Origin of the sequence: Streptomyces sp. PA03-5A, assembly GCF_033792725.1 — a bacterium.
Lineage (GTDB): Bacteria > Actinomycetota > Actinomycetes > Streptomycetales > Streptomycetaceae > Actinacidiphila.
Map to the genome: position 1 here is coordinate 1 of NZ_JARAVL010000031.1, position 56,113 is coordinate 56,113.

At 70.9% G+C, this 56,113-nt stretch carries 53 protein-coding genes and 2 pseudogenes; 22 read left to right on the forward strand and 33 right to left on the reverse strand.

The genetic code is table 11. The annotated features are described in order from the left end of the window. Window positions 1-91 precede the first annotated feature (91 nt). From PV410_RS31855 to PV410_RS31870, 4 genes are all read right to left on the reverse strand, one after another. Complete coding sequence (locus PV410_RS31855) at window positions 92-499, reverse strand: VOC family protein (RefSeq protein WP_500329223.1); 408 nt, start codon at window positions 497-499, stop codon at window positions 92-94. Between the two features lie 205 nt (window positions 500-704). Further along, complete coding sequence (locus PV410_RS31860; RefSeq protein ID WP_500329224.1) at window positions 705-1,316, reverse strand: GNAT family N-acetyltransferase; 612 nt, start codon at window positions 1,314-1,316, stop codon at window positions 705-707. Between the two features lie 250 nt (window positions 1,317-1,566). Continuing rightward, window positions 1,567-1,995, reverse strand: a complete 429-nt coding sequence (locus PV410_RS31865) for a VOC family protein (RefSeq protein ID WP_500329225.1) — start codon at window positions 1,993-1,995, stop codon at window positions 1,567-1,569. Window positions 1,996-2,219: 224 nt separating this feature from the next. Continuing rightward, window positions 2,220-2,963, reverse strand: a complete 744-nt coding sequence (locus PV410_RS31870; protein WP_500329226.1) for an alpha/beta fold hydrolase — start codon at window positions 2,961-2,963, stop codon at window positions 2,220-2,222. 125 nt (window positions 2,964-3,088) lie between these two features. Here PV410_RS31870 and PV410_RS31875 point away from each other — a divergent pair, with 125 nt between their 5' ends. Further along, window positions 3,089-3,325: a hypothetical protein gene (locus PV410_RS31875; RefSeq protein WP_500329227.1), complete on the forward strand. Its 237-nt coding sequence runs from the start codon at window positions 3,089-3,091 to the stop codon at window positions 3,323-3,325. 507 nt (window positions 3,326-3,832) lie between these two features. On the opposite strand, the gene PV410_RS31880 is transcribed toward PV410_RS31875, so the two are convergent. Beyond that, on the reverse strand, window positions 3,833-4,480 hold the full coding sequence (locus tag PV410_RS31880; RefSeq protein WP_500329228.1) for a DUF4232 domain-containing protein: 648 nt from the start codon (window positions 4,478-4,480) through the stop codon (window positions 3,833-3,835). A gap of 515 nt (window positions 4,481-4,995) precedes the next feature. Between PV410_RS31880 and PV410_RS31885 the strand changes: the two genes are divergently transcribed. Continuing rightward, window positions 4,996-5,328: a histone-like nucleoid-structuring protein Lsr2 gene (locus tag PV410_RS31885; RefSeq protein ID WP_500329229.1), complete on the forward strand. Its 333-nt coding sequence runs from the start codon at window positions 4,996-4,998 to the stop codon at window positions 5,326-5,328. Here PV410_RS31885 and PV410_RS31890 read toward each other — a convergent pair. Then, window positions 5,301-5,603, reverse strand: a complete 303-nt coding sequence (locus tag PV410_RS31890) for a hypothetical protein (protein ID WP_500329230.1) — start codon at window positions 5,601-5,603, stop codon at window positions 5,301-5,303. The genes PV410_RS31885 and PV410_RS31890 overlap by 28 nt on opposite strands. A gap of 301 nt (window positions 5,604-5,904) precedes the next feature. Next, window positions 5,905-7,254: a tetratricopeptide repeat protein gene (locus PV410_RS31895; protein WP_500329231.1), complete on the reverse strand. Its 1,350-nt coding sequence runs from the start codon at window positions 7,252-7,254 to the stop codon at window positions 5,905-5,907. Window positions 7,255-7,364: 110 nt separating this feature from the next. Between PV410_RS31895 and PV410_RS31900 the strand changes: the two genes are divergently transcribed. After that, window positions 7,365-7,631: a phosphodiester glycosidase family protein gene (locus tag PV410_RS31900; protein WP_500329232.1), complete on the forward strand. Its 267-nt coding sequence runs from the start codon at window positions 7,365-7,367 to the stop codon at window positions 7,629-7,631. 151 nt (window positions 7,632-7,782) lie between these two features. Here PV410_RS31900 and PV410_RS31905 read toward each other — a convergent pair whose 3' ends face one another. Together PV410_RS31905 and PV410_RS31910 are read right to left on the reverse strand one after the other, a co-directional pair. Then, window positions 7,783-7,953, reverse strand: coding sequence for an ArsR family transcriptional regulator (locus PV410_RS31905; protein ID WP_500329233.1), 171 nt, complete (start codon window positions 7,951-7,953; stop codon window positions 7,783-7,785). Window positions 7,954-8,044: 91 nt separating this feature from the next. After that, window positions 8,045-8,419, reverse strand: a pseudogene (locus PV410_RS31910) (DUF5937 family protein); the annotation flags it as partial. A 437-nt stretch (window positions 8,420-8,856) separates the two neighbouring features. Here PV410_RS31910 and PV410_RS31915 point away from each other — a divergent pair. Both PV410_RS31915 and PV410_RS31920 read left to right on the forward strand, forming a co-directional pair. Next, window positions 8,857-9,381, forward strand: a complete 525-nt coding sequence (locus PV410_RS31915; RefSeq protein WP_500329234.1) for a tetratricopeptide repeat protein — start codon at window positions 8,857-8,859, stop codon at window positions 9,379-9,381. 102 nt (window positions 9,382-9,483) lie between these two features. Next, window positions 9,484-9,921, forward strand: coding sequence for a DUF6174 domain-containing protein (locus PV410_RS31920; RefSeq protein ID WP_500329235.1), 438 nt, complete (start codon window positions 9,484-9,486; stop codon window positions 9,919-9,921). Between the two features lie 72 nt (window positions 9,922-9,993). Here the strand turns inward: PV410_RS31920 and PV410_RS31925 are convergent, their stop codons facing one another. Both PV410_RS31925 and PV410_RS31930 read right to left on the reverse strand, forming a co-directional pair. Further along, entirely contained in the window at window positions 9,994-10,212 is a 219-nt protein-coding gene (locus PV410_RS31925; RefSeq protein ID WP_500329236.1) for a hypothetical protein, read from the reverse strand. Window positions 10,213-10,434: 222 nt separating this feature from the next. Further along, entirely contained in the window at window positions 10,435-10,869 is a 435-nt protein-coding gene (locus PV410_RS31930; RefSeq protein ID WP_500329237.1) for a nuclear transport factor 2 family protein, read from the reverse strand. Between the two features lie 159 nt (window positions 10,870-11,028). Here PV410_RS31930 and PV410_RS31935 point away from each other — a divergent pair, with 159 nt between their 5' ends. After that, window positions 11,029-11,922 (forward strand): helix-turn-helix domain-containing protein, encoded by an 894-nt coding sequence (locus PV410_RS31935; protein WP_500329238.1) that lies wholly within the window; start codon window positions 11,029-11,031, stop codon window positions 11,920-11,922. A gap of 120 nt (window positions 11,923-12,042) precedes the next feature. Here PV410_RS31935 and PV410_RS31940 read toward each other — a convergent pair whose 3' ends face one another. From PV410_RS31940 to PV410_RS31950, 3 genes are all read right to left on the reverse strand, one after another. Then, complete coding sequence (locus PV410_RS31940; RefSeq protein WP_500329239.1) at window positions 12,043-12,411, reverse strand: SH3 domain-containing protein; 369 nt, start codon at window positions 12,409-12,411, stop codon at window positions 12,043-12,045. Between the two features lie 63 nt (window positions 12,412-12,474). Then, window positions 12,475-12,954, reverse strand: coding sequence for a hypothetical protein (locus PV410_RS31945; RefSeq protein ID WP_500329240.1), 480 nt, complete (start codon window positions 12,952-12,954; stop codon window positions 12,475-12,477). 228 nt (window positions 12,955-13,182) lie between these two features. After that, window positions 13,183-14,463 carry an MFS transporter gene (locus tag PV410_RS31950; protein WP_500329241.1) on the reverse strand — a complete coding sequence of 427 codons (1,281 nt, stop codon included), beginning with the start codon at window positions 14,461-14,463 and terminating at the stop codon, window positions 13,183-13,185. Between the two features lie 134 nt (window positions 14,464-14,597). On the opposite strand from PV410_RS31950, the gene PV410_RS31955 reads away from it, so the two are divergent. Continuing rightward, on the forward strand, window positions 14,598-15,533 hold the full coding sequence (locus PV410_RS31955) for a LysR family transcriptional regulator (protein WP_500329242.1): 936 nt from the start codon (window positions 14,598-14,600) through the stop codon (window positions 15,531-15,533). A gap of 54 nt (window positions 15,534-15,587) precedes the next feature. Here PV410_RS31955 and PV410_RS31960 read toward each other — a convergent pair whose 3' ends face one another. Next, entirely contained in the window at window positions 15,588-16,172 is a 585-nt protein-coding gene (locus tag PV410_RS31960; RefSeq protein ID WP_500329243.1) for a PadR family transcriptional regulator, read from the reverse strand. A 69-nt stretch (window positions 16,173-16,241) separates the two neighbouring features. On the opposite strand from PV410_RS31960, the gene PV410_RS31965 reads away from it, so the two are divergent. Both PV410_RS31965 and PV410_RS31970 read left to right on the forward strand, forming a co-directional pair. After that, on the forward strand, window positions 16,242-16,940 hold the full coding sequence (locus PV410_RS31965; RefSeq protein ID WP_500329244.1) for an ABC transporter ATP-binding protein: 699 nt from the start codon (window positions 16,242-16,244) through the stop codon (window positions 16,938-16,940). 5 nt (window positions 16,941-16,945) lie between these two features. After that, the gene (locus tag PV410_RS31970; RefSeq protein ID WP_500329313.1) at window positions 16,946-19,741 is read left to right on the forward strand and encodes an ABC transporter permease; all 2,796 of its coding nucleotides are present in this window, start codon (window positions 16,946-16,948) and stop codon (window positions 19,739-19,741) included. Window positions 19,742-19,840: 99 nt separating this feature from the next. Here the strand turns inward: PV410_RS31970 and PV410_RS31975 are convergent, their stop codons facing one another. Continuing rightward, entirely contained in the window at window positions 19,841-21,439 is a 1,599-nt protein-coding gene (locus PV410_RS31975; RefSeq protein ID WP_500329245.1) for a 4-hydroxyphenylacetate 3-hydroxylase family protein, read from the reverse strand. A gap of 82 nt (window positions 21,440-21,521) precedes the next feature. After that, on the reverse strand, window positions 21,522-22,082 hold the full coding sequence (locus PV410_RS31980; RefSeq protein WP_500329246.1) for a flavin reductase family protein: 561 nt from the start codon (window positions 22,080-22,082) through the stop codon (window positions 21,522-21,524). 230 nt (window positions 22,083-22,312) lie between these two features. Between PV410_RS31980 and PV410_RS31985 the strand changes: the two genes are divergently transcribed. Further along, window positions 22,313-23,260: a LysR family transcriptional regulator gene (locus PV410_RS31985; protein WP_500329247.1), complete on the forward strand. Its 948-nt coding sequence runs from the start codon at window positions 22,313-22,315 to the stop codon at window positions 23,258-23,260. Window positions 23,261-23,550: 290 nt separating this feature from the next. Beyond that, entirely contained in the window at window positions 23,551-24,042 is a 492-nt protein-coding gene (locus PV410_RS31990; RefSeq protein ID WP_500329248.1) for an SPW repeat protein, read from the forward strand. 226 nt (window positions 24,043-24,268) lie between these two features. Here the strand turns inward: PV410_RS31990 and PV410_RS31995 are convergent, their stop codons facing one another. Beyond that, entirely contained in the window at window positions 24,269-24,625 is a 357-nt protein-coding gene (locus PV410_RS31995) for a hypothetical protein (RefSeq protein ID WP_500329249.1), read from the reverse strand. Between the two features lie 318 nt (window positions 24,626-24,943). Between PV410_RS31995 and PV410_RS32000 the strand changes: the two genes are divergently transcribed. Together PV410_RS32000 and PV410_RS32005 are read left to right on the forward strand one after the other, a co-directional pair. Then, the gene (locus PV410_RS32000; RefSeq protein ID WP_500329250.1) at window positions 24,944-25,375 is read left to right on the forward strand and encodes an NfeD family protein; all 432 of its coding nucleotides are present in this window, start codon (window positions 24,944-24,946) and stop codon (window positions 25,373-25,375) included. A gap of 3 nt (window positions 25,376-25,378) precedes the next feature. Further along, complete coding sequence (locus PV410_RS32005; protein ID WP_500329251.1) at window positions 25,379-26,419, forward strand: SPFH domain-containing protein; 1,041 nt, start codon at window positions 25,379-25,381, stop codon at window positions 26,417-26,419. A gap of 35 nt (window positions 26,420-26,454) precedes the next feature. Here the strand turns inward: PV410_RS32005 and PV410_RS32010 are convergent, their stop codons facing one another. The 5 genes from PV410_RS32010 to PV410_RS32030 all read right to left on the reverse strand — a co-directional run bounded on the left by PV410_RS32010 (window position 26,455) and on the right by PV410_RS32030 (window position 30,048). Further along, a complete protein-coding gene (locus PV410_RS32010; protein ID WP_500329252.1) occupies window positions 26,455-26,793 on the reverse strand; it encodes a helix-turn-helix domain-containing protein in 339 nt (112 codons plus the stop codon). 435 nt (window positions 26,794-27,228) lie between these two features. After that, the gene (locus PV410_RS32015) at window positions 27,229-27,537 is read right to left on the reverse strand and encodes an SCO5918 family protein (protein ID WP_500329253.1); all 309 of its coding nucleotides are present in this window, start codon (window positions 27,535-27,537) and stop codon (window positions 27,229-27,231) included. A gap of 48 nt (window positions 27,538-27,585) precedes the next feature. Next, window positions 27,586-27,984, reverse strand: a complete 399-nt coding sequence (locus PV410_RS32020) for a CBS domain-containing protein (RefSeq protein ID WP_500329254.1) — start codon at window positions 27,982-27,984, stop codon at window positions 27,586-27,588. Window positions 27,985-28,028: 44 nt separating this feature from the next. Next, entirely contained in the window at window positions 28,029-29,471 is a 1,443-nt protein-coding gene (locus PV410_RS32025; protein ID WP_500329255.1) for a DEAD/DEAH box helicase, read from the reverse strand. 373 nt (window positions 29,472-29,844) lie between these two features. After that, window positions 29,845-30,048 (reverse strand): cold-shock protein, encoded by a 204-nt coding sequence (locus PV410_RS32030; protein ID WP_030224351.1) that lies wholly within the window; start codon window positions 30,046-30,048, stop codon window positions 29,845-29,847. A 485-nt stretch (window positions 30,049-30,533) separates the two neighbouring features. On the opposite strand from PV410_RS32030, the gene PV410_RS32035 reads away from it, so the two are divergent. Together PV410_RS32035 and PV410_RS32040 are read left to right on the forward strand one after the other, a co-directional pair. Next, window positions 30,534-31,865, forward strand: coding sequence for an MFS transporter (locus PV410_RS32035; protein WP_500329256.1), 1,332 nt, complete (start codon window positions 30,534-30,536; stop codon window positions 31,863-31,865). Between the two features lie 49 nt (window positions 31,866-31,914). Next, window positions 31,915-32,541 carry a TetR/AcrR family transcriptional regulator gene (locus tag PV410_RS32040; protein WP_500329257.1) on the forward strand — a complete coding sequence of 209 codons (627 nt, stop codon included), beginning with the start codon at window positions 31,915-31,917 and terminating at the stop codon, window positions 32,539-32,541. 29 nt (window positions 32,542-32,570) lie between these two features. Here PV410_RS32040 and PV410_RS32045 read toward each other — a convergent pair whose 3' ends face one another. The 5 genes and pseudogenes from PV410_RS32045 to PV410_RS32065 all read right to left on the reverse strand — a co-directional run bounded on the left by PV410_RS32045 (window position 32,571) and on the right by PV410_RS32065 (window position 36,433). Then, window positions 32,571-32,963, reverse strand: coding sequence for a VOC family protein (locus PV410_RS32045; RefSeq protein WP_500329258.1), 393 nt, complete (start codon window positions 32,961-32,963; stop codon window positions 32,571-32,573). Window positions 32,964-33,136: 173 nt separating this feature from the next. After that, window positions 33,137-33,643, reverse strand: a complete 507-nt coding sequence (locus PV410_RS32050; protein WP_500329259.1) for a hypothetical protein — start codon at window positions 33,641-33,643, stop codon at window positions 33,137-33,139. 61 nt (window positions 33,644-33,704) lie between these two features. After that, window positions 33,705-34,223: a GNAT family N-acetyltransferase gene (locus PV410_RS32055; RefSeq protein ID WP_499516318.1), complete on the reverse strand. Its 519-nt coding sequence runs from the start codon at window positions 34,221-34,223 to the stop codon at window positions 33,705-33,707. Between the two features lie 173 nt (window positions 34,224-34,396). Further along, complete coding sequence (locus PV410_RS32060; RefSeq protein ID WP_500329260.1) at window positions 34,397-34,858, reverse strand: DUF4279 domain-containing protein; 462 nt, start codon at window positions 34,856-34,858, stop codon at window positions 34,397-34,399. A gap of 118 nt (window positions 34,859-34,976) precedes the next feature. Beyond that, window positions 34,977-36,433 (reverse strand): annotated as a pseudogene (locus PV410_RS32065) (dihydrolipoyl dehydrogenase family protein). A 604-nt stretch (window positions 36,434-37,037) separates the two neighbouring features. Here PV410_RS32065 and PV410_RS32070 point away from each other — a divergent pair. The 3 genes from PV410_RS32070 to PV410_RS32080 all read left to right on the forward strand — a co-directional run bounded on the left by PV410_RS32070 (window position 37,038) and on the right by PV410_RS32080 (window position 39,873). After that, a complete protein-coding gene (locus PV410_RS32070; RefSeq protein ID WP_500329261.1) occupies window positions 37,038-37,730 on the forward strand; it encodes an alpha/beta fold hydrolase in 693 nt (230 codons plus the stop codon). A gap of 233 nt (window positions 37,731-37,963) precedes the next feature. Further along, on the forward strand, window positions 37,964-38,602 hold the full coding sequence (locus tag PV410_RS32075) for an SDR family oxidoreductase (RefSeq protein WP_500329262.1): 639 nt from the start codon (window positions 37,964-37,966) through the stop codon (window positions 38,600-38,602). A gap of 239 nt (window positions 38,603-38,841) precedes the next feature. After that, the gene (locus tag PV410_RS32080) at window positions 38,842-39,873 is read left to right on the forward strand and encodes a methyltransferase (RefSeq protein WP_500329263.1); all 1,032 of its coding nucleotides are present in this window, start codon (window positions 38,842-38,844) and stop codon (window positions 39,871-39,873) included. A gap of 105 nt (window positions 39,874-39,978) precedes the next feature. Here PV410_RS32080 and PV410_RS32085 read toward each other — a convergent pair whose 3' ends face one another. After that, the gene (locus PV410_RS32085; RefSeq protein WP_500329264.1) at window positions 39,979-42,336 is read right to left on the reverse strand and encodes an ABC transporter permease; all 2,358 of its coding nucleotides are present in this window, start codon (window positions 42,334-42,336) and stop codon (window positions 39,979-39,981) included. Continuing rightward, window positions 42,333-43,040, reverse strand: coding sequence for an ABC transporter ATP-binding protein (locus PV410_RS32090; protein WP_500329265.1), 708 nt, complete (start codon window positions 43,038-43,040; stop codon window positions 42,333-42,335). Before PV410_RS32090 ends, PV410_RS32085 begins: the two co-directional genes overlap by 4 nt. 214 nt (window positions 43,041-43,254) lie before the next feature. Between PV410_RS32090 and PV410_RS32095 the strand changes: the two genes are divergently transcribed. The 3 genes from PV410_RS32095 to PV410_RS32105 all read left to right on the forward strand — a co-directional run bounded on the left by PV410_RS32095 (window position 43,255) and on the right by PV410_RS32105 (window position 46,108). Further along, complete coding sequence (locus PV410_RS32095) at window positions 43,255-44,571, forward strand: sensor histidine kinase (protein WP_500329314.1); 1,317 nt, start codon at window positions 43,255-43,257, stop codon at window positions 44,569-44,571. Beyond that, complete coding sequence (locus PV410_RS32100) at window positions 44,568-45,266, forward strand: response regulator (RefSeq protein WP_500329266.1); 699 nt, start codon at window positions 44,568-44,570, stop codon at window positions 45,264-45,266. Before PV410_RS32095 ends, PV410_RS32100 begins: the two co-directional genes overlap by 4 nt. 131 nt (window positions 45,267-45,397) lie before the next feature. Continuing rightward, window positions 45,398-46,108, forward strand: coding sequence for a class I SAM-dependent DNA methyltransferase (locus PV410_RS32105; RefSeq protein ID WP_500329267.1), 711 nt, complete (start codon window positions 45,398-45,400; stop codon window positions 46,106-46,108). Window positions 46,109-46,139: 31 nt separating this feature from the next. Here the strand turns inward: PV410_RS32105 and PV410_RS32110 are convergent, their stop codons facing one another. The 3 genes from PV410_RS32110 to PV410_RS32120 all read right to left on the reverse strand — a co-directional run bounded on the left by PV410_RS32110 (window position 46,140) and on the right by PV410_RS32120 (window position 48,331). Then, complete coding sequence (locus PV410_RS32110) at window positions 46,140-46,532, reverse strand: GntR family transcriptional regulator (protein ID WP_500329268.1); 393 nt, start codon at window positions 46,530-46,532, stop codon at window positions 46,140-46,142. A 4-nt stretch (window positions 46,533-46,536) separates the two neighbouring features. Next, window positions 46,537-47,367: a hypothetical protein gene (locus PV410_RS32115; RefSeq protein ID WP_500329269.1), complete on the reverse strand. Its 831-nt coding sequence runs from the start codon at window positions 47,365-47,367 to the stop codon at window positions 46,537-46,539. Between the two features lie 166 nt (window positions 47,368-47,533). Next, a complete protein-coding gene (locus PV410_RS32120) occupies window positions 47,534-48,331 on the reverse strand; it encodes a DUF1963 domain-containing protein (RefSeq protein ID WP_500329270.1) in 798 nt (265 codons plus the stop codon). A gap of 700 nt (window positions 48,332-49,031) precedes the next feature. On the opposite strand from PV410_RS32120, the gene PV410_RS32125 reads away from it, so the two are divergent. Continuing rightward, window positions 49,032-56,012 (forward strand): glycoside hydrolase domain-containing protein, encoded by a 6,981-nt coding sequence (locus PV410_RS32125; RefSeq protein ID WP_500329271.1) that lies wholly within the window; start codon window positions 49,032-49,034, stop codon window positions 56,010-56,012. The last annotated feature ends 101 nt before the right edge of the window (window positions 56,013-56,113 follow it).

A 56,113-nucleotide genomic window follows, 5' to 3' on the forward strand; every position in this document is an offset into this window, starting at 1 on the left:
TCATCAGGGACAAGATCATCGGACACTCCGCAGACCCTGCCGATGAAGATCATTGACTGCCAGCCGACACGCCGATCTCATTCTGAAACGATCAGTAAGTGTCGAGCTCGGTGAAGAGGGTCAGCTGAAGAGCGCCCGGTGCCTCAAGCCGGGAGTTCAGTGAGTTCCAGGGGGTGCGCGTCGGCCCGGCGACCACCTGAGCTCCGGCGGCGGCCAGCTTCGAAGTGGTGGCGGCGGAGTCGTCGACCTGGAAGGCAACCCGAATGTGGCCAGCTACTCGCCGCCCTACCTCGACTTCGTCGATGAAGGCAGCGTGGTTTGGATCAGTCAGCTCCAAGGTGGCTCGGCCGGCATCGAGGATGGTGACGTGTCCGTCGGGAGAGGTGAAGGCGCCGCGCTCGGTCAGGCCGAGGACGTCGCGGTAGAAGTGCAGCGCCGCATCATAGTCGGCTGCCGTGACCACTAAGCGGAGCTCGCGGACAGCGGGTTCGTCGGACACGTCGGCTCCTTGAAAGATCTCGAGTACTGACTCGTCAACCCAGTGATCCGCCGGACGATTCCCCGGCCGGACGGATTCGATGATCTCGCCACCGTTGCACGATCGTGCTGGCCGCAGCCATCAACGAGTCGCTGTGACCTGCGCTTTCGATACACGCCCGAGTGCTGTGACCGCATGGGTTCGCCGGGTTGCTCGTTGATCTCACTCAAGGGCAAGTTCCCGTGCCTATTTCAGGGGTGCGTGGCGTGTACCGGGGGACGGGTGAAGCCCGCCACTCCCGCCGGAGTAGGGAGTACACCAGGTCGTCGCGCCATGCCCCCTTGAAGAACTCCGTTCCGATGAAATGGGCCTCCCGGCGCATGCCCAGCCGTTCGAGGAGCCCGGCGGAGGCGGCGTTGTCCGCGTGGCAGCGGCCGATCACCCGGTGCAGCTCCAGTGCGTCAAATGCCAGGTGCAGGACGGCGAAGGCGGCCTCGGTGGCGAAGCCCTTGCCCTGGTGGGCGGGGTGGAAGACATAGCCGAGCTCGCCCTGGCGGTGTTCCGCGCTGATCAGGACCAGTTCGACCTGCCCGACGACCGTCCCCGTGCCCGGCTCGACGACCGCCAGGCTGAGACAGTCCCCGTCCGAGTCCAGTGTGGTCTCCCGGGCCATTTGCTCCACCGCCACCCGGACGTCCTCCGGTCCGCGCGGCTCCCATCGCATGAAGCGGGCGACGTCGGGCCGGCGCTGGTACTCGCAAACGTCCTCCGCGTCGTCGGGCCGGAACGGGCGGAGTATCAGCCGGGCAGTGGCGATCGGAAGGTCGATACACAACATCGGGCGACTGTACCCAGGCCACTGCGCCGACCAGTCGCCGTGTCACCGGATCGGTGGTGCGCGCGGCACGGCCGCTTCCGCCGCGTTCGGAACATGGACGCCCCTGGCGCTGTGACCGCGTGGGTCGGCTCCCGACCACCAACCCGGCGAACCTATGCGGTCACCGCACTGGTGAACCGGCCCCCACCCTCATCCGGCCCCGGGCTTCACCGCCCGGGGCCAGGAGGAACGGCGGGTCGACTGCCGCCGACTACGGACGGGTGTAGGTCCGGGTCATGACCTCCATGTTGTGACCGTCCGGGTCGGCGAAGTACGCGCCACGACCACCGAACAGGCGGTTGACCCGGCCGGGCTCGGCATGGCCGGGGTCGGCGTAGTAGGTGACCCCCACCGCTTCCAGGCGGGCGATCACCTCGTCGAACTGCTCCTCGGACACGAGGAACGCGTAATGCTGCGACTGGACCGGCTCGTCGAGCTTCTCGTAGTAGTCGAGTGTGACGCCGTTGCCGAGATCGACGGGGAGGAACGGACCGATGGGCGCGCCGACCCTCAGGCCCAGCATGACGGCCAGGAACTCGGCCGACAACTGCCGGTCCCGGGCGTAGACAGCGGTGTGGTCCAGTCGGGCGGGAGCCGCGGGCGGCTGGTTCGCGTACGGGTTCTGCTGGTCGTTCGGCATGGGTGACATCGGTCTCCGGGTCTCGAATTCGCGGGGAACAGGCACCGCGTGGGGCGCCGCGGGGAGACTCGGAAGGAAGGCGGGGCTCTTGCCCGCCTCGTGCTCACGCCGAGGCCGGCGACCCAACTCGTGCATGGCTCAAGGCCGACCCGGCAGTCACCCGATCGAACCTAGTGACTGCCACGGGCCTGGGCAACCCCTCAGAACACCTGCCGGAAGCCTGGTCAGCCGGTGGCGCTCTCGGCGGCCTGCCGGATGATGCGGGCGACGGCCTCGGGCTGGGAGACCGACACCGCGTGGGAGGCGTCGAGTTCCACCGTGCGGGCCTTGGCGCGCTCGGACATGAAGCGCTGCGCCGCCGGCGGGATGTTGCGGTCCGCGGTGGCGACCAGGCTCCACGAGGGGATCGACCGCCAGGCGGCCGCGGTGGCCGTCTCCTCCAGGGCCGCCGCGGCGACCGGGCGCTGGGTGGTGGCCATCAGGTCGGTCACGGACTGCGGCACGTCGGCGGCGAACTGGTCGTGGAAGCTGTCGGTCTTGATGTACAGGTCGGTCCCGGTGCCGCCGTCGGCCAGCGGGAAGGGCACCGCGTCGAGGTTCGGGCCGAGGGTGCTGCCCGGGTAGGCGTTGGACAGCTGCAGGGCGCTCTCGCCCTTCTCGGGGATGAAGGCGGCGACGTACACCAGGGCCTTGACCTTCGGATCCCCCTCGGCGGCCTGGCTGATCACGGCGCCGCCGTAGGAGTGCCCGGCGAGCACGACGGGTCCGTCGACGCTCTTCAGCACGCTGGCGAGGTACGCGGCGTCACTGGCCAGGCCCCGCAGCGGGTTGGCCGGCGCGAGGACCGGATGCCCCGCCTGACGCAGGTGCTCGATGACGCCGTTCCAGCTGGAGGAGTCCGCGAACGCGCCGTGCACCAGGACGACCGTGGGCCTGTGCGGGGCGGGGCGGGCGGTGGTGTCGTTCATGGTGGTTGTTCTCCTTGGGCAGTGCGGGTCGTGTCCTTCGCCGGTGCGCCGCTGGGGTGCCGCCGACACCGAGAAACCTAGCGCCATATTTCCTCGTACACAAGTCGATTGCTGGCAAGGCAAATTTGGCCTTCCCGGCGTCCTTCGCCCTGGCCCGCGTGCGCCACGGGGCGCTCTGCGCGGCGGTACTGGTCGTGGCCCCGCTCTTCGTCCTGCTGTACCCGTACGAGGTGGCGGCCGCCGTCCCCTACGCCTCCGGGACGCTGTGGGCGAGGACCGCGATCCTGACGGGCGTGGCCGCCCTCGCCATCCGCCTCGGTCTGCGTTCGCGTGCGGCCCGGGAGCGCCGCGGGACGACCTGAACCGGCGCCGTTCAAGCGCCGGGGGCGCGGTCTGACGGAGGGTGGGCACCGCGGTGCCCACCCTCCCGACGCCGAGGCGAGAGGGCTGCGAGGACGATGAGGACTACGAGCAGTTGATCGAGTTCGGCCGGGAGTTCCGCACCACCCCTGCGGGGGGTCCACGTCGCCCGAAGGTGAGGCCGGAGCTACCGGCGGCAGTGCGTGCCGCGCCGCCTGATGTGGACGGCCGCCCCCACACGGGAAGCGGCCGAACCCCATTGGTACAACCCTGTCTGCGCATCTTCAGGGTCGGTCCTGCCTGCGTACCGACCATACGAGCCGTGTCCGATGCGTGCACGGCGTGTCAGCTTGCATTCGGCTCGACGGGTGACGGCACGCCAGGTCTGACTGCTGTAGACGGCGCGAAGGTCAGGAGGGTGACAGGCCCCGTGGACGGACGACGCGGACCCACACGCGTCTTCGGCAGGCACCCAGGGGAAAGGGTGGGCAATAGGCCTCCACCGACGGCTAGGCGTTGATGCCCACGTTGCCCGGCACGAAAGCCGACACCGCCAGGAGACCGTGCGAGCAAGGTGAAACGTCGATGGGGAGGTATGCCGTGCGGGCGGCAATCGGAGCGCCCACGATGTATGCGGAGCCGGCACGGCAGACGTCGCTCACCCCTTCCGGCACGCGTTGCCACGCGACGTTGAACGAGGCTTCGCCCGAAGGCTGCACGACAAGGCGGCGAGCGGGTTCAGTGTAGAAGGCTTGGCCGCCATCGTGCGTGATCCTGGTCGCGACGCGACTGCCATTCCTGTCTGCGACGGCAACGGAAGGATAGCCCCACAGCGCGCATGGCCGGGTCGAGGTGTTGATGAGGACGATGAGATCCCGCTGATGTCCCGCGTCGACCTGGCTGTTGCCCAGATGGGCCTCCAGTTCGGTGCACGGCCCTGGTCCCGCGGAAAGGCGATTGTTCGCCCGGGCGGGAAAGTCGGACGTCATGGTGTCGACGGTGACGGTGACGGTGACGGCGGACGCCGAGCGAGAGGGGGCCGCAGCCCCCGGGCTGCGCGTGGCGGACGAGCAGCCCGGGAGGGCTGTCGCAGCACAGACGGCACCCGTCGCCAGCAGCACGCCGGCGCGGCGGCCGGCAGACTTGGTGAGGACCACGGGAAGCTCCCTTCCGGCAGGACGCCGGTCACTTGGGTTCGGGCGGCACCGACGGTGGCGGACCGACAGGTGATGTCCTGGGTCTTCCGGGCTAACGAACCGTGGCCGAAGAGATGACGGCGCCGGCCGCCCGTGATGCGCCGCCGGGGTGACCTTTCACCGTCCGCCCCAGGGATTTCCCGGGTACGGTGCAGCGACGGCGTCGGCCGACCGCATGCGCACCGAATATTTCGCCCCTTACCTTGCGGGCGGTGAACACGGCGGGCACACGTGCTGTCCCGAACGACCGGCCTTCGCGCGGCCCGTCGCCGAGGGATGTCCGATCCCGCGGGCCTTCCGGATTCACAGGAACGTGTCCCCCGGCACTTACGGCTGCCGAGCGGATCGGAAATGACCCTGACCAGCCGAGGAGTGAGCGTTCCAAACGCATCAACAACCGTCACGCAACTCGCCAAGGTCGCCTATCCCCATTGCGTGTAGGGTCACGTTGGTTGTCCGGGAAAGGAACAAGAAAAATGGCGCAGCGCGTGCAGACTCTGCTGGTCGATGACATCGACGGCGGTACCGCTCACGAGACGGTGAACTTCGGCCTCGACGGGCGTGAGTACGAGATCGACCTCAGCGACGACAATGCGGCTGCGTTGCGCGATGCGCTCGCTCCGTTCCAGAAGGCTGCCCGCAAGCAGTCGCGCAGCCGTGGCAGGGGAGTGCCGCAGCAGCGGACGCAGGTCGGTGCCGACAATGCCGCGGTGCGTGCCTGGGCGAAGTCGAACGGCGTGGAGATCAGCGACCGCGGCCGTATCTCGGAGAGCGTCCGCCGTCAGTTCGAGGCCGCGGTCAACGGCTGAGACCCCCACTGGCACGACGGTCCGGCCGGCAGGGACACATCTGCCGGCCGGACCGCGTTGCCCGCCTCACCGCAGTGGACGCCCTGGGTCCTCCTGCCGCTGCGGCGCCGACGCCAAGCGCGGTGGTACTGGACGGGGGTGGTGACCTTCCCGACCAGTGCCGTGGCCGCGGGGCGCGCCCAGTACGGGTCGCGCAGCAGCACGCGGCCGAGGAGGACGGCGTCGGCCCTGCCGGAGGCGACGACGGCCTGCGCCTGGCCGGGTCCGGTGATCATGCCGACGGCATCCCCGGCGCGCGGCTGGAGGTGATGGCCGACACCGATCATTACCTGCCACTCCGGGCTCCAGGGCGACTTCTCGAACTCCTCCTCGACTTCGACGTCTTCGTTGATTGTCGTGGGGTCGCTCAGGCGGGTGATGTGGCGTCATAGGGCAGCGCGGGTCCGGACCCGACCGTCCCCGCCTCATTGCTCGCCATCTTGGAGTTGGTGGCGGGGAACTTCACGGCGCCTGCGTTCCGCACCTTCGCCGCGCTGGTCACGGGGCTGATCGCGCAGACAGGTGTTTGCGTGTTTCTCAGCGGGCCCAGGCGCGCCGTTGTTCCTCTCGTTGGGTGGTGACGTCGGGAATGGCGGCGATGGCTTCCGCGCAGCGGCCCTGCTGGACCAACAAGCGGGCCAGCTCGGTCGCTGACCAGCGGCCGGGGTGCTCGCGGAGGTGGGCGATGGCCTCCTCCGCGCAGCCGTCCTTCGCGAGCAGCAGTGCGATGGTCACGTCCCGGTCGTCGACCTCGTCCGGCGGCAGTGCCTCTATCTCCGCGATGGCCTCACGGCAGCGCCCCACTTCGCCCATCAGCCACCAACGGTTGGAGGGGAGCCAGTACCCGCTCTCCTCGAGGAACTCGGCGCTGCGCCCCTCCGTGAGCTCCACGGCTCTGCCGGGGTGCCCGTGTTCGGCCAGCAGGAGCATCGTGGGCTGGAGGAGGTTCTCGTAGGGGTCGTCGAACGTGGACGCCACCGCCTCGATGGCCTCCTCGAACCGACCCTGCCGGACCAGCAGCTCGAGCAGTTCGTTCCGGTACCTGGTCGCATGCTCGGCGGTGGCGATGAGGCGGCGGAGGTACGCCTCTGCGTCCCCGGCCCGTCCCAGGTCCTCCAGGGCCGTCACGTAGGGGCGGGCGGCGACGGACATCTGGGTGCCGGTGGCGAGCTCGTGCAGCTCCTCGATCCGCCCGTGCCGTACCAGCAACTCGGTATAGAACTCAACGGTGTTCTGCGGCCCGTACCGGCGCGCGGCCACATCCGCGCCAAGCAAACCGATCGCCTCATCCGCCCTGCCGGACCGCTCCAGGACGAGAGCCTGCGCAGGCAGGACCTCCCACAGGCCATGGCCGCCGCACCTGCACTGCTCCTGCCCGCGCCGGAACTCCTCGGCCATCGGGGCGAGCAGCTCCAGCACCTGGTCGTCGCGCCCCTGGCCCTCGGTCATCCGCACCAGGGACCGGAGCACCCATCCGTCGCACAGGTGCGGCACGAGCACGTCGATCGCCTCGTCCACCTGCCCGGCCTTGACCAGTACCTCGGCGTAGTCCGGCCACGTGTCGGGCGTCTCCTCGTCCCATTGCTCGGGGTCCGCCAGCTCCAATGCCTGTTCGATGCGGCCCCACCCCATCAGGACGTCGGCGCCGACTCGGACCGCGGGCTGCCAGCCGGTGGCCGCGAACGGCTCGATCACATCCCAGGCCCGCTCGAACTCACCCCCGGCGCACAGTCCGCGGACCGCGCCCTCGGCGCAGAACCAGTCCCCGCGTTCCTGCGCCGCCTCCACCAGCGTCTCCAGCCCGCCGTGTTCGAGGATCTCGTCCACGATCCGCGGCGGAACGCCGCCGAGATGGACCCGCTGCCACTCGAGATCATCAACATCCACGGGAGCACCCTAGGACCCCCCACTGACACCGCCCCGCCGTACCGGAAGCCTCGTGCACTCGCCCATGCCAATGCCCGCAAGGGCGACTCCGCTCCGTCAGCGCCCCGCTCGTGACGGTCGACGGGGGCGCGGGCAAAGGTGCGACCCGCCTGGAGCCGGCCCACCTGCTCCACGACCTCGGCGCGGTGGACGCCCTGAACATGGACGGTGGCGGCTCGGCCACCCTGGTGTGGCAGAACGCGTTCGCGAACACGCCGTCGGACGAGAGGAACGTCCCGTCGCCGACGCGGTCTTCGCCGGTCCGGGCGGATACCCCCTTCAGTGAGCCGGCGCGCCCGGCGGCGTCCGCTCCGCCGGACGAGGGCGCCGTCGCCTGAGATGCGCCGCCACCGGTCGGAATGGAAACCGGTGGCGGCGCAGGGCGGCTCATCGGAAACTCCGGCCGGGGTCGGACCGCCGACCCCGGTGACCGGGTCGGAGGAACGGAGGGTAGGGGTTGAGCGGATGACGAGGGACGGTGCTGACCGCCTATTCGTTGCCGTGGACGAGCGCTGACCCCAACGGTGTACGCCGGTAACGGATCTCGTGACGGTGTCGCGCCCCGACGACGAGGCCGCTGTCGCGCAGCACCTTCAGGTGTTCGGAGACCGTGGCGGGTGCCCCCGACGAGTCGTGCCAGGGCGGCGCTCGGGAGTTCATGCGTCGGCTGCCAGAGGTTGCCCAGGCCCCGGGCCCGGTAGGCGACCGCCGGCTGCCAGGGCGGCTGCGTGATCACGATCGCCTCGTCCCACTTGAACACGCTGGGCATGAGCAGCACGCCACGCCCGGCGAGCGCGACGTGCCCGTTGCCGCCGGGGTCGCGTACGAGGGTGTCGCCGGTCCAGTGCAACGTCCGGTCGAGATCGGCGAACAGGCCGTCCAGACCGCCTTCGGCAAGGCGCCGCGAGCGGTAGGCGATGTCGGCCTCCAGCGCTGCGCGCACCTGCGGCCACACCGGTTCGACGAGCGCTTGCCACGCCGCGCGCACCAACTGTGTGAGGAGCCCGAGCACGTCGGCCGGGTCGCCGAGCAGCAGCCGCCCGAGTTCGCCGGCCTGGGCACCCGGGGTGTCGAGCAGTGACATCTCGATCTCGCGGCGCACGACGGAAGCGGGCGTGGCTGCCATCCGGGTGAGCTCGCCGTCGAAGTCCGGGGAGGAGGTGAGCGGGGGCAGGGAGAGGAAGTCCGGGGTGTAGCCGCGACGTGGCTGCAGCAGAGTGAGCGGCCGCAGGTCGACCGCCTGCAGACGGGGCAGCGCCTCCTGCAGCCACCGACGGTGATGCGGCCCGGGTCCAGGGCCCCGCGCTCCGGTCGCGATGCGTACTGCGGCGAGGGTCTCGAAGACCGGGGAGTAGGCGAACCGGCAGCGGGCCAGGTCGGACGGCCCGAAGCCGAGGCTGATGCCCACGCCCACCCCCGTGGGTTCCGTGTCCCGAGCGTCGTGCGCCGGCGACGGTGATTCGGCCCGTACCGAATCACTGGTGGTGATCCTAACCGCCTGGCCAGGATTGATCACCTCGGCCGGGACCGGTCGAACTCACCGGGGAATCGAAGGAGTACGGCATGCACGACGTCACCGACCATGCGGAGCCGGGCGGCCGGCACGCCGAGGTCAACCGCCGCGCCGCCGCGCTGTTCGCCGTCATCGACGACCACGAGGAGGCCGCGTTCCTCGCGCAGATCGACGCGCTCGCGGCCGAACTGCCCGAAGGAGATGCCGACGGCCTGTTCCACAGGGCCTGCGCCCGCGACTCCTGGGGCCATTCCGGCGCGGCCGTCCCGCTCTACCGCGAGGCGCTCGAACGCGGCGGCCTGACCGGCGAGAACCGCCGCCGCGCCGTGATCCAGATGTCCAGTTCCCTGCGCAACACCGGCGACGCGGCCACGGGCCTGGCGATGCTGGAGGCCGAGCGCGCCCACGGCCCGGACCACCTCGATGACGCTCTCGACGCCGTCACCGCGCTGTGCCTCGCCTCACTCGGCCGTGAGCGCGAAGGGCTGTCCCTCGTCCTGATCGCCCTGGCCGAGCATCTGCCGCGGTACAACCGGTCCATGGCCAACTACGGAAAGGCTCTGATCGAGGACTGAGCCGGCACAGCCTCGCCGGCACCCCGTACCGCGCACCCCGCCGCGGAACCGGATCGCCGCCCGTCGCGTCGGAGCGACAGCCCACCACGGAAAGGCACGCCGATGCCGAGACCTCACGCACTCCTGCTCACCGCGGTATCAGCGCTCGCGCTCACCGCGACCGCCTGCGGCTCCGATACCGAAACGGCCCCGGAGCCCCGATGGGCCGAGCCAGCGCGGTACTCCTTCACGCTGCTCTCCGAAGGCGGCGAACGCGGTGGCCTGGGCAAGTACCGGATCACCGTGGCGGACGGCAGGGTGGCCGAGGCGGTCGGTCTCGACGAGCCGGCCCGGCAGACCATCGCCCGCGAGCCGCAGAACGTGCGGACCCTGCGCGACCTCCTCACCCAGCTCCGGCAGGCCCGGGCGGACAAGGCGGATGTCGCGGACGCGGTGTTCGCGCCCGACGGACACCCCACCGAGATCCACCTCGACTGGGAGACGAACTCCGTGGACGACGAGGCCGACTACCTGATCACCGAGTACCGCGTGCACCCCTGAGGATCGTTCCCGCTTCCGCACCCCACACCACCCGGGTCGCAGAGCACGACCGTACCCCTGCCCTCTGCTCCTCTACAGCGCCGTCGACGGGAGAGGGACGCCGCGGTCCGCGGCCACGGCGCGGGCCGCTTCGGCGCAAGCCGAGAACCGCTTTCCGGCGCGGTCGACCACCCCGGTCACGGGGTCGTCCGTACACGGGTGGGCACGGTCGCCGTGCCAGGTGCACCGGGCGGCGGACACGCTGCCCGGGTCGAGTTCGGACAGATCGATCCACACCGTACTTTTCTCCATGCCGCACAGACTGGCACCCCCGGCATCCTCCGCGGGCGGGAAAGCGGCCTGCGCCGGCCTGCTCAGCCCTGACCAGGAGGCTTCCGGTCGGACACGACCGCCTCGTTCCTCACCCGAACCCCGTCGATGGACCACGCGCACAGTCCCACCAGGAGGGCCCGCTCCGGCCGCGTAGACCGGCAGCGACCGGACGGACGTCTCGCCGACCGCCCGGGGCGGTCGTCAGCGGATGCCGGCCTCGGCCCGCGCGTAGAACGCGGCGAGTTCCTGGGGGTTCTTGGTGTAGACGTCGATCTTGCGCACCGTGCCGTCCTCGACCTGGTGGATCTCCACCATGGTCAGCGGGAACTCCTCACCGGTGGTGTGGGCCGTGAGCGTTCCGGTGAGCGTGCCGACGACGCCGGCCGGCCCCTCGTACACCTCGGCCGCGGTGATGGCGACGGCGGCGTAGCCCATCATCGCGCCGAGGACCGACTGCACGAACACCTCGCGGCCCTGGTGCACACCGCCGTACGGGAGCTGGTTCGGCTCGTCGACGATCACCTCGGGGGCGAGCCTTTCCAGGACACCCGGTACGTCGTCCCTGCTCAGCGCTGCGTACAGCCCCCGCACGACATCCGCGGGGCTCTGAGTCACCGTCTCGGTCGTCTTGTTCATCGTCTGCGTCCTTCCGGTCCTGTCCACCCATGAAGGTGGGGCCCCGGGCGATCGGGGCACACACCATGCAACGCCGGACGGCCGGGGCGGGGGAGTCCCTGCCGTGAGGGGTACTGCCAGGGTCCCCCACGCTTCGCGCGGCCTGCCTACCCTGTCCGTATGGACAACCGGGACGCCGTCAGCGCCTTCCTCCGCTCCAGACGCGACAAGATCACCCCCGAGCAGGCCGGGCTGCCGACGTACGGTCAGCGGAGGGTGCCCGGACTGCGCAGGGGTGAGGTGGCCACGCTCGCCGGGGTCAGCGTCGAGTACTACACGCGCCTGGAGCGCGGCAACCTCAAAGGTGTCTCCGACAGCGTGCTGGACGCCCTCGCCCAGGCGCTCCGGCTCGACGCCACCGAGCGCATGTACCTGTACGACCTCGCCCGTGCCGCGGGACCGGCGCCCGCGGCGCGGGTACGGGTGCCGCAGCAGAGCCGGCCCGCGGTGCGGCCGAGCGTGGCGCGGATCGTCGAGGGGATGCCGCGGATGCCGGCGTTCGTGATGAACAACCGCCTCGACATGTTGGCCGCCAACCCCCTGGGCCGGGCCCTGTACGCGGAGATGTACGCCGACCCGACCTGCGGAGCGAACGTCGCCCGGTTCGCGTTCCTCCATCCCGCGGCCGGGCGGTTCTACGCCGACTGGGAACGCATGGCCCGTTTCGCCGTCGGCGCCCTGCGTGTCGAAGCGGGAAGGCACCCCTACGACCGGGAACTGACGAACCTGGTCGGTGAACTGTCCACCCGCAGCGACGCCTTCCGCATGCTGTGGGGAGCCCACGACGTGCATGTCTTCCGCGACAGCACCAAGCGCCTCAACCATCTTCTCGTGGGCGACCTGGAACTCGATCAGGAAACGATGAGCCTGCCCGACGAAAGCGGCCTGAGCGTGGTCGTCTACAGCGCGCCCCCCGGGTCCGCCGCCGAGGACGCGTTGACGATCCTCGCCAACTGGTCCGCGACCGGAGCGGAGCAGGAGGCGGACCACATCGACGAGCGGCGCAAGGGCTAGCGATCGGCGATGCGGCGCCGGCCCCCACCAATGCGCGGTGCGCGGTGCGGGCCGGCGCCGCCGGAGTGCCGGGGTGCCGCGGTGCCGGGGTGCCGGGGTGCCGGGGTGCCGGACAGGCTGTCAGAAGCCGCAGTACTGGTTGGACCCGTTGTAGGGCAGCAGTGAGTCCTTCACCCATCCGGTGCGGTCGTCGTGCTGGTTGTAGAGGTACGTCCAGGTGCCGTTCTGGCCGGACGTCCAGCAGTAGTAGATCAGGACGTCCTGGTTGTCGGCCCAGCCGACGACCCCGCACGCCGCGCTGGAGCCGCTGCGCATGTTCGCGCTGACGCCCGGCGTCATGCGCACGTCCGTGCCGTCCGTGCCCCAGGCGCCCTGACCGCAGGACGCGTTGGCCGTCGCCGGCCCCGCGGTGCTCACGACCAGGGCCGCCGGTACGGCGAGCACTCCGGCGGCCAGTGCCGCCCATTTCGCCTTGCGTGTCGATCGCATGCTTGATCCCCTCCCGTTGGCGCCGGCGTGGTTCCGGTGGGGCGAACCCGCCGGCGGCGGCTGTCAGAAACCGGACGGCGGTGCGACGTTCGTGCTGATCTTGCCGTAGGTCGAGTTGGAGCCGTAGGCGATCCTGATGAAGATGTTGGTGGCCCGGCCGCTGAAGGTCGCCGACTTCGCGGTGTAGAGGCCGTTGCACTCGCTCGCCTGCGAGCTGGCCCCGGTGGGCGACAGGATCACGTTCGACTTGGCGCAGACGCCGTCGGTGAGGGCGTCGTACAGCTCGAACTTCACCGTCTGCCAGTAGGAGCCGTCGAAGATGTTCTTGCCCCAGGTGACGGAGCAGTTCCGGAGCCTGGCGTGGGTCGTGCCACCGGAGTCGTTGACCCACAGGGACGCGCAGGCCACGGTCGACGTGCGGTCGCCCGTGTCGGCGGCGGCGGTGGTCGGCGCGACGGCGGCGCCCGCGAGCGTCGATCCCAGGGCTAAGGCGAAGGCGCCTGCGGCGCTGGTCAGCGACCTGCGCGACGGACGTACGGACATGGTTCCCCCTCGTTGGTGTGCTGCGTACGGCGGACCGCCACCGGGGCGGCGGTCCGGGCGGTCGGACGCGACCGCGGTGATCACGTCACCGCGATTCGATTCTTTGTGCGAATCGACGCCAGTGTGCTCTATGGATCATGTCCACAACAAGCACCCGTGTACGACACACTGACGTACCGTCAGAAACGATCACCGTGTGCGGGATGCCGGTCGGGACGGCGCACCCCGTCAGGGGCGGCTCGACGCCGGCTCCGGCTCCGGCTCCGGCTCCGGCTCCGGCTCCGGCTCCGGCTCTCGCGGGTGCGCTGCCGCGCGGCGGGGGAGCAGCAGCGGGGTCGCCAGCAGGAGCACGCCGGCCAGGCCGATGGCCGTACGTGCCCCGAGCAGACCTCCCAGCACGCCCCAGACGGCCGTCAGGAGCGCGGTCGAGGCCTTGGTCGTCACCGCCCACGCGGACAGCGTGCGGGCGACCCGGTCGGCCGGGGTGCGCTCGAGGCGGTAGGTGGCGTGGACGGGGTTGAAGATCCCGCAGCAGAAGATGAGCCCCAGCTCGACCCCCATCACCAGCAGCAGACCTCCGGTGCCCGGCCCCAGGAAGGCCAGGCCGACGGGCCAGAGCGCGCGCAGCGCCCCCGTGACGACCAGGACCTGGCGCTGTCCGAACCGGGTGACGAACGGCCGGGCCAGCCGCGAACCGAGCAGCCCGCCGATCGACGGCGCCGCGAAGGCGAGGCCGTACTCCCATGCTGTGAACCCGAGCCTGCCGAGCATCAGGACGGCGAGCAACGGCTGGACGGCCATCACCAGGCCGTTGAACAGGGCGGTGTTGAAGAACAGCGGACGAAGCGCCCGGTCGGCGAGGACGTACCGCCAGCCGTCGAGCAGGTCCCGGGTCCGCATGCGCGTGGCCTGCCGGCGCTCGAGCCGCGGCTCGTGCCCGCCCGTCGCGCGGATGCCCAGGGCCGAGAGCAGGTAGCTGGCCGCGTCGGCCACCACCGTCGCCACCGGGCCGAGGAGCCCGATCGCCGCGCCCCCCAGCGGTGGTCCGATGATCGTGGTCGTCCATGCCGTGGACTCGAAGCGGGCGTTGGCGACGAGCAGGTCCTCGGCCGGCAGCAGGGTCTTCACGTAGGCGCCGGAGGCGGCGCGGAAGGTGATGTCGGCCGCCGCGACGGCGACCGAGACCAGCAGGAGCTGGAGGAAGGTGAGGACGTCGAGCGCGAACGCGGCGGGGATCGTCAGCAGCGCCGCGAACCGCACCAGGTCCATCGCGATCAGCACGTGCCGCTTGCGGCGGAACTCCACCCACGGGCCGAGGGGCACCGCCACGGCCGCGCCCACCGCGGACCCCACGGAGGCGAGCGCGGCGACCTCGGCCGGTCCGGCGTGCAGCACCTGGATGGCGATCAGCGGGAACGCGCCGAAGGCCAGCCACGTGCCGAGCGCGCTGGTCCCGTACGCTGCCCACAGCCACCCGAACCGCCGTCCCAGCCGGTGCCCGCTCCCCATGCCCGACGCCCCTCGCCACTCACCCTGCACAACCGATCCGCGATCGGAATCATCAAAGCGAGACCCGCGGCCTGGGATCAAACAACCGCAGAGCCGTCGGCCACAACCAACGGTTGTGGCCGTAGGGTGCCGACATGGACATCGACACCGTCCGGACCTTCGTCGCCGCCGCCGACGCGGGGCGGTTCCAGGAGGCCGCCGGCGAGCTGGCGGTCACCCAGCAGGCCGTCTCCAAGCGCATCGCCGCGCTGGAGCGCAGCCTCGGCGTGCGGCTGTTCACCCGCACGGCGCGCGGCGCCGAGCTCACCATCGACGGGCAGGCGTTCCTGCCCCACGCGCGCGAGCTGCTGCGCGTCGCCGAGCGCGCGGTCGCGTCGGTGCGCACCGGCCGCCGTCCGCTGCGCGTCGACATCATCGCCTCGCGTGGCGCGGCGTCGGGCCTGATGCGCGGCTTCCACCGCGCGCACCCCGAGATCGAGCTCGACGTGGTGATGCTGTTCGACATCGGCACGGCCGTCGCCGCCATCCGGTCCGGTGAGATCGACGCGTCCTTCCGCGCCGTCGCCGCGCCCGGCCGGCCCCTTCCCGAGGACATCGAGTCCGTCCGGGTGCTCGACGAACCGCTCGAGCTCCTCACCGGCCCCGCCCACGCGCTGGCGAGCGCCCGGGCGGTGACGGTCGCCCAGCTCGCCGGGCACCGGATCTGGATGCCAGGCATCGTGCCGGGTACCGAGTGGGCCGCCTACTACGACGACCTCGTCGCCGAGTTCGGCCTCACCATCGAGGCGACCGGCCCGAACTTCGGTTCCGACGCGCTCCTCGACACCGTCGCCGACACCCCGGCCCTGGCCACCTTCATGGGCGGGAACACCAGCCTCGTCTGGCCGGCGGGCCACGGCCTGCGCCGCATCCCGGTGACCGACCCGACACCCGTCTACCCGCACTCGCTCCTGTGGCACCGCGACAACCCCCACCCGGCGCTGGCCACCCTCCGCGCCCACCTCGCCGCCGCCGCGGCCGGCCACGACGCCGCCGGGACCTGGACGCCGGACTGGGTGACCGCGCGCTGAACGCCGCCGCGTCCGCGATGATCCCGGCAGGACTGCGACGGCGCGGGGCTCGCCCTACGTCGCCCTGCGCTCGCGGGCTTCCGGTTCCTCCGCCGCCCCTCGAGACGGGACACGGGGCCGCGTGAGCGGCGCGAGCCGCTGGACGGCGCTCTCCACGAGTTCCAGGTCCGCCTTGGTGTGGGCGATGGCGGCGTCGATGAGGAGTGCCACCAGAGGGTCGTCGGTGTGGCCGCGCCGCAGGCGGGTGAGACCGGCGAGTTCGGAGAGGTAGGTCTGGCGCTGGGTCTCCACCAGGGCGTGCACGGCGTCGGAGCCCAGTGAGGCGGCTCCGAACAGCTTGAGGAACAACTCGTCGCGGAATCCGCCCGTGCGGACCCATGCCGTGGTCGCCCAGGAGTGCAACTCGTCCTGGCCCTGCGCGGTGAGGGTGTAGCGCGTCTTGTCGGGGCGGTCGCTCTGTGCCACTTGGGACCGGGTGACGTGGCCGTCGCGCACCAGGCGGTCCAGGATCTGGTACAGGTGCCCGATGTTGAGGCCGCCCCACTGCGGGCCGATGGCGTCCTCGAAACGGCCCTTGAGCTCGTAGCCGTGGCTCGGTCCCTCGGACAGCAGTGCGAGCACTGCGTGGTGCAGCGGCATTTTGCGTCCCCTCTGTATTGTGACAATGTACCCCTGCATTGCCGCAATGCATGAGGGGTGGTCGGAAGCATGAGCGTGACCCTGCGGGACGTGTCCCGCCGGCACCCGGGAGTCGTGGCGCTGGACGGCGTCGACCTGGAGATCGGGGACGGCGAATCCGTCGCCCTCACCGGCCCGTCCGGCGCCGGCAAGTCGACCGTGCTGCACCTGGTCGGTGGCATGGACCTGCCCGATTCCGGCACGGTGGAGGTCGACGGCACCGCGCTGACACCGGGCGGGCTCGACGCCCATCGCCGCCGGATCGGCTTCGTCTTCCAGCGCTTCCACCTCCTGCCCGCGCTGACGGTGCTGGACAACGTCCTGGCGCCGGTGCTGCCCCGCCGGGTGGACTTCGACCGGCGGGCCCGCGCCATGGAACTCCTGGAGGCCGTGGGCCTGGCGCAGCGGGCGGGGGCCTTGCCCTCGGAGCTGTCGGGCGGTCAGCAGCAGCGCGTGGCGGTCGCCCGGGCGCTGATCAACCGGCCCGGCCTGCTGCTCGCGGACGAACCGACCGGCAACCTGGACAGCGCGACCGGCCGGGAGATCGTCGACCTGCTGCTCTCGCTGACCGAGCAGTACGGGATGACGCTGCTCGTCGCGACGCACGACGTGGAGGTGGCCGCGAGCTGCGACCGGATCGTGCGCCTGCGCGACGGACGGATCGTGGCCGACGAACGCGTGACGCCGGCCGCCGACGTCCTCGACCGGCTCGGAGGGCTCCGCCCGTGATCGCCATGATCTGGTCCCAGTTGCGGCGTCATCGGGCCCGCGCGCTGGCACTGGCCGCCGGCATCCTCGTGGCCGCGACCAGCTTCACCCTGCTCACCTCGACGGTGACCACCAGTCAGGCGCGGACGACCGAGACCGTCCGGGAGAACGCCCGCTCCGCGTACGACGTCCTGGTGCGCCCCCACGCGAGCCGGACCGCGGTCGAGCGCGGCGACGGACTGGTCGAGGCGAACTTCCTGTCCGGGATCTTCGGCGGCATCGGCCTCGGCCAGTACGACCGGATCAAGAAGATCCCCGGGATCGAGGTCGCCGCGCCGGTCGCCAACGTCGGCTACCTGATGGTGCCGGGAACGCTGAAGGTCGACGTGTCGTCCTTCCTGGACGGCACGGCGCCCGCCCAGCTACTGCGGATCAAGCCGACCCTGACCGCGGGACTGGGCCGCTACCGGACCGCCGACCAGTACGTGTATCTGAGCCGCAATCCGATCGAGCCGTCCAAGACCTTCTCCGACTCCACGTTCCCAGGGCTGCTGGAGGAGCACGCGGACCATCGGACCTATCCGGTGTGCTGGTACTACAACTACAACAAGACCGACGTCCACATCGAGCACACCGACGACGGCGGATTCGGGCCCCTCCAGCCCAATCTCATCCGTGAGGACCGCCGCGAGGCGTCGCCGTTCGACCCCGACATGAACACCTGGCTCACCTGCCGGTCGGGGCGGGACAAGGCGGTCGCCGAGATCCCGGTCTCCTATCCGGTGCTCCTGTCGGCGGTGGACCCCGCCGCCGAGGACCGGTTGGTCGGCCTCGGACGCGCCATCACCTCCGGCCGCATGCTCACCGACCGGGACAAGCCCGTCTGGGGCAGCAAGGAGGGCTGGTCGAACGAGCCCTACTGGACGATCCCTGCCGTGCTCAGCGACCAGACCCTCACCTCCGGGAGGGTGAACGCCACGGTGGAACGGCTGGACGCGGGCGACCCCGCGGCCCTGCGCGCGAAGCTCGGCAGCCCCGCCGCCCACGACTTCGTCGACGACCTTCGCGGCACGCCGGTGGGACGCGTCAGCGCCGACCTGGAGCGGGGCTTTCCCGGGAAGTCCCTCTTCGCCCCGCAGGTCGACAGCTACTGGACGGTCGGCCCCGTCGACTACCGCCGCGCCGGGGCGGGCCTGGCCCCGCGCGCCCGCGCCGACCAGTCCCCGGAGGTGTGGCGCACCAACGCCGACCGCCAGTTCGTCGAGTTCGTGCCCGAGGAGAACACCGGCACCCAGTTCCGCGAGGTCGTCAGCCACCCCGGAACCTCTTGCTGGGGCACCCGCACGTGCGCGCACGAGGACTACGGCAGGACGCCGATCCCGTACCTGACCCCGGTCGGCCGCTACGACGCCACCGAGCTGCCCGGCTTCTCCTCGCTGTCCGAGGTACCGCTGGAGACCTACCGCTCGCCCCAGGTCACCGGCGCCGACGAGGCCGGGCGGACGGCGCTGCACAACCGGCCGCTGCGTCCGGACCGCAATCTCGGCGGCTACCTCGCCGCACCGCCCACCATGCTCACCTCCCTGGACGCGCTCCCCGTCCTCACCAAGAGCCGCCGGCAGCCGACCGCGCAGGACAAGGCGCCCATCAGCGCCATCCGCATCCGGGTCGCCGGCGTCACCGGAGTCGACCCCGCCTCACAGGCCCGGGTCAACGCGGTCGCGGGCCGCATCCGCACCGCGTACCCCGGTCTCCAGGTGGACATCACCATCGGCAGCTCACCGGCGCCGCAGACCATCGCGCTGCCCGGCGTCGACGTCGTCGAGAACTGGACCGCCAAGGGCGTGGCCCTGCGCATCCTCAAGGCCGTCGACGCCAAGAGCGCCGTGCTGTTCGTACTGGTCCTCGTCGTCTGTGCGCTCTTCCTCGCCCAGGCCGCCCTGGCCTCCGTGCGGTCACGCCGCACCGAGATCGGCACCCTGCGCTGCCTGGGCTGGAGCCCGCCGGAGATCCTCCGGCTCATCCTCGGCGAACTCGTGGCCATCGGCCTCGGCGCGGGCGCCGTGGGCGCCGTGCTCGCCTACGTCCTGGGCCTGCTGCTGAAGCTGCCCGACGCGGGGACCAAGGCGGCTCTCGTGCTGCCCGTTTCGCTGCTGCTCGCGGTCACCGCCGGGCTGTTCCCGGCCTGGCGCGCCACCCGGCTCAGGCCCCTGGACGCGATCACGCCCCCGGTGACCGCCACCGGCCGCGCGGCGCCGGTACGTTCGGTCCTCGGACTCGCCGTACGCAACCTGCTGCGGGTACGCGGCCGCACCGCGCTCGGCGCGGCGGGACTGGCCCTGGCGGTGGCGGCCTTCACCGTCCTGCTCGCCCTCACCCTGGGCTTCCGCGGCGAGGCGGCCGGGTCACTGCTGGGCAACGCCGTCGTCGCACAGGCCCGTACCGCGGACTACCTGAGCGTCGCCCTGTCGCTGCTCCTGGGAGCCGCCGGCGCCGTGGACGTCCTGGTGCTGTCCATGCGCGAACGGGCCGCCGACCTCGCCGTCCTGCGCGCCACCGGCTGGACGACCCGTGAACTCGCCCTGCTCAGCTACCACGAAGGTGCCCTGCTCGCCCTCCTGGGCGGCCTCACCGGTGCGGTCACCGGGCTCGGGACGGTCCTCGCGATCGGCTGGGGCACCCTGGACGGGCGGCTCCCGGCCGTCGGCGGGGCGGCGCTCCTCGCCACCCTGGCCGCCGTGGTCCTCGTCTGCGCCGCGCTGGCCCTCCCGGTCCGCGCCCAGTCACGCATCGCCCCCGCCCATCTGCTGGCGGTGGGATGACGGACGCCGGGAACGGCGGGGACACCACCCGCCGTCGGGACCGTCCTGCGGCCCGGGACCCGAGGGCCCCGGGCCGCAGGACGACCAGGGGAGGTGTCGTCACGGCCGGTCGGCCGCCTCCTCCGGCCGAGGGCCGATGTAGCCCTCGTGGACGTCCTGGCCACGGGCGTACCCGGGCTGGAAGCGCACGCCGGCGTAGTGCGAGGCCTTCTCCGCCTCCTGCGCCCGCCGGCCCAGCTCGGAGGTGTCGCCGAAGCCGAGGACGTCGCGGGCGAGCTGGGTGAGCGGCCCGTCGACCTGGTACTCGGTGCGCTGCATGGTGAGCATGTTGATCAGGTAGAGCGGCGTGCCGTTGAACTTCTCGAACATCTCGTGGCGGGTGCCCCACTCGGTGAGGAAGCGCTCGCTGATCTGCCGGAAGATCTTGATCCGGTCCCGGGCGCTGATCTCGGCACCACGCAGCGCCTCCTCCAGCTTGGGGCCGATGTAGGGGTCGTCCAGCTCGCGCTTGGTCGGCTGGATGACCACGCCGCGGCCGCAGAAGTCGATCAGCTTGTTGACCATGTCGTGCTGGTTCTCGAGGTAGTGGGCCCGGCCGAAGTCGATGTAGACGTTGTTCGGCTTGTACAGCCCGCCCGGGGTCTCAAAACCGGTCTCCTCGGCCGCGAGCATGAACGCGCGGCAGGTCTCGCGGAACCGGATCAGTTCGGCGAGCTGCGACTGCACCACGGGCTGGCGGCTGGTGCCCAGGGCCTGGGTGATGAGCAGTGCGAGGCCGACCATGAGTTCGGCGTGCGTGCACTGCCGGATCTGGGTCTCCAGGTGCACCCAGTCGAACTGCCGCTGCGGGTACCACTTGGCGTGGTCGGGGTTGCCGATGTGCTGGACCTGCGGCCAGGGGATCAGCACGTCGTCGAAGTAGACCATCCCGTCGAGCTCGTCACCGATGGTCGCCAGCGGACGGTCGTAGGGGTCGGCGTCGGGCTGGGCCCGCGATTCCCGAGCCACCACGGTCACGCCCTCAGTGGCCAGCGGCACCATCGCGTAGATGGTCTGCTCGGGCGTCTGGCCGGGCCGCCACAGGTTGCCGATCAGGAGGTTGTTGACGAAGGGGAGCGAGGTGCCGATGGCCTTCCAGCCCCGGACGACGATGCCCTCGTCGTTCTCCTCCATGATGCGCAGCATGGGGGTCTCGGCCAGCGCGTCGTCGCGGCCGCGGTCGAACTGCACGTCGACGAACATCGGCGAGATCGCGAGGTCCTTGGAGGTGACCTCTTCCCACTGGCGCTGGATGTTGCCCGAAAGGTCGCGGCGGGGGCCGGTGAAGCGGGAGTTCTCGGCCCACGGCTGCTGGTCGTCGACCTGGGTGAACATGACGACGTTCATACCGGCCGGCGGGCGGGTGAAGATGCCGCCCTTGAAGTGCCGGAACAGGAACTCGGCGTACTTGCGGCGGCGGACGGCGTCCTCCTTCGACCGCGGCAGGAACCAGTGCATCGACTGGCGCTTGCCGTTCCCGTCGATGAAGGTGGTGGTCTCCTGGTGCTCGGGGTCCAGGTGCAGGTCGTAGTACTCGGCGATCGCCTGGGCGTACCCGCGGGTCTTGGGGTGGGTGGTGACGTCCTCGACGAGTTCGCCCCCGACGTAGACCTTGCGGCCGTCGCGCAGCGACTCCAGGTATTCCTTGCCGGTCCTCATGGCGTGTCTCCCGTGGTGCTGTCGTTCGTGTGACGGTGGAAGGTGGCGGCCTCGTACAGGCGGGCCGCCGGACCGGCCGGCGTCATGCCACCGCCTCCGTCATCGCCGGTACCGCCTCCATGTCCACGCCGCGCTGGTAGCGTCCCTGCCCGAACAGCAGGGGGGAGCGGAGGTCGGGCGCGACGACGGCCCGCACGTTGCCTATGACGACGAGGTGGCTGCCCACGGGCCGTGCCTCGGTCGTCTCGCAGTCGAAGGTCACCAGCGAATCCCGCAGCACCGGCGAATTCACCTCGGCCGGCAGTTCGCTGCCCGCGACGACGTGGTCGTCGACGAACTTCACGGTTCCCTGGCGTGAGCACAGCTGTGACACGGGGACTTGGTCCAGGCTGAGCAGGTTGACGGCGAAACGGCTCTCGCGGTGGATGTCCGCAGCGGTGACCGTGCGCTCGTTGACGCACACCAGCACCGTCGGCGGCTCCAGACAGACCGAGGCGAACGCGCTGACGGTCATTCCCCAGGCGCGGCCGTCATGACGGGTGGTCACCACGGCCAATCCGCCGACCACCCGGCGCATTGCGGAGCGGAACACATCGGCATCCGTCGTCCTTTCCGTCGGCCGCGACGCGGCGTCGAGCCGCACGGTGTCTTTCCCGTACGGGCCGTTGCCGGTATTTCCTGATTCCATCATCCGATCTCTCCAAACCGGCGACGGCGCGGGTGCCACCGCCCAGGAGGGGAAACCTGACGCAGTTTCGGCCGTCCGGGCCGCACCGCTGGACCGGGACGCTATGATCTGCGCAACACAACCGTCAAATGCATATGTTGAATTCGCGGTATTTGCGCCGCGAATATATGGACTGGTCAGGGAAGATGAACCTGCGGAACGTCGATCTGAATCTGCTCGTGGCTCTGGACGCCCTGCTGGCCGAGCGCAACGTCAGCCGCGCGGGGCGGCGTCTGGGCCTCAGTCAGCCCGCGACCAGCTCGTCGCTCGCCCGCCTCAGGAAACTGTTCGGTGACCCGCTCCTGGTGCGGCAGGGCAGGGAACTCGCCCTCACGGCAGAGGCCGAGCGGCTGGTGCGACCCGTACGGGAGATCCTCGACCTGGTCGAGCGGACCATGGCGCAGCGTTCCGAATTCGACCCGGCCACGGACGTACGGAGCTTCTCCATCAGCGCGTCCGACTACGCGACGCTGGTATTGCTGAGCCCCTTCGTTCAAGCGGTGGCCGCCGAGGCCCCCGGCGTGACGATCCACGTCCTTCCCCGATCGAGAGATCCGCGGCAATTGCTCGACTCCGATGTTGCCGAGCTGATCATCGAACCGAAAGAGTTGATGGGCGACACCGGATTCCCGTCGTATCCGTTGTTCGGCGACCAATGGCTGTGCGCCGTCGACGCCGCGAACCCGGCCGGCTCGACGCAGCGAATAACGATCGACGAATATCTCCGTCTTCCGCACCTCGTGTACAGCATCGGGCCGGACCGGCAACTCAACCTGGCCGACCAGCACCTCGCCCGGCTCGGCACGCCACGCCGGATCGAGTTCACGGTGGAGAGTTTCCTCCTCGTCCCCTTCTTGATCCGGGGTACGTCCCTGGCCAGCCTGGTCCTTGAGCGGGCGGCACGCCAACTCGCCGCCGCGACAGCCGACATCCGCTTCCTGCCCCCGCCCGTCGCCCTGCCCGACATCCACGAGAGGATGTACTGGCACCCCCGTCACACCAGCGACCCGGCGCACCTCTGGCTGCGCGAGCGCCTGCTCGCCTCCGCGAGTGTCCTCGGCGGCATGGACGGACCTCACACGCGCCAGGACTGACCCACCCGCTCGGTGGTGCGGGCGGGCCGTCCGTGGATCCCGATCGTTTCGCCCGGACCGTCAGCACTGTCATTGAAAGCATTCATCGCCCTCGGGCGTGTGCGTCGCCGAGGTCTGCCACGTCACCGCCGCCGACGCCCCCGGACGTTCCGGGCCCCCGCCGACCGCGCCCCCGCCCTGCCGGCGGCTGGATCTCCGCGTCGTACCTGGTCGGAAACGACCGGAATCGAATGCATGGGTCCGGGTAAGGGGGATATGTGGAATGACCAAAATGGCGGGAGATGGTCCGTATGTCGCGCACACAACCCGGCATCGAGCAGCACCCCGATCTGCTGGAACTTCGCGCCGATTACGAGCGTGCGACCGCGACCCATCGCGGTCAGGCCATCAGGGCCATGGGTCTGCTCACCGGCGTCTATCTGGCCACGTCACCGTGGATCGCGGGTTTCAACGCGCTGTTGGGCTTCAATGCGCTGTCGACGATCGCCGTCAACAACCTCATCGCCGGTATCGCGTACGCCCTGCTCATGGGCGGGGCGGGGCGAGGCTTCGAGCGCACCCACTCCAAGGCCTGGGCTGCGGCGGTCATCGCCCTGTGGACGATCATCTCGCCCTGGTGCATCGCGGGAGATGTCAGTACGTGGCGCACCATCACGAACAACGTGATCGTCGGAGCGATCGGCCTGGTCCTCGCGCTCGCTGCGGCAACAACGCGTCCCGGTGGCGCTCGCGCCCAGGAGCACGGCATGTCACGCACCCCTGGCGGGCTGGGGCGCGGGTGACGCCGACCGGTCGGCGCGGGCCCGGCTGAGGCCCGCGCCCCGCGTCATCGGCGCGGAGCTGCCTCACAGGGTGCGGTCGACCGGACGGAGGGGCAGGCTGGAGGAGCGGAGCACCGGGTGACGACCGTGATGCCCCGCCTTGGGACAGCGGCGGCTCCCACGTGCACGTGGACGACGAGGTCCTCGGCACTGCGTCTGCCCCTGTGCGCCACGCAATTCTCGCCCGTCACGTCGAAGCCGCGTCGTACTCGTCGAGGGCGGCGAGGACTTCCGCGGGCAGGCTGTTCCTCGTGCGTCTGAGGGCGGCGACGATTCGTGCCGCCCGGGCGTCCTCGTCGGCGTCCTCGCGGGCGATGTCGCGCATGCTGTGCAGGTCGTGGACGCCCAGGGCGCCGGTCGGATGGTCGATCCCCGCCTCGCGGAGCACCTCGTCAACGGCTTCGAGTTCGGCGCGCAGCCGCTCGATCTCGGCCCGCCGGGCGTCGGGGGTGCGCAGTGCGTCCACGATGGCGACGAACGCGGAGAGGTGCTCGTCGGCGATGCCGAGGCAGTCGGCGGCCTCTTCGGCTGTCATGTGCGGCACGCGGGAATCCTCTCGCGCCGGCGCCCGGCTTGGCGGGTAGCCGTGGGGCGCCCGGCGAGCCGCTCGGTCGGGCGCGGCCATGAGGTGCTGATCGTCGACGCCGTCCGTGACGAACAGCGGCGCGCCACTCCACACGTCCAGGGCATGGGGTGGCTGCGACGGCGTGCGCTGCTCGCCCGCCTCGGCGTTTCCCCTCATTCCGGCTGAAGCTTTGATTTCCGGCATTTCGTACGGGTAGGTCACCTAAGGGGGAACTTGGTCGCCGACCGAGGGGGCGCGTCGGCCGGCCATTCACCTACTGCACGCGGCAGGAGGGGCATGGACCCGTGGCTGATCTGGCTCATCGCCGCGGCAGGGCTGGCCGTGGCGGAGCTCTTCACGCTCACTGCCGCGCTGGGGCTGCTGGGTGGGGCTGCGCTGGTCGCGGCGGGATCCGCGGCAGTCGGGCTCCCGCTGCCCTTGCAGTTCGTGGTGTTCACCGTCGTTGCTGCGAGCACCGTCCTGTTCATCCGTCCCGTCGTGCTGCGCCACGTGCGCCGGCCCCAGGCGGAGCGGTTCGGCGTAGAGGCGCTGGTCGGCAGGAGCGCCTATGTCGTCTCGGAGGTCACGGGCATGGGCGGCAGGGTCCGCATAGGCGGCGAGGAATGGACGGCCCGGGCCTATGACGAAACGCTGGTGATCCCTCCCGGAACGACCGTCGACGTCATCGAGATCAGCGGCGCCACCGCACTCGTCTACCCCCAGGAGTGAACCATGGAATCGGGGCTCCTCGTCGCCGGAGTGATCGTCGCGCTCTTCGTCGTCTTCACCGTCCTGCGGGCGGTGCGCATCGTCCCCCAGGCACGTGCTCGCAATGTCGAACGGCTCGGCCGTTACCACCGCACCCTGAAGCCCGGGCTCAACGTCGTCATCCCTTACATCGACCGTGTCTATCCGGTGATCGACCTGCGAGAACAGGTCGTCTCCTTCCGACCGCAACCGGTGATCACCGAGGACAACCTGGTCGTGGAGATCGACACCGTCCTGTACTTCCAGGTCACCGACCCTCGGGCGGCCGCCTATGAGATCGCCAACTACCTCCAGGCGGTCGAGCAGCTCACCGTCACCACCTTGCGCAACGTCGTCGGGTCCATGGACCTGGAGAAGGTCCTCACCTCGCGCGACACCATCAACAGCCAGCTCCGCGGTGTGCTGGACGAGGCCACCGGCAAATGGGGGCTGAGGGTCAACCGGGTGGAGATCAAGGCCATCGACCCGCCGCAGTCCATCAAGGACGCGATGGAGAAGCAGATGCGGGCCGAGCGGGACAAGCGTGCCGTGATTCTCGGGGCCGAAGGACAACGTCAGTCGCAGATACTGACTGCCGAAGGCGACAAGCAGGCCGCCGTCCTGCGCGCGGAGGGCAACCGCACGGCTGAGATCCTCAAGGCCGAGGGCCAGTCACGGGCCATCGACGAGGTGTTCCAGGCCGTGCACCGCAACGACCCCGACCCCAAGCTGCTCGCGTACCAGTACATGCAGATGCTGCCCCAGCTCGCGCAAGGCGCGGGCAGCACGTTCTGGGTGATCCCCAGCGAGGTCACCTCCGCACTGGAGGGTGTGTCCCGCGCATTCAGCGAAGTGCTGCCGCAGTCGCCGGCCACGCGGGAGAAGTCCTCGGACGACAAGGCCGCCCAGGCCGCCGCCGACGCCGCGCGGGCCGCAGAAGCGGCTGCCGAGGCCCTTGCCGACGCCGCCGAGGCCGAGGCGCCCTCGGTACGCCCCCCAGCTGACCCCCTCGCCGGTCCTGGGTGAGGAACCGGCGGACCCTCCGCGGGGTCCAGCCCGTCTCAGGCTGCGCCCGTGGGATCCGTCGATCCGGCGGCGCGGCGGTATTCGGCGTTGATCCGCTGGGCTTCTGCGAGCTGGTCCTCGAGGATGACGATGCGGCAGGCGGCATCGACGGGGGTGCCCTGGTCGACGAGTTCACGGGCTCGGGCCGCGATGCGCAGCTGGTACCGGGAGTAGCGCCGATGTCCGCCTTCGGAGCGGAGCGGGGTGATCAGGCGGGCCTCGCCGATGGCACGGAGGAAGCCCGGGGTGGTTCCGAGCATCTCGGCGGCCCGGCCCATGGTGTAGGCGGGGTAGTCGTCGTCATCGATCCGGCCGAAGGAGTCAGCTGCCGTCATTGCACCTCTTTGTGGAACATGTGGAGGGGCCTTGACGCCGTCCCGCCACCAGGGCCCCGAAGGAACTGCTACGCCTGCTGACGGCCCTGGTCCGCGCCGACCTCTTGTTTCCTCGCAATGGTTGTGGTGTGTCTTGGTCGAAGATATACGGATCCGGCCATGCCAGGCATGGTCCCGCTCCGTGGGCCGGCAGGGGCAGCGCCCGAACGACGGCCGGCGGCACTCCCGGCGGGTGAGATAGAGGTCGGTTCCATGCCGAACGTCGACCTGTCGGCGCGTGAGTACGGGGACGGCCGGGGAGTGCCGCTTGCCGTCCACGGACGGCAGACCACGGGAAGCCGCACCGGGCGCCCCACGCGATGAGGGCTCGGCCGGCATGCGCCGGCCGAGCCCTCATGCCGCCATGGTCGGGCCAGGGCGTCGTCCCTCTCCCGGCTACCCGGCGGTGGGGACGCCGAGCAGGGCCGACGCTTCCTGGAGCGGGGTGAGCCCGGGCGCCGGTGCTGTGGCAGGGAGGGCGCGGCAGGTGAAGCCGAGGCGCGTCATGGCCCGCAGGACCTCGCCGGCGGTGAAGTCACGGCGGTCCTGCCGGGTGATGACCTCGCCCACTTGCATGACGGGGTAGTGGCGGCGGCCGATGATCACGGACTCACCGGTGACCGGCTCGGGCCTGATGCCTTTCATCGACGCCACCACCCCGGTCTTGGACAGGTCGAACGCGAAACGGGCGATGACGCAGCGCATGGTGCCTCGCAGGAAGAGTGGGAAGCGATGGGACCGGTGGGCGACGGGTCAGCGTGAGCGCGTGAGAACACCCACGGCGCAGCCGTGCTCGTCGACGACAGGCACGGCCGCGAGCTGCCGGTGGCGCATGATGTGCTGTGCCTCGGTCATCTTGGTCATTGGCGAGGCGAACGGCCCGCCGTTACCGGCGACCTCCCGCAGGCGGACCCGATCGGTGTAGCCGTAGCCGTCACGGACGGCGGTGAGCTGGGCATGGGTGACCAGACTCGTGCACCGGCCGTCCTCGTCACAGACGACCAGATGCCCGGTACGGGCGCTGGCCATGACCGACAGGGCCACCTCGACGGTCATGTCGTCCCAGACCTGCGGTCCGGGCACGTCCATGGCGTCGGCCACCGTTCCGTGGGCGGATTCCGCAGGGCGTGGCAAGGCGTGTGCCAGGGTCAAGAAGTGCCTCCTGGAGAAGTGGATGGGCGGCGTGACGACACGGACTAGGCCACCGCGTCGTAGGCGGGCCGCCGCTGGGCCGTGCGGCGTGCCGCCCGGCCGGTGCGGCGGTCCTGAGCGGTGGCACGGCTGCGCCCCCCGCGGGAGGTGGGGGTGCCGTCCCTGCGTTCGGCAGCCGGTGCGGTGATGACGACCGGGATGCCCGAGGGGGTCTGCGCGCCGGTGATGCGGATCAGGTCGTCCCCGGACGGGTGGACCTCGGTGGTGTGCGGGCGGATTCCGGCGTGCTGCATGAGACGGGCCATGTCGCGGCGCTGGTTGGGCGTGACCAGCGTGACCACGATGCCGGACCGGCCGGCGCGGGCCGTGCGGCCACCCCTGTGGAGGTAGTCCTTGTGGTCGTTGGGCGGGTCCACGTTGACGACCAGGTCGAGGTTGTCGACGTGGATCCCGCGTGCGGCGACGTTGGTCGCCACCAGTACGGTCACGTGTCCCGTCTTGAACTGGGCCAGGGTCCGGGTGCGCTGCGGCTGCGACTTGCCGCCGTGCAGCGCGGCGGCGCGGACGCCGCTTCTGAGCAGGTGCTCGGTCAGCCTGTCGACGGCGTGCTTGGTGTCCAGGAACATGATCACCTGACCCTCCCGCGCCGCGATCTCGGTCGTCGCCTGGTGCTTGTCGGCGGCGTGCACGTGCAGCACGTGGTGCTCCATCGTGCTGACCGCGCCCGCGGAGGGATCCACGGAGTGGACCACCGGGTCGTGCAGGTAGCGGCGGACCAGCCGGTCGACGTTGCGGTCCAAGGTGGCCGAGAACAGCATGCGCTGCCCCTCGGGGTGCACCTGGTCCAGCAGCGCTGTGACCTGCGGCATGAAGCCCATGTCGGCCATCTGGTCGGCCTCGTCCAGGACGGTGACGGCGACCCGGTCCAGGCGGCAGTCGCCGCGCTCGACGAGGTCCCTCAGCCGGCCCGGCGTGGCGACGAGGACCTCCGACCCGTTGCGCAGCGCGCCGGCCTGACGGCCGATCGGCATCCCGCCGACCGCGGTGGCCAGCCGAAGCCTCATCGAACGGGCGTAGGGGGCAAGCGCGTCGGTGACCTGCTGGGCCAACTCCCGGGTGGGTACGAGCACCAGGGCCAGTGGCTGCCGGGGTTCGGCGCGCTGTCCGGCGGTGCGGGCCAGCAGCGCGAGGCCGAAGGCGAGGGTCTTGCCGGACCCGGTCCGCCCGCGGCCCAGCACGTCACGGCCGGCGAGGGAATTGGGCAAGGTCGCCGCCTGGATCGGGAACGGCACGGTCACGCCTTCGGCGGTGAGCGCGGCCAGCAGCGGCCGGGGCATGTCGAGATCGGCGAACGCCCCGGCGGCGGGCAGTGCCGGAGTCGCCGTGTCCGGCAGGGCGAACTCCCCCTGCGGTGCGGCGGGGCGACGGCGTCGGCCCCCGGGACGGCTCGGGTCGGTGAAACGGTCGTTCGTACGTGTACGGCTCATGCAGAACCTTCCTTGAAGCGGCCGCATCAAGGGATTCCGCTGCGATGAGCAGGACGGAGAATCGCAAGAATGGGCCAAGCAAATGCGATGGCGAATTCAGCCGGCGGGAGAAGTCCGCGGGCCGAGGCGCCGAACGGGTGGGGTGATCTGGTCCGCGTCCGAAAGACCGGGGTTACGGGCGTCGGGGAGCTCTGACGGATGTGCATCCGGAGCCTGACGGGAACGTCCGTTGCCGGCGGGATCGCGGCACCCTCAAAATCGTGGGACCAGTGAGGTCGTCACGGCGTCACCAGGGCAGGGTGCGTCCTGATGTGCAGCAAGCTGGGGCCCGCACCCAAGGTGCGGGCCCCAGCTGCGATGCGTGCGCTCGGCGTCAGGCGGGAACGATGTTCTCGGCCGTGGGGCCCTTCTGGCCCTGCGCGATGTCGAAGCTCACCTTCTGGCCCTCCTGCAGCTCGCGGAAGCCCTGGGCGGCGATGTTCGAGTAGTGGGCGAACACGTCAGCGCCGCCACCGTCCTGCTCGATGAAGCCGAAACCCTTTTCCGCGTTGAACCACTTCACGGTGCCAGTAGCCATGTGGTGCATCTCCTTTGGGGCAGTGCCCGGAATCCGTACTGTACGGACCCCGCGTCGCCGCGATGATTGCCCCGCCAGCAAATGAACCGGAATTTTGGGAACCACAACTGCAACTTATTCGAGAGTAGCATGGCGCGATCGGCTGTGCACGGTTAATAACCGGGCGCCGCCCTGGCGTGTGAGAAACCTCATCGCGCGTCGCGCTAATTTCTCACTTCGCGAGCACAGATATTCAGCTTCCCCGGACAATACCGTTCGGCATGTCGCGCCGCGCACCACGGCCCGGCGACGGTCGGCGCTCCGCCTCGCGTGCCCCCGCGCGCACGGCCGGATCCGGCGCGCCTGGAGGCGGGCCTCCACGGGGCGGCCCGCGGGCGGCCGACGATCCGGTCGGCGTGGCGGGATGGAAACGCATCACGCCAGCGTTAGACAGATCTGTCTAGGGAAAATGAACAGACCGGTCTACTCAAGATGGGGACGGTGGCATGCCCGAGCAGCCCACCTCGCAGGACCGCGGCAACGTGGTCACCACGCCGGCGGCCGATGCCGGCCCGGTCGGCGCGGAGACAGGGGGCCCGGCCCCGCTCACCTCGGCAGCGCCCAAGCGGAGAGGGCGCGTCGCAGGCGGCGTACTGCCTCAGCGCGCGGCCTTCTACCTCCTGGCGTCGATCGTCGTGTCGTTCCTGGCGGGCTCAAGCGCCCCCACCCCGCTCTACGCGGTCTACCAGGCGGAGTGGGGCTTCAGCCCGGTGACCACCACGCTGGTGTTCGGCGTGTACGCGATCGCGGTCCTGGTCTCGCTGCTCACCCTGGGACGGCTGTCGGACCACCTGGGCCGCCGCCCGGTCCTGCTCGCGGCCCTCGCCGCACAGGCGGCCGCGATGGTGGTGTTCGCGACGGCCCACGGCGTGCCGGAACTGATGGTCGGCCGGGTGGTCCAGGGACTGTCCACCGGTGCCGCGCTGGGCGCGATCGGGGCCGGGATGCTGGACATCGACCGCCGCCGCGGGACCGTCGCCAACTCCTTCGCCCCCGGTCTCGGCACCGCCACCGGCTCTTTGGCGTCGGCGTTCCTCGTGCAGTACCTTCCCGCGCCGACACACCTGGTCTACCTGGCCCTGCTCGTCGTGATGGCCGTGCAGGCACTGGGCGTCGTCCTGATGCGGGAGACCCTCACACCCACCCCGGGCGCGCTCGCCACCCTGGTACCGGACGTGAAGCTCCCGAGGACCGTGCGGCGCGCGGTGCTCAACGCCGCCCCGGTCCTGTTCGCGGTCTGGGCCCTCGCGGGCTTCTACGCCTCCCTGGGCCCGGCGCTCGTGCGGACCCTGACCCATTCCACGTCGGCCGTCTACGGCGGACTGGCCCTGTTCGTCCTGGCCGGGGTGGCCGCGGCCGCCACCCTCGTCCTGCGTACGGCACCCGCCCGCGGCGTCATGGTCGGCGGAATCATCAGCCTCGTCGTCGGCGTCGGCCTCACCCTGGTCTCGGTGCAGAACGGCTCGCCCGCCCTGTTCTTCACCGGTTCGGCCATCGCCGGCATCGGCTTCGGCAGCGGCTTCCAGGGCGGCATCCGCACCGTGATCCCGCTGACGGCCGCCCACGAACGTTCCGGAGTGCTGTCCCTGCTCTACGTGGTGTCCTATCTGGGGATGGGAGTGCCGTCGGTGATCGCCGGCTACCTCGTCGTCCACGCCGGTGGCCTGCTCGCCACCGCCCGCGAGTACGGCGCGGCCGTCATCGTCCTGGCACTGCTGGCCCTGCTCGGTCTGCTGACGGAACGGCGCAGCAGCCGTTCGCGACCCGTGATTGCCTAAAGTGAGCCTCGAGGCCCGGACGATGGCACGAACCAGCAGGGAGGCTGCGATGGTTGCCGACAGCACCAGGGCGCACGACGCGCGCGCCGAGGTCAAGGCTCCGGCACGCGAGCGTCTGCTGTCCGCCGCCAACGAGCTCTTCTACGCCGAGGGTGTGCAGAGCGTCGGGATCGACCGGATCATCGAACGCGCCGGGGTGGCCAAGGCCTCCCTCTACAACACGTTCGGCAGCAAGGACGAGCTGGTCCACGCGTACCTGAAGTCCCGGCACGCCGCCACCTCCGCCCGCCTCCTGGCCGCCCTCGAGCGCTTCGAGAACCCCCGCGACCGGCTGCTCGGCGTCTTCGACGCGCTGTCGGAATCCTTCAAGGGCCCCAGCTACCGCGGCTGCGCGTTCATCGCGGCGAGCGCGGAGGCCGAGCCGGGCAGCAGCACCGAACAGGCCTCCAACGACTACCGGGCATGGGTACGGAGCCTGTTCACCGACCTCGCCCGGCAAGCCGGCGTTCCCGACCCGGAGACCCTCGGCCGCCGTCTGCACCTGCTCTACGACGGGTGCGCGGTCTCGGTCCGCATGGACGGCGACCCCGGCGCCGCCGCCGCGGCCCGGGCCACAGCCGAGGTCCTCCTGGACGCCGCCCTGACCCCGGCGCCGCAGGCCGGCCACCGGGGCTGAGGCGTACAGCAGCGGTTCCTCGCCGTCCGCTACGAGGCGGACGTTCGCATCGCGGCTCGGTCGGAGTCGCTGCGCAGGACGCAGAATTCGTTGCCCTCAGGGTCGGCAAGGACCGCCCAGCCGGCGCCGTCGGGATTCCGGAGATCGGCGACCATGTTGGCACCGAGGCCCAGCAGCCGTTCCACCTCCTGCTCGCGCGAGGTCTCAGGGCGCAGACACAGATGGATCCGGTTCTTGACCTTCTTGGGCTCGGGCACCTGGTTGAAGTACAGCACCGGGCCCTCCGCGAGCATCACCTGAGTCTCGCGGTCACCCGGCTTGTCCTCGGGATGCAGCGGACGCCCGGTCACCCCGCTCCAGAACCGGGCCAACTCGTAGGCATCCGCGCAGTCAATCGCCACGTTCTGCAAGACCGAAACCATGCGCGCAAGCCTTCCCGACCCCCACCCCGGAACGCCACCGAGTTCTCAGGCGGACGGCCGCCGGCGGCGGCCAGGGGGCTGAGGACGTCGCGGCACGTACGGTCTGGGCCCGGTGGGCCTCGTCGTTTTCGGCGTTGACCGCCTCAGCACTCTTCCGCTGTCCGAACAGCGGCTCAGCGGTAGTCCTCGGGGTGGCCCTGCATCCAGCGGTTGATCCGGTCGCGCGTCGCCACGAGTTCGTCCTGGTGCGCCTTGAGGTTCTCGAAGGAGGTGTCCGCGCCGAGGAGGTCGCGCAGATCCGTCATCCAGGCGAGGGGCTCGCGGAAGTGGCCGGGGCCTTGGGGATCGGCCTTCATCGCGGCGTCGAGTTCGACGAGTTCGTCGTGCACCCGGGTCAGGAAGTACTCGCACTCGCCCCGGGACGTGGTGGCGGTGCAGCCGGAGTGGTAGGTGGCCTGCAAGGTGGCGAAGGCGTCGCGTACCTTCTCCACCGGTCCCGCCGGCTCGGCGTCCGAAGCAGACGCGGACGCGGACGCCGAAGCGGCCGCCGGCGCGGGGGTGCCGCCGGCTGCCCGGTCCGTGCCGGTGTCCGATGGGGCAGAGCACGACAGCAGCAGCGCGGCGAGCGGGAGGACGAGCAACGTGGCGCCGGGCAGGCGTCGTCCGGGTTCTTTGATCATGGCGGGTACGACGTACGCCGGGACCGTACGGTTCCCGACGGCATACGGGAAACCGCCGTGACTACTGCTGCAGGGCGTAGCGGAAGACGCGGGAGTCCCGTACCTCGAAGCCGAGCCGCTCGTACAGCCGGTTCGCCGCCTGCCGAGAGGGGCGCGAGGTGAGATCCACCGTGCGGGCTCCCGCCGCGTCGGCCAGGCGCACCGCCTCCTCGGTGAGGGCGGCCCCGACGCCGTAACCGCGGGCGGCCTCATCGACCACCACGTCCTCGATCCAGGCCCGCATCCCGGTCGGGAGGGGAAACAGGACCAGCGTGAGCGTCCCGACGACACGGCCGTCGACCCGCGCCACCAGCACCGTGTTCGCCTCTGCGGCCAGGAGCCGTCGGAGCGTCTCGTGGGTCAGCGGCGCGGCGCTGCGGGACAGTTGGGGCAGCAGGCGGGTGAACGCCTCGACCATCTCGTCGTCCGCCTCGCGGACGACCGCAACCTCAAGACTCATGATCCGGTTCCTATCCAGGCTGTCACGGCACCGGACGGCCTCGGCGACGCCCGGAGGTGCGGCCTCGTACGGCCACCGCACCAGTCTTCTCACGATCGGCCCGGGCGGCCATTCCTGCTCATCCAGACGTGGGCGGGGCTGTCGGTGCCACGATCGAGCCGTCCGGCCGCGGGACGGCCGGGCGATTCAGGGGGCCCCGGTCCCGGCGACCGGGTGCCGCCCGTGTGGTCCTGCTGCTTCCGCCTTCCCTGCGCTCAGCCGCCGTCCTCGTCGTCCCCGGTCATGTCGTACTCGTCCACGTCGAGCTCGGCGCCCGTGGCGCTGAGGAAGTCCAGGACGTCGCGGTCCAGATGCCAGCCGAACAGGTTGGGGGCATCCGCGTGATCGGGCTGGTCAGGGTCGGTGTCGTTGTGGTGGCGTACGACCTGGAGAACCGCTCCGCCGCCGTGGTCGGCCAGGCGGCTGGCGAGGTCGGCGATGCGGTCCGTATGGGGCTGGAGCCTGTCGAGAACGCGGGCGATCTGCTCGTCGACGCACAGGTTGGGTTCCCGGCAGACGGCCTTCCAGTAGTGGTTGACCGGAATCGCTCTCGGTGTGGTGCGTCTGCTGCCGCGAATGGACACGTCGTCAGGAGCGATGCCCAGGTGCGCGGTCATCTCATCTGCCGAGGTATGCCGGCTGAACAGCGCGAAATAGGCGTACTGGCCAAGAGGCATCCCGGGAGGACAGCCGCGCGGGAGGCGGGCCGAGCAGGATTATTCGGTGCCCGGGGCCGGGCGTCACACGCCGCGATCCCCCTTCCAGGAGTGAACGCATGCGCCCGGCACCACGGCGTCAGTCACCGTCGCGGTGGTACGCGGCGAGGAGGAAGGTCCAGATCTCGCTGATGGTGGGGAAGCAGGCGACGGCGTGCCGCAGCCGCTTGAGGGGATCTCGCCCGCGACGGCGACGGTCGCGGAGTGCAGCAGTTCACTGACCCCGTGGCCGACGAAGGTCACCCCGAGCAGGACCTCGCGGTCGGTGTCGACGACCATCCGGGCGTGACCGCGGTAGCCGTCGGCGTAGAGGTTGGCGCCCTGCGCGGCGGTGAAGTCGAGGTCGACGACCTTGACGGGGAGACCGGCCGCCGCGGCCTGTGCTGCGGACAGGCCCACGGCGCCGGCTTCGGGGTCGGTGAAGAAGACCTGCGGTACGGCGTGCTGATCGGCCGTGGTGGCGTGGTCGCCCCACGGGGCGTCGTCCAGGGGACGGCCGGCGGCACGCGCGCCGATGGCGTCGCCGGCGGTGCGCCCCTGGTATTTGCCCTGGTGGGTGAGGAGGGCGCGGTGGTTGACGTCGCCGAGCGCGTACAGCCACTCGCCCGGGATCTCGCGGACCAGGCACGTGGTGTCGGCGTCCAGCCAGGACCCCGGGGTGAGGCCCACGGTGTCCAGACCGATGTCGTCGGTCAGCGGGGCGCGTCCGGTGGCGAACATGATCTCGTCCGCTTCCAGTTCACTGCCGTCGTCCAGGATGCAGGTGACCGGCCCGGCGGGGTCGGGGCGGCGCAGGGAGGTCACCCGGACGCCGATGCGGACCTGCGCGCCGGCGTCGGTCAACCCGGCTGCGACGAGCTCGCCGGCGAAAGGCTCCATCCGGGGGAGCAGAGGACGCCTGGCGAGGAGGGTGACCTGGGAGCCCAGGCCCTGCCAGAGGGTGGCCATCTCCACCCCGACCCCGCCACCGCCGACGACGATCAGGCGGCCGGGGACGGTGCTGGAGTCCGTGCCGTGCCGGTTGGTCCACGGCCGGGCTTCCCCGATGCCGTCGATGTCGGGCAGCACCGGGCGGCTGCCGGTGGCGATGGCGACCGCGTGCCGCGCCGCAAGGGTGTGGCGGGAGCCGTCCGCCGCGGTGACGGTCACCTTCCGCGGCCCGTCGAGCCGGCCGTGGCCGCGGAAGAGGTCGGCGCCGATGGACTTCACCCAGCGCGCCTGGCCGGTGTCGTCCCAGTCGGTGACGTAGTGGTCCCGGCGGGCGAACACCCTGCCGGTGTCCAGCGACCCGGTCACGGCCTGCCGGGCGCCGTCGACCCGCCGCGCGTCGGCGACGGCGATGACCGGGCGCAGCAGCGCCTTGCTGGGCACGCACGCCCAGTACGAGCACTCCCCGCCCACCAGTTCCCGTTCCACCACGGCCACCGAGAGTCCCGCGGCGCGGGCGTGTTCGGCTACGTTCTGCCCGACCGGGCCGGCTCCCAGCACGATCACGTCGTAGGTGCCGTGATCCTGGATCCCGGATGCTTCGGTCATTGCTGCCTCACTTCGTTTTCGGTGCTGATCCGCAGGTGGCATCGCGGAGCGTCCTACGACCGGACGCGCAGCGAATACAAGAAGACATCACGCATCATGCGGGCGCGCCACTGGATGAGAATGTCCCTCGTCGCGATCCCATGCCTTCCCTCCTGACGGCCGACCTGCCAATTGGGTGGCCACCGTCCCGACGCCACGTGCAGTACGGCCGCCTTGCGGGCGGAAGAGCATCGGGCTTACGGGCCCAGTGTCGCAGCACCGGTCCGCCGCTGTGCGGATGCCTGGGGAGAATTCCATTCGATTTACTTGTGGCCGGGTTTCACCATCCGAATGGCACGCACATCGCAGTTCGCGGCCCGGACGCGACGCCGACGGACCGGCAGAGCATCCCTGTGCCGTCCACAGTGGCGAACGACTGCTCGACCGGGCTCTGCCGGATGGCGCGGAGCCACCGATCGGCTTGAGATCTCCCTTGTGTGGACACTTTTTGAGCGAAGGCGAAGAATGGGCGATGGAAATCCGATGAATTGGGCGGCATCGCGGATGGCGGGATGAGCGCCGGAAATCGCAGATCGGAGAGGAGGACGGAATGACAACGGATCCCATGAAGGGCGAGCAGGCATCGCTGGTTCTGGTCCACGCGGCCTGGGCGGACGGGTCCAGTTGGTCCCGGGTGATCACAGCGCTGCGGGCGAAGGGAGTGCAATGCCACGCCGCGCAGTTGTCGTTGACTTCCGTCGAGGACGATGTGGCCGCGGTGGAGAGGACGATCGAGCGGGTGGCGGCCGGCCCTGTGGCCCTGGTGGGCCACGCGTACTCGAGCGCTGTCATCAGTTCTGTGCGAAGCGAACAGGTGACGGGGCTGGTGCACGTGACCGGTCTGACACCGGCCGAGAAGGAGACCGTCGCCGACGTCTTCCACCGGGCGGCGCCTGACCCCAGGGCTCCCGCGCTCGAACCCGACGCGCACGGCTATGTGTGGCTTCCCGACACCGCGTTCGCGGAGGTCTTCGCTCAGGACGCCTCGCCGGAGGACCAGGCGGTACTGGCTGCCGTGCAACGGCCGATCGCAGCAGTGTGCATCGGCACGCCACTGGGACGCCCGCTGTGGGCCGACCTGCCGAGTTGGTACGTCGTGGCGGAGAAGGACCGCATGATCTCGCCCGGGACGCAGCGGTTCCTGGCCGAGCGGATGAACGCCCACGTGCGGTCCCTCCCCAGCGGACACGTACCGATGGTGACCGCGGCCGCATCCTTGGCGGCCCTGCTGCACGAGGCGGCTTGCCAACTGCGTTGACCATCAACGGCGTCCGGGCCCCGGATGCCGGCGCACCGGGCGCTCACGCCCTCCCTCGTCCGGGGCCGTGACGCAGGCTACGGTCAACGCAGGACCTGCGCGGCCCACTTGGCGTCTGGCTGGTGTGAGACCACGCAGGAAAGCACTGGACGAGCTCGACGAGGAACGCCTCCTCCGTCTGGTGGCCAAAGGCGACCGCGGGGCGTCCGACCCACCGGCCGCACTCCCTGCGAATGCCGCAGCGGCACGCCGCACCGCCAGGCAGGTCTCCTGCGGGACTTCGGCGACGATCTGCTCGTCCGCGCACTTGTGGCGGAGACCGGCGGTACGGTCACGGCCTGGCGCTCGACCTGAGCCGGCCGGCCGACATCGCCGCCGCGCTCGAGCCGGTGCGGCACGTGGACCGGGTGGCTCTGGTCGGCATGGTCCGCGACATGAACACGGCCCGCACCTATGACGTCGCCACGGCGACGACGCTGGCCACGACGAAGATCGTCGGCTACACGACCGTGGTCGCCTCGCTGTATCCGCGGATGTCCGCGGACGCCTCGGTACTGTTGTTCGGTGGCATGGCCAAGGACTTCCCGTACCCGGGTTCGACCACGCTGACGGCGGTCAATGCCGCCGTGCAGGGTCTGGTGCGTACGCTGAGCGTCGAACTGGCACCGGTGCGGGTGAACTCGCTGCACCCGTGGGCCATCGCGGACAGCCCGTTCGTCGCGGGCAACGAACAATTGCAGGACTCCGCCCGGAAGATGACGCTCACCGGACGGCTCGCCACCATGGCGGACATCGTCGACGGTTGCCTTTTCCTTCTCGAGAACCCGATGGCCAACGCCATTGATCTCACCTTGAACGGTGGTATCGCCTGACGCCATAGGCCGCACCGCTGTGCGGTCGGTGATGCGCCGGCGGCGAGCAGCCCCGGGACCGTTCGGAGCGGCCCGGGGCGTGCCGTCGGGCTGGTGAATTGCCGTGGAAGTTTCGCCGACGTTCTGCCGAACCGGCCGGTGCTGGACGGCGTTTCTTTGATGCAGGTCACATGGCCGGGCTTCTGGACCGAGGTACTGTTAGTTGACCGTTAAACCAGTTCTGATGGGTGTGCTTGTCGATGACCGAGAATCGTCCGAACTCGTCTTCCGAGACCGCGAATGCCGGTGTCCTGATGCAGATGCTCAGCGGCTACTGGGTGACTCAGATCGTCCGGGCCGCAGTCGAGCTTTCCCTTCCGGACCATCTGGCTGATGGGCCCCTTGCCGCAGAGGACATAGCCGAGCGCGAGGCCAGCGATCCCGCGACCACCTACCGGCTGCTGCGTGCTTGCGCTTCCCTCGGCCTGGTGGCCTACGAGGGCGAGCGCCGGTTCTCCGGTACGCCCCTGAGCCGGCTGCTCCGTAGCGGGGTGCCGAACACCCTGCGGGAGGTGGCCCTCACGTGGGGCGGTCCCTCCCACTGGCGTGCCTGGGAGCGGTTCCCGGAGGCCGTCCGCAAGGGCGGCACCCAGATCGAAAGCGCGCTCGGCACGGACTTCTTCACCTACCTCGGCGACAACCCTGCCGAGGCGGAACTCTTCTCGGTCGCCATGTCCGGCATGGCGGAACGGCTGAACGGCGACCTCACCGAGGCGCTCGACACCACCGGCGCCACGGTCGCGGTCGATGTCGGCGGTGGCACGGGGGCGCTCGTGCAGGGGCTCCTGCTGGCGAACCCGGACCTCCGAGGGCAGAGCCTGGACCTGCCCCACGCCGCTGCCGGGGCGCAGGCGGCAGCCGAGAAGCGGGGGGTGGGTAACCGGTTCACCGCGGTCACCGGAGACTTCTTCGAGTCCGTCCCGCCGGCCGACCTGTACCTGCTCAAGATGGTTCTGCACGACTGGAACGACGCCGACTGCGTCAAGATCCTCGAGAACTGCCGTGCTTCCGCACGGCCGGGCGCGCGGGCCGTGGTGGTGGAGAACGTGATCGGGGAGATCGGAGCGCCCGGCTTCGAGCCCCTTGCGGACATGCACATGCTCGCGATGCTGTCGGGGCAGGAGCGTGACCTCCCCGAGTTCGACGCGCTCTTCGCCGCATCCGGGTGGAGGCGCACCGCCGTCACCCCGACGGGATTCCAGTTCAAGATCATCGAGCTGGAGGCGGTCTGAGACTCCGGAACTCCCGCCTCCCGCGCCAGACGACGGGAACCAGCCGACCGGCCCCCACCGCTCCCTGCGGTGGGGGCCGGAGGCATGAGCCGTGAAACCGGCCTCCTACTCGGTGCGCAGGGCCGTGGCGGAACGGGCCCTGGCGGCCCAGCCGGCGGGCAGCAGCGCGCCCAGGGTGGCGATGAGCAGGCCGCCGAGCGCGAGCGGCAGCAGTTCGGCCCCGTGGTAGACGGCGATGACGGAACCGGGCAGGCGCAGCCCCACGCTGTCGCCCATCGCGGGGATGACCCAGCCGTGCAGGGCCACGCCCAGCGGAACGCCCAGGACGCCCGCGACCAGTCCGGTCACGACGACCGAGGTGATGACCATCGCGACGGTCTGACGGGGGGTCATGCCGAGCGCCTTGTGGACACCGAGCTCCCGGACGCGCTCGCGGGTGTCGAGCAGTACCCCGTTGAGCACGCCGAGCGCGGCGACGGCGACGAGCATCAGCGTGAGGACCACGGACAGCGCGTTGAGCGTGACGACCATGTCGCTGCCCGAGTCGAGCCCGCCGGCCCGGGCGGTGACCCCCAGCGGTCCCAGGTGCTTGTTCAGCGCCTTGACGTAGCCGGTCACGTCCGTGCCCGGCGCGACCGCGATGTGATGGCTCGTCTCCGTCAGGCCGGGACGCGCGGACGCCAGGGTCGAGGTGTCGGTGAAGACCTGCATGCCGCCCTTGCGGGTGTCCAGGACCTCACCGACGATCCTGACCGTGACCGGCTCGGCCAGGCCGTCCAGGGTGACGGTGTCGCCGGTGCGGGTGCCGGTGGCGGTCAGGAACGGGGTCGGGACCACGGCCTCGCCGGGCCCGTCGATCCATCGGCCCGAGACCATCGTGTAGCCGCCCCAGGAGGCGTCGCCGGTGAAGGCGATCACGTCGACGGTGCCCGTCAGGCCGGACACGGTCGCCCGTACCGTCGCGGCGCTGTAGTACCTCCCGGTTCCCACGGCGGTCCCGATGGCCCGCACGACCGCGGCGGGATCGGCCGAGGGCCGGGCGGGCCGCTTCCCAGGGACGGGGCCTTGAGGCCCGAAGTCCGGCAAGGGCGCGGGTACGACGACATCGGCGGCGTCGTGTGCCCTGGCTTTCATCACCTGGCCGAGCGAGGCGCTCATCCCCACGGTGAATGTGACGGCGACGGCGCCGAACAGGATCGCCGTGCCCATGGCCAGCGCGCGGGCGGGCCGCACGAAGGGCCGGACCAGGCCCAGGGCCACCGGCTGCGGCAACGGCAGCCGTCCCGCCAGACGTGCCGCCCACCGGCCGCGCCCTGCCGAACCGGTACGCCCCACCTCGAGCGCGTCGACCGTACGCAGCCGGCCGGCCCGCCAGGCACTCGCCCACGCGGTGGCCGCCACCAGGACGAGCACCCCGGCGATCACCGCCAGGTCGACCCAGGGCGCGACGGCCAGGGACGCGGTGCCGTACACCTCCCCGGTCTCGGCCAGCACGGGGACGGCGAGCAGGTGGCCGGCGAGGACACCGAGGGCCGTGCCGACGGCGGCCGGGATCAGCGCCTGCCCCACGTAGGCCCGTACGACCTGGGCCGGGGTGAAGCCGAGGGCCTTGAGGATGCCGATGCGGCGCGTCCCCATGCCGACGGCCGACGCGACGACGTTGCCGACGATGAGCACCGACATGACCAGGCCCAGGGCGCCGAACGCGACGAGGAACGGGACGTAGAGGGCGGTGTCGCGCTCGACGGTCTTCTTGACGGTGAGCCATGACTGTTCGCCGACGGCCGATCCCGGCGGCAGGGCTCCCGTCACGGCCTTGCCGCCCGCGGTGATCTGCGCGTCGGTGCCCGCGTCGGTGAAGCGGTACAGCATCTGGTAGCCGCCACTGCCGGGCGCGGTGAGCGCCGGCATCTGGGACGGAACCACCCAGGCGTCGGCGGTCTGGGTGACCGAACGGGCCACACCGACGACCGTCAGCGCCAGGCCGCCGGACAGATCGGGGAAGGTGATCTTCATGCCCATGGTCGGGACGAGGGAGGAGTCGGCGGACAGCACGATCTCGCCGTCGCGCGTGGGCCACCGCCCGTCGAGCAGCGACACCTCGTCCACGTCACGGCCGGCATCGCCCCGGCCGACCACGGTCATCGGCCACCCGGGGCCCGCCCCGTCGGACCGCGGGGTGACCGTCGCCGTACGGAACGGCCCGGCCGCACCGCTCACCCCTTCGGCGTCCCTGGACGCCGACAATTGCCCGGCGTTCACCTTGCCCGCGTCGAACCGCACGGACAGGTGCGCGCCGTGCTGCCTGGCGAAGGCGTCCTCGAAGGGCGCGCCGGACACCACGAGCAGCGATCCGCCGAGGACGGAGGCCGCCACCGCCATCATCGTGGCGAGCCCGATCACCAGGGTCTGCACCCTGCGGCGTCTCACCCCCGAGCGCACCACCGCACCGAGCGCGCTCATCGGACGGCCTCCGGGGCCACGGCCTGCGATCGGACGTCCTCGGTGATCCGGCCGTCGGCGATCCGGACCGTACGGCCTGTGCAGGACCGGGCCAACGCCAGGTCGTGGGTGACCACGACGATGGTCTGGCCCTCGGCGTTGAGGCCGGCGAGCAGCCTGCTGACGTCCTGTCCGGCCGCCGTGTCCAGGGCTCCGGTCGGCTCGTCGGCCAGGAGCAGCGCCGGCCGGTTCATCAACGCCCGGGCCACCGCGACGCGCTGCCGTTCACCGCCGGACAGCCGCCCCGGGCAGGCGCGGGCGTGCCGGTCGATGCCGAGCAGTTGCAGGAGTTCCGCCGCGCGGCGGTCCGCCGCGCCACGTGCCATGCCCGCCAGGCGCGCCGGCAGGACGACGTTGTCGGTGACGGTCAGATCGTCGAGCAGGTTGAAGAACTGGAAGATCATGCCGATCTTCGACCGCCGGAACAGCGCCGATCCGGCCTCGCCCAGCTGGTCCACCCGCACCCCGTCCACGGTGACGGTCCCCGTGTCGGGCCGGTCCAGGCCCGCGATCAGATTGAGCAGCGTGGACTTGCCGCTGCCGGAGGGGCCGAGGATCGCGACGGCCTCGCCGGGCCGCACGGTCAGCGCCGCCTCGTGCAGGGCGGGCGGGCCGTCGTCGTATCGGCGGCTCACCCCGCGCAGTTCGATCACCGGCACGGTCATGAAGGGCTCCTCGGGTCGGGGCGGTCGGCTGCGTGAACGCTAGGAGCGGGCCCGGCCCGCACGCGTCGCCCACCCGGACCCATTGCGGTACCGCGCTGGGACGATCCCCGGAAACGTCATCCCTGCGATGTAGGCGGGTGATGTACCGGGGGCGCCGGGAATGACCACCGGGACGGACTCCGCGGGTCCGCGCGGCCGCGACAATGAACCGGTGATGGACGCAACTACGACGCGGGAGCGGCTGCGGGAGGCCGCCCGCCGCACGGTCCGCGACGCCAGGCTCCCGAGCGGTCCACCGCTGCGGCCCACACGGCGCGCCTGCTACTTCGACCTGCTGCTGACCCTGGTCATCGGGATCTCCACCGTCTACTACGGCATCGACAACGCCGACAACGTCGTGACGCGGGAGATCGCACCCGGCGTGGTGCGGGTCGTACCGCGCCCGTCCGGCCCCGGCGGCATGGCCTTCATGGTGACCCTCGCGGCCGTCGCCTCGGGTGCCCTGGCCCTGCGCCGCCGCTACCCGCTCGCCGTGCTGTGCGTCGTGACGGCCGCGACCCTGGCGACACCGCAGAGCGTCCTGCGGCTGACCTTCTACGCGTTCGTCATCGCCGTCTACAGCGCAGCCGTGTTCAGCCCGTACCGGGTGGCGACCCTGGCGGCGCTGCCGGTGTCGGTCGTCCTGGTCGGCACGTCGGGGAACTCGGTGACCCCGATCGTCCCCAACGAGTACATCGCCCTGCTGATCCTGGTCCCGATGGCCGTGGCCGCCGTCGGACTGCGCACCTGGAAGCTCCGCACCGACGAGGGCCGCACCCGGCTCTCCGCGCTGGAACGCGAGCAGGGCGAGGCGCTGCGCCGGGCCGTCGAGCACGAGCGGGCCAGGATCGCCCGCGAACTGCACGACGTCGTCACGCACAACGTCAGCGTGATGATCATCCAGGCGGGCGCCGCCCGCAAGATCATGGAAACCTCACCCGAACAGGCCGGCGAGGCACTGCTCGCCGTCGAGGCGGGCGGCCGGGCGGCCATGACCGAACTGCGCCACGTCATGGGACTGCTCACCATGGCCGAGCAGGGCGAGGAGACGGACGGAGCCGCGGACCTGGACCTGGCCGGCACCTCGGCGGAGTTGGCCCCGCAACCTGGCCTGGACCAGCTGGAATCGCTGGTCGGACGGGTCCGCGACACCGGACTGCCCGTCGACCTGACCGTCACCGGCCCGCCCCGCCCCCTCCCGCCCGGCCTCGAACTCGCCGCCTACCGCGTGGTCCAGGAAGCCCTGACCAACACCGTGAAGCACGCCTTTGGCGCCACCGCCGCCGTGACCGTCGAATACGGCCCGGACCGGCTCCGGGTGGAAGTCACCGACACCGGCGGACACCCGGGCGCGGGCGCGCCCACCGGAAACGGCCGGGGCCTGATCGGCCTGCGCGAGCGCCTCGCCGTCCACGACGGAACCCTGACCACCGGCCGGCGCATGACCGGCGGCTACCGTGTGGAGGCCCTGATCCCCTTGGAGACGCCGTGACCGAGCCGCTGCGTGTGCTCCTCGCCGACGACCAGACCCTGGTCCGTACCGGGTTCCGGATGATCCTCGGCGCCGACGGCATCGACGTCGTGGCGGAAGCGACCAACGGCGCCGAAGCCGTCGAAGCGGTCCGCCGCACGCGGCCCGACGTCGTCCTCATGGACATCCGGATGCCCGAGATGGACGGCCTGGAGGCCACCCGCCGCATCCTCACCGGCGCCCCCACCGCACCCCGCGTCATCATCCTGACCACGTTCGACCTCGACCGGTACGTCTACGCGGCACTGTCCGCCGGCGCCAGCGGCTTCCTCCTCAAGGACGTCACCCCCGAGCATCTGACCGCGGCCGTCCGCACGGTCCGCAACGGCGACGCCCTCCTCGCGCCCGCCATCACCCGCCGCCTCGTGCAGCGCTTCACCCAGCGCGGCAGCGACACCGCCGCCCTCCACCGCGACCTCGCCTCGCTCACCCCCCGCGAACTGGAGGTCCTCGGCCTGCTGGCCCGCGGACTCAGCAACACCGAACTCGCCAGCCGCCTCCACCTGGCCGAGGCGACCGTCAAGACCCACGTCGCCCGCATCCTCGCCAAACTCGGACTCCGCGACCGCGTCCAAGCCGTCATCGTCGCCTACGAGACAGGGCTGGTCAGCGCCGGTGGACGTGAGGCCGGCCAGCAGTCCGACGAGCAGACGTAGCCCGGATCCGGGAGGGGGGACCGCCGGCCCGGCGCCGCGCCGCTTCTTGACGCCCGGTCGAGCCACGGCCGCAGCGCTCGGCTTCGGTGATGCCGCCTTTCACGACGGTTGAACGGCCTTACCCTGGACCGGTGTTCTCACCCGAAGGCCCCTCCCTGCGTGAGCTGGCCGTGCAGGCCCTGTCGTCCGTCGAGCGTGGCTACGACCTGCTCGCCCCGAGGTTCGACCACACGCTGTTCCGCACCTCGGACCGTATCCTCGACGCGACCGCCGCCGCCCTGAGTCCCTTCGGCCCTTTCGGTGACGGGCTGGACGTGTGCTGCGGCACGGGAGCGGGCCTGCGCGTCCTGCGACCGCTGTGCCGGGGCCGGGTCGCGGGCGTGGACTTCAGCGCCGGCATGCTCGCGCAGGCGCGCCGTGCCCACCCGGACGCGGAGTGGATACGCGCGGACGCACGGAAGCCACCCTTCGCCGCGGAGTTCGACCTGGCCGTCAGCTTCGGCGCCTTCGGGCACTTCCTGGCCGCCGAGCGGCCGGCCCTGTTCGCCGGGGTGCACCGCGCCCTCCGGCCCGGCGGGCTCTTCGCCTTCCCCGTTTTCGCACCGCCGCGCATCGCCTCCCGGCGTTACTGGATACCCGCCGGCTTCGACGCGGCGATGCGGATACGGAACGCGGTCTGGCGGCCGACCTTCGTCATGTACTACCGCACCTTCCCGCTCCGCGCGGTGCGCGCCGAACTGACCGCGGCGGGCTTCACCGTACGCACGACCGCGGTACCCGACTTCGGTCACCGCCCGGACGGTGCCCCGTACGCGCGCCTGGTCCTGGCCCGCAAAGCGTGACGGCGGGCCGGGACCCCGTCAGGCAGGCCCCTCACTCAACCGAGGTGCGTGAAGAGGGCGATGCCGCCACGCCGTTGGCCAGCGCCGCTCGGATGATGCGGATGGCCTCGTCGGTGTCGATGCCCACGGCGGCGATGACGGCGGCGTACTCGGCGGCGGCGTGGCGTGCCCGCTCGCGTCCCTGCTCGCCGGCTGCGGTGACGAACGAGCCCGCCCGTCCGCGGGTCTCGATCAGCCCCGCCTCCTCCAGCGCCCGGTAGGCCCGGCCGACGGTGTTGACGGCCAGGCCGAGGTCCGCGGCCAGTCGGCGGATGGTCGGCAGCTGGGTGCCCACGGCCAGTGTGCGGGACTGGATCTGCCGGGCGAGCTGGGCGCGGAGCTGCTCGAACGGCGGGACGGGCGAGGCCGAGTCGATGACGATCATCGGCTCACCGGGCGCTCGTGACGTGCCGCGCCACCGTGCCGCTCTGCGCGGTCCGCTTGGTGATCAGGGCGAGCGTGACGGTGCTCAGTGCGACGAAGACGAGCCAGGCGGTGCTCCACCAGCCCAGCGCGGTATCGAACACCGACACGATCGGCAGCAGCCACACCACGGTTGGCGTGGCGACCTCGCGGGCGTCCTCGACCCGCATGATGACGTCGGCGGTCAGCGAGACCTCGTCGTCGGCCACGACCGGGTGCGTCAGGATGTGGCGCAGCTGGACAGCCGTACCGACCGCGACCCCGCACAGTCCGATCAGGAGGACGAGGCCCGCGTACCGCGCGGTGGAGTCCCGCACGGTCAGGGCGACGACCGCCGGCACCAACGCTCCCGCGAACGTGGCAACCGCGAATGCCGCACGCGGCCGGCCGAGCACGGTGCGCCAGCCGAGCCGGACCGGGTGGGCCGCCCGGCGCGGCAACGTCGCGCCGGCCCGCCGGTCGACCCGCCGCACCCACCAGTCCAGCAGCGACTGGGCCAGCACCAACCCCACGACCACCGCCGTCAGGACCGGCAACGACGATTCCCGGTACGACCCGGAGCCGTCAACCGAGCCGCCCCGCCGGTCGGTCGTGTAGACAAGGGCGACCGCGATGATGAACACCGCCAGCAGGACCTGAGCGGCCAGCCGGGCACCGCGCCGGACCGCCAGACGCGTGGCCAACAGCGGCGTCGGCCGGACGTCGACCAGGCCGTGCCGGGCCAACCACACGCCGGCCTGCTCGACATCCGCCGGACGCACGGACTGCTCGGCCATCCAGCCACCCCCCTTCGTCATGAGCCCTCTGTGTCTCAAGCCTTGTCTCAACATCGTGCGTCAATCCTTGCGACAAGTCAACGAGAGGGAGGGGTGCGCAAGGCGGCTCACGGTGGTGACCCGCCGGCCTCGGTGGGTTCGGTGGGTTCAGTGGGTTCGGTGCAGCGTGAGCCAAGGCGGCACCGGCTCAACAGCAGTGGACCTTCGCCACGGCCTGGCGGAAGTCCCCGGTCACGAACGCACCGACCGGGATCGTGAAGTACAGCGTTCCCGCGTCCCCCCAGCCCCACCCGAGGTCCGCATCCTCCGCCAGTTGAAGCAGATGGACCGCGGGGCCATCGTCCTCGCGGGAGGTCACCGTGACCGTGTACGAAGTGTCCGGCCAACCGAAGGCGCAGTGGCTGCCGGCGGTGTTCCCGTCGAGATCTCCCATCTCGCTGAGAATGAGCGATGCCGCCCCCCAGTGCTGTTGCCTGTCGAACCCGACGTCATCGTCCTCGACATCCCAGCAGTCCGGCAGCATGGTGAGCTCAGCCGCGTGCACGGGTACGGCTGGATAGCTTCTCGCCGGCACAGGTGCCTGCGTCTCGACCGCGCGTGCCGGATCGGCGGGAATCACGCGGTACGCCTCGGGTCCGGACGCATCCAGTCTTCGGTACTCCTCGTACGGCACGTCCGGATCGAGGTAGAAGAAGTTGAGCAGCCCGGGCCGTAGGGGCAGTTCGTCACCCAGCCACGCAGCAAGGGCATCGGTGTCCAGCACGGCGTGCAGGGACAGCGGAACCCCGCTTTGTTCCGGCCAGGAGGTGCCCGGTTCGAGCAGGGCGGCGCCGCCGAGGCGGCATTGACCGGTGGCCTGGAGATCGTCGGTCGGCCGGACCAACTGGAAGCCACGGCGGGCCATGGCGGCGAACTGCGGGCCGGCCGTCTCGCCGAGCCGTTCGATGCAGACACGGTTCACGTCGGCGGAGTCATCGAACCACATGCCCCGATCTCCTCAACGTCCGTTCGACGCCCTGCACCGCAGAAGTACGGCAGCTGTGGTGACCATAGCCGAACGACGAAGAACCCCGCCTCAGGTCGACGAGCTGAACCCTGGCACCCGTCGCCGCCTGACGGCCTCCGGCCAAGCGTCAGTCAGCGGGCCCAAGCGCAGCGCTGCTCGCGAGACTTCGTGCCGGCGGTATGACGCTGCGGTTCCACGCGACCGGTCCTTCGACACGTTCCACGGCACCAGTCAAGCGCGTCGCACAACCTGCCGCAGTCGAATGAGTGTCGAAACGGCAGCAACGCAGTCGGGCAGCGAGATGGGGGCGCGGATCTCGCCCGTGGCGAAGGACCTGGATTCGGATGACGTGTACAGGACGGCCCCGCCCCGCTACGCTCTGACCCGTCGTCGGCCGAAGTCCTCACGCCCCGCCGCACGCCGCGCCGTTGTGTCGCCCTCGCGGCCCCTGGCGCGCACGTGCCGTACGAATTCTGTTTGCCTTCCGTACGTCTTCCCCGTGTCTGATGACGTACGGTCGTGAAAGCGGCGGCTGCGATGCCGTTCGTCCACTACCGTCTCGCTCTGGGTTGCACGCCCGGCGTTTCCGGGCTGACAACGTTGTCTTCTGGTGAGGCCGAACCGTGCGTGCGTATTGCGACGCTGGAGAGGTTACGTGTCCATCAGATCCCATCCCCCCTTGCCCCGCGCGGTCCTTCCGGGAACCGCGAGCGGGCGTCGCCGGCCACTGCGCGCGACGGTCGCCGCGCTGCTCACCGGGGCGCTCGGCCTCGGCGCGCTGGCGGGTGGCGGCGCGGCCGCCGCCGTGCCCGTCGCCACCACGTCCACGGGGTCCGGCGGGACGTCAGGCGGGACGGACTACACGAAGCTCGTCGACCCGTTCGTGTCGACCGCCGGCGACGACGGCAACGACCTGCCGGGCGCGCAGGCGCCCCACAGCCTGGCCAAGGTCAACCCGCTGACCACGCCGAACCGGAACCACACCGGGTACGACTACAACGAGGACCACATCGCCGGGTTCACCGCGACGAACCTCGACGGCGTCGGCGGCTCCGGAGGCGGTGGCGACCTGCTCGTCGTCCCGACCTCCGTGCAGTACGACAGCCGCCCCGCCGCCGGCACGTACGCCCACGCGTACAGCCACGACGACGAGAGCGCGACGCCCGGCTCGTACCAGGTGGGCCTCGGGGCCATCTCCGGAACCGCGTCGTCGGTGAAGCAGGACCCGGGCAGCATCAAGGCCGAGATGACCGCGACGACGCGCACGGCGCTGCAGCGGTACAGCTTCCCCGCCGGGTCGAACCCCGAGCTCGTCCTCGACCTCGCGAACAACTTCACCAGCCGCACCCGCTCGACGATGAAGGCGACGACGCTCCCGAACGGGACCACGTCGATCACCGGGCTCATCGCGGGTTCGTTCAACGGCGCCTCGTACAAGCTGTACTACGCCGCCACCACGAACGTCGCCGTGACCTCCCTGAAGAGCTGGGGCAACGACGGCAAGCTGAGCGACGCGACCACGCAGGACGGGTCCGACACCGGCGCCGTCCTCGGGTTCGACAAGGCCGCGGGCGACGACATCGAGCTGCGCATCACGCTGTCGCCGATCAGCGCCGAGCAGGCCACGACCGACCAGCACAACGAGGTGGGCGACCTCACCTTCGACCTGGCGCGCGCGCGGACGAAGGCGGACTGGAACGAGGCGCTCGGTGCCGTCGACGTGCGCTCCTCGGTGAAGTCCGACCCCGGGTCGACGCTCACCAAGGAGTTCTACACGCACCTGTACCGCATGTACGCGCTGCCGGTGAACGCCACCAGCACCAGCGGGACGTACCGCGGCGCGGACGGTGCGGTGCACAAGGCGAACGGCTTCACGTACTACGACGGCTGGTCCACCTGGGACGACTTCCGCAAGTACTCCGTCGAGTCCTACATCGACCCGGCCACGTACCGGGACATGATCCAGTCGCTGATCGTGCTCTTCGCCGACCAGCGCACCTCCGGCAAGAGCCTCGGCAGCCTCACCCACTCGGTCCCGACCGTGCGCTGGGAGCGCTCGGCCGTGCTGGTCGCCGACGCGCTGTCGAAGGGCTACAAGAACTTCGACCGGCTCGACGAGGCGTACCCGGCGCTGCTGTCGTACTCCGGGTTCTACACGGGCGCGCAGCTGCGGCAGGGGTACGTCACCGGTGACCCCGGTACGACCGTGCAGCGCGGCTACGACCAGTGGGCGCTGTCCGTCGTCGCCGACGCGCTCGGCAAGAAGGACGACGCGAAGAAGCTGCGCACCCAGTCGACGATGGCGATCGACAACCTCGTGAAGTCCGGCGCCTGGACCGCGGCCGACGGCACCAAGGTCGGTCTGCTCACCCCGCGCGCCGCGAACGGCGACTGGCAGAGCGCCGACTACGAGAAGTTCGAGGCGGCCGGCCTCTACCAGGGCACGCTCTGGCAGTACCACTGGTACGACGCCTACGACATGGGCGGCCTCATCGAGGCCATGGGCGGCGACAAGGCCGGCAAGGCCGCGGTCAAGCACATGTTCGGCGAGGACTCGACCGTCGACGACGGCTCGACCATGCTGCACTCCAACGCGAACGAGATCGACCTCCAGGCCCCCTACCTCTTCAACTACGTCGGCGAGCCGAGCCTGACGCAGAAGTGGGTGCGCGCCATCTACACCGGCGAGACCTGGAACCGCTACATCGCGACGGGCTCCACGAACGAGGCCCCCAGCTCCGGCGGCCAGTTCACCCCGCCGGTCAAGACCCAGGTCTACAAGCTCTCCCCGAACGGCTTCCTGCCGACCATGGACAACGACGCCGGCACCATGTCGACCATGTTCGTCGGCGCGGCGCTCGGCCTGTTCCCGGTGACCGCCGGATCCAGCCAGTTCCAGATCGGCAGCCCGTTCTTCGACTCGACGACGATCAGCTATGCCAACGGCTCCCGGTTCACGGTGAAGGCCGACGGCGTGTCGCCGAGCAACTACTACGTGCAGAGCGCGACACTCAACGGCAAGCGGTTCGACAACACGTGGCTCGACTACTCCCAGATCATCTCCGGCGGAACCCTGGACTTCACCATGGGGTCCAAGCCCTCCCAGTGGGGCGCCCACACGGAGCCCGCGTACTCGCTGAACACCGACGGGGGCGACACGGGTGACGGCGACACGGGCACGGACAAGGGCGACACCGTCCTCTCCGCCCACCCGGGCACCGTCGACACCGACGAGGACGGCACCCTCCACGACAGCGTGAAGCTCGCCCTTTCCGGACCGGCGTCCTTCGACGCCCGCAAGGGGACCAGCCTCACCAAGACCGGAGCGGCGAGCGTGACCGGCCTGCCGGACGGCGTCACGGCGGACCTCCGCGTCAGTGACAAGCGGACGGCGACGCTGTCCCTCACCGGCACCACGAAGGTCGACGCGCGCTTCGGCATCACCTTCCGGGACGCGGCCTTCGCGCACGGCGTGCGGGCCTCGACGGTGACCGGCACCGGGATATCCCCGACCGACCCGCTCCTCGTCTCCGCCGCCGCGGTGCAGCGCAAGGCCCTGGGCGCACTCGTCGACCAGGCGTCCGTGGTGCGCAGCGCCAACTACTCCGACGGCTCCTGGAACCTGTTCCGGTCGGCCCTCGAACGCGCGCGGACCGTCCTCGCGGACACCGCCTCCGCGACGGGCACGATCATGGCCGCGCAGGACGCGCTGCAGACCGCCATCGACGCCCTGACCATCGACGAGGGCGGCTACGCCGTCCTGCAGGCCGAGAGCCCCGACCAGAAGGAGGGCCCCAGCCTCGTCAGTGAGCGGAACAACTCCGACGGCAACCTCGGTGGCGTCACCGAGGGGTCGTGGGAGCGGTTCACCAGGCTGGACTTCGGCGGGGTCGCCCCGCGGACGATCTCGGTCCGCTACGCGAACTCGCAGGCGACGAACGCGAAGCCGAGCAGCGTGGACGTCCACGCCGGCGCCGCCGACGGCCCGATCGTGGCCACCGTCCCGCTCCCCGGCACCGGCGGCTGGCAGTACTACTCCACGGTGCAGGCGGCCGTCACCGACGCCGACGCCCTGCTGGACGCGAAGAGCGCGACGTTCGTGTTCCACGCCCCGTCGGGCCAGCAGTGGGTGTCGAACTTCGACTGGTACCAGTTCTCGCCGTACGAGGTCTCGACGTCCCCCACCACCACGCTCGCCACGCTGACCGCGGTCAACAGCACCGCGACCGGCAACGGTTCGCTGCCGCTCAACCTCGGCAACGGCATCTTCGAGAACGTGACGAACGGCGCGTGGGCGCAGTGGAAGGACACGAACCTCCAGAGCGGCGCCGACACCGTCACCGTCCGCTACGACAAGCCCCAGTCGCGGGCCGCGTCGGACTCGCACATCGAGCTGCACCTCGGCTCGAAGGACGGCGCGAAGAGCGTCGACATCCCGCTCGACTACAGCGGATCGGGCTGGGGAACCATCGCCACCACGAGCGTGCACCTCGACCCGAGCGTCTTCACCGGCGTCCAGGACGTGTACGCGGCGTTCGTCTCCAGCACGCAGACGGCCTCCCAGCCCTACGTGGGCAACGTCTACTCGCTGGCCCTGACGCAGACCGCCGACGCCCCCGTGGGCTTCGACGCCACCGCGTGGCGCTCCAACAGCGGCGGCGGCCTCAAGAGCGAGCCCGTCGGCTGGACGGGCTCCGGTTCCACCACCGACCTCGGCGGCACCTACAACGGGGCGTGGCTCAACTACGGGGACGTCGACTTCGGCACCTCCCCGAAGAGCACCGTCACGATCACCTACGTCAACAACTCCGCCCGCTGCGGCACCGGCTCCGCCGTCCAGCTCTACCTGGACTCCTTCGACACGGCCAACCCCGGCACGCCGTACGCGACCGTGCCGCTGCCGGTCACGGGATCCGCGTGGTCGTCCGGCGGGACGACGAGCGTGACGCTGCCCAAGGCGATCACCGGCACGCACACCGTCTACCTGCGGCTGACGACGAACCCGGACTCCTCGCACCCGTACGTCGCGAACCTGGGCCGGATCACCTTCAACCACGTCGAGACGCCCGCCGTCACGGACAAGTCCGCCCTGCGGAAGGCGATCGAGCAGTACGAGGGGCTCTCCGCCGACGCGGAGCGCTACGACGCGATCGACTTCGGTGTGTACGGGCGTGAACTCGCCGCTGCACGCATCCTCGTCACCGCCGATGACGCGACCCAGCTCGAGGTCGACACGCAGACGCGCAGCCTCACCCTGGCCGCGGGCCAGCTGATCCCGCTCCCGCGGCTGAAGCTGGAGGACCTGGTCGCCACCGCGTCCGTCCTCGACGACGACCGCTACACGGACGCGTCGTGGAAGGCGTTCACCGGGGCACTCGCCGCGGCGAAGACCGCGGTCGCCGACGGCGCGGCCGCGGACGCGACCCTCACCGCCCGGTACGACACCCTTCGCCACGCCCTGTCCGCGCTCACCACGAAGCCCAAGACGGTGCCGGCCGCGCCTGACGCGGTGTCGGCGACCTCGTCCGGCACGAGCGTGACCGTGGCCTGGTCCGCACCCAAGGACACCGGCGGCTCACCGGTCACCGGCTACGAGATCACCCTGAACGACGGTCACCAGATCAAGATCAAGGATCCGGACGGCCGGAGCACGACCTTCACCTGGCTGCGGTCGGGCAGGTCGTACACGGCACGCGTCCAGGCGGTCAACGCCGTCGGCACCTCCCAGCCGAGCGCCGCCACGGCACCCGTGGTCACCGGCGGCGGCAAGCCGCAGAAGCCGGCCGTGACGGGTGTGATCACCGACGGCAAGCAGGTCCGCGTGACCTGGCAGGCGGCCGGCGACGGCGGATTCCCGATCATCGGCTACACCGTGGCCCTCGACGACGGAACCACCGCGCACGTCCCCGCCACGGCGGGCACGACGCTGCTCACGACCACGGGCAAGGCGAAGGCCCACGCGGCCACCGTCACCGCGGTCACGCTGGCCGGAACGTCGGACGACACCGCCGCGACCGTCCCGGTGACCACCTCGGCGACCGCCCCGGCGGACGCCTCCGACCCGGCGTACGAGCCGTCCCCCTTCCCGGACGACACGCTCAACGCCAGCTACACGTCCGACAAGTGGCCGGGCACCGGCGACGGGACCGACTACTTCTACGGCCTGCTCAACGGATTCGAGCACCTCGACTCCGGCATCCTCGCCGCCAACACCAAGGTGCCCTACGGCACCTCGCCCACCGCTGAGAACGACCGGATCGCCGTGCGCATCAACAACGCGGCGACGCAGAAGGAGGTGGACCGGGCCGAGGTCGACGCCACGAACAGCTCCACCGTCACGATGGCCGACGGCCTCGGCTCCCGGCTCGGCCAGATCTACCTGGACGCCCTCAACGGCGGCCGGCTGCCGAAGACCGGCGCGCTGTTCTCCCGCGTCACTCAGGGCCTCGACAAGGGCGGGGCGGCGAAGGACCACTTCGGCTACCAGCGCCCGTACGCGCGGCTCGGGTTCGTCGGCGACGGCGGTGCCGTCTACGAGTCGCAGGACGGTTCCTACGGCAGCCTCACCACCAGCGGCTCCTACCCGAGCGGCCACACCTACGGCGGCTACGAAGCGGGGACCATCCTCGCCACGCTCCTGCCGGAGCTGGCACCGTCGATCCTGGCCCGCACCTCGGAGTACGGGGACAACCGCATCGTCCTCGGGTTCCACTACCCGCTCGACGTCATGGGCGGCCGCATCGCCGCACAGGCCACCGTCGCGCACCGGTGGGCGGACCCCGACTTCGCGAAGCTGCTGACCCAGGCCCACACCGAGATGGAGAACGTGCTGCTCGCCAGTTGCGAGAAGGAGGGCTACGGCGACACGCTCGAGGCCTGCGAGGGCGACTCCTACGCCGGCCTGAGCACGGCGCAGCACGTCGACCTGTACACGCAGCGCCTGGACTACGGGCTCTCCCAGGTCGGGAAGTCCGGGCAGGCCCTCAAGGCGCCGTCCGACGCGGCGGCCCTGCTGATCACGGCCTTCCCGGACCTGACCACCGCTCAGCGCACCCAGATCCTCGAGCAGACCGCGACGGACTCCGGCTCCCCGCTGGACCTCACCGCGGACGGCGGAGCGAGCTGGGAGCGGATCAACCTGGCGGCCGCGATGGCGGCGCACGTCGTCGTCAACGCCGACGGGTCCGTCAAGGTGACGAACCACACCGACGCCACCAAGGCCAGCGTCGCCGACGCCAAGGCGATCACCGTCGGAGGCATCGCGATCGACGGGTTCGACCCGGCCGTGTCCACGTACGTCGTCGACTGGCCGAAGAACAAGAAGGTCCCGGCCCTCTCCGCCGTACCGGCCCAGTCCGGCGCGCGGGTGAAGGTCACCGACGGCAGCTCGGTCCTGTCGTCGACCGGGCACCGGTTCACCACCCGCACCATCAAGGTCACCTCGGCCAACGGTTCGGTCACCCGCACCTACACGGTCGGGTTCCAGCCCACGGACCGCGACGACCGTCCAGTCGCGGCCGGCGGCAACGGTGGTGACCGCATCGCCAGGGCATCCGACCTGCTGAGCCGCGGAGGCAACGGAGCAGGCTCCGCCGGCGGCGCCGGATTCTGGGCGCCGTCGACGGAGTGGGCCAACCCCATGTGGATCCCCCAGGGGTAGCGCACACCTGACCGCCGGCGGCTGGCCCCTTCGGGTGAACCCCAGTGGTTCACCCGAAGGGGCCGTCGGCGTTTCGGGCGGCCGTGGGCGGCGGTCGCCTT

Bases quoted from the DNA above. Each gene is read 5' to 3' on its own strand.
- PV410_RS31860 (WP_500329224.1), bottom strand. From the start codon at position 1,316: ATGTTGTGTATCGACCTTCCGATCGCCACTGCCCGGCTGATACTCCGC.
- PV410_RS32070 (WP_500329261.1), top strand. From the start codon at position 37,038: ATGAAGGGCGAGCAGGCATCGCTGGTTCTGGTCCACGCGGCCTGGGCG.
- PV410_RS31890 (WP_500329230.1), bottom strand. From the start codon at position 5,603: ATGATCACCGGACCCGGCCAGGCGCAGGCCGTCGTCGCCTCCGGCAGG.
- PV410_RS32045 (WP_500329258.1), bottom strand. From the start codon at position 32,963: ATGGTTTCGGTCTTGCAGAACGTGGCGATTGACTGCGCGGATGCCTAC.
- PV410_RS32010 (WP_500329252.1), bottom strand. From the start codon at position 26,793: ATGACGGCAGCTGACTCCTTCGGCCGGATCGATGACGACGACTACCCC.
- PV410_RS31925 (WP_500329236.1), bottom strand. From the start codon at position 10,212: ATGGAGAAAAGTACGGTGTGGATCGATCTGTCCGAACTCGACCCGGGC.
- PV410_RS31870 (WP_500329226.1), bottom strand. From the start codon at position 2,963: ATGAACGACACCACCGCCCGCCCCGCCCCGCACAGGCCCACGGTCGTC.
- PV410_RS32050 (WP_500329259.1), bottom strand. From the start codon at position 33,643: ATGATCAAAGAACCCGGACGACGCCTGCCCGGCGCCACGTTGCTCGTC.
- PV410_RS32030 (WP_030224351.1), bottom strand. From the start codon at position 30,048: ATGGCTACTGGCACCGTGAAGTGGTTCAACGCGGAAAAGGGTTTCGGC.
- PV410_RS32005 (WP_500329251.1), top strand. From the start codon at position 25,379: ATGGAATCGGGGCTCCTCGTCGCCGGAGTGATCGTCGCGCTCTTCGTC.
- PV410_RS31940 (WP_500329239.1), bottom strand. From the start codon at position 12,411: ATGCGATCGACACGCAAGGCGAAATGGGCGGCACTGGCCGCCGGAGTG.
- PV410_RS32075 (WP_500329262.1), top strand. From the start codon at position 37,964: ATGCCGCAGCGGCACGCCGCACCGCCAGGCAGGTCTCCTGCGGGACTT.
- PV410_RS31935 (WP_500329238.1), top strand. From the start codon at position 11,029: ATGGACAACCGGGACGCCGTCAGCGCCTTCCTCCGCTCCAGACGCGAC.
- PV410_RS31950 (WP_500329241.1), bottom strand. From the start codon at position 14,463: ATGGGGAGCGGGCACCGGCTGGGACGGCGGTTCGGGTGGCTGTGGGCA.
- PV410_RS32090 (WP_500329265.1), bottom strand. From the start codon at position 43,040: ATGACCGTGCCGGTGATCGAACTGCGCGGGGTGAGCCGCCGATACGAC.
- PV410_RS32095 (WP_500329314.1), top strand. From the start codon at position 43,255: ATGGACGCAACTACGACGCGGGAGCGGCTGCGGGAGGCCGCCCGCCGC.
- PV410_RS31920 (WP_500329235.1), top strand. From the start codon at position 9,484: ATGCCGAGACCTCACGCACTCCTGCTCACCGCGGTATCAGCGCTCGCG.
- PV410_RS32035 (WP_500329256.1), top strand. From the start codon at position 30,534: ATGCCCGAGCAGCCCACCTCGCAGGACCGCGGCAACGTGGTCACCACG.
- PV410_RS32115 (WP_500329269.1), bottom strand. From the start codon at position 47,367: ATGACGAAGGGGGGTGGCTGGATGGCCGAGCAGTCCGTGCGTCCGGCG.
- PV410_RS31985 (WP_500329247.1), top strand. From the start codon at position 22,313: ATGAACCTGCGGAACGTCGATCTGAATCTGCTCGTGGCTCTGGACGCC.
- PV410_RS31865 (WP_500329225.1), bottom strand. From the start codon at position 1,995: ATGCCGAACGACCAGCAGAACCCGTACGCGAACCAGCCGCCCGCGGCT.
- PV410_RS31915 (WP_500329234.1), top strand. From the start codon at position 8,857: ATGCACGACGTCACCGACCATGCGGAGCCGGGCGGCCGGCACGCCGAG.
- PV410_RS31990 (WP_500329248.1), top strand. From the start codon at position 23,551: ATGTCGCGCACACAACCCGGCATCGAGCAGCACCCCGATCTGCTGGAA.
- PV410_RS32000 (WP_500329250.1), top strand. From the start codon at position 24,944: ATGGACCCGTGGCTGATCTGGCTCATCGCCGCGGCAGGGCTGGCCGTG.
- PV410_RS32025 (WP_500329255.1), bottom strand. From the start codon at position 29,471: ATGAGCCGTACACGTACGAACGACCGTTTCACCGACCCGAGCCGTCCC.
- PV410_RS31965 (WP_500329244.1), top strand. From the start codon at position 16,242: ATGAGCGTGACCCTGCGGGACGTGTCCCGCCGGCACCCGGGAGTCGTG.
- PV410_RS32120 (WP_500329270.1), bottom strand. From the start codon at position 48,331: ATGTGGTTCGATGACTCCGCCGACGTGAACCGTGTCTGCATCGAACGG.
- PV410_RS31885 (WP_500329229.1), top strand. From the start codon at position 4,996: ATGGCGCAGCGCGTGCAGACTCTGCTGGTCGATGACATCGACGGCGGT.
- PV410_RS31945 (WP_500329240.1), bottom strand. From the start codon at position 12,954: ATGTCCGTACGTCCGTCGCGCAGGTCGCTGACCAGCGCCGCAGGCGCC.
- PV410_RS31930 (WP_500329237.1), bottom strand. From the start codon at position 10,869: ATGAACAAGACGACCGAGACGGTGACTCAGAGCCCCGCGGATGTCGTG.
- PV410_RS31960 (WP_500329243.1), bottom strand. From the start codon at position 16,172: ATGCCGCTGCACCACGCAGTGCTCGCACTGCTGTCCGAGGGACCGAGC.
- PV410_RS31975 (WP_500329245.1), bottom strand. From the start codon at position 21,439: ATGAGGACCGGCAAGGAATACCTGGAGTCGCTGCGCGACGGCCGCAAG.
- PV410_RS32015 (WP_500329253.1), bottom strand. From the start codon at position 27,537: ATGCGCTGCGTCATCGCCCGTTTCGCGTTCGACCTGTCCAAGACCGGG.
- PV410_RS32060 (WP_500329260.1), bottom strand. From the start codon at position 34,858: ATGCCTCTTGGCCAGTACGCCTATTTCGCGCTGTTCAGCCGGCATACC.
- PV410_RS31955 (WP_500329242.1), top strand. From the start codon at position 14,598: ATGGACATCGACACCGTCCGGACCTTCGTCGCCGCCGCCGACGCGGGG.
- PV410_RS32110 (WP_500329268.1), bottom strand. From the start codon at position 46,532: ATGATCGTCATCGACTCGGCCTCGCCCGTCCCGCCGTTCGAGCAGCTC.
- PV410_RS31905 (WP_500329233.1), bottom strand. From the start codon at position 7,953: ATGAACTCCCGAGCGCCGCCCTGGCACGACTCGTCGGGGGCACCCGCC.
- PV410_RS32080 (WP_500329263.1), top strand. From the start codon at position 38,842: ATGACCGAGAATCGTCCGAACTCGTCTTCCGAGACCGCGAATGCCGGT.
- PV410_RS32040 (WP_500329257.1), top strand. From the start codon at position 31,915: ATGGTTGCCGACAGCACCAGGGCGCACGACGCGCGCGCCGAGGTCAAG.
- PV410_RS32085 (WP_500329264.1), bottom strand. From the start codon at position 42,336: ATGAGCGCGCTCGGTGCGGTGGTGCGCTCGGGGGTGAGACGCCGCAGG.
- PV410_RS31970 (WP_500329313.1), top strand. From the start codon at position 16,946: ATGATCTGGTCCCAGTTGCGGCGTCATCGGGCCCGCGCGCTGGCACTG.